The organism is Leuconostoc suionicum, assembly GCF_001891125.1.
GTDB classification, from domain to species: domain Bacteria; phylum Bacillota; class Bacilli; order Lactobacillales; family Lactobacillaceae; genus Leuconostoc; species Leuconostoc suionicum.
In genome coordinates this window covers 199,315-256,985 of sequence record NZ_CP015247.1, presented here as the reverse complement: position 1 = coordinate 256,985, position 57,671 = coordinate 199,315, and the positions used below count along the sequence as shown (strand labels likewise).

61 protein-coding genes, 1 tRNA gene, 1 other RNA gene, 2 pseudogenes and 1 other annotated feature (1 of these 66 running past the window's edge) are annotated in these 57,671 nt (G+C 38.2%); of the genes and pseudogenes, 8 read left to right on the top strand and 57 right to left on the bottom strand.

Translation table 11 applies throughout. From position 1 onward, the window contains the following. From fabF to bioA, 12 genes and pseudogenes are all read right to left on the bottom strand, one after another. Nucleotides 1–366, bottom strand: the start of a protein-coding gene (gene fabF / locus A6B45_RS01500) for a beta-ketoacyl-ACP synthase II (RefSeq protein ID WP_072613027.1). 897 nt of this gene lie to the left of the window's left edge; only the first 366 of its 1,263 coding nucleotides appear in the window; its start codon is at nt 364–366; the stop codon falls past the left edge of the window. 122 nt (nt 367–488) lie between these two features. Further along, complete coding sequence (locus A6B45_RS01495; RefSeq protein ID WP_072613026.1) at nt 489–1,220, bottom strand: beta-ketoacyl-ACP reductase; 732 nt, start codon at nt 1,218–1,220, stop codon at nt 489–491. 1 nt (nt 1,221) lies between these two features. After that, on the bottom strand, nt 1,222–2,160 hold the full coding sequence (locus A6B45_RS01490) for an ACP S-malonyltransferase (protein WP_072613025.1): 939 nt from the start codon (nt 2,158–2,160) through the stop codon (nt 1,222–1,224). 57 nt (nt 2,161–2,217) lie between these two features. Beyond that, nucleotides 2,218–3,183 carry a nitronate monooxygenase gene (locus A6B45_RS01485; RefSeq protein WP_072613024.1) on the bottom strand — a complete coding sequence of 322 codons (966 nt, stop codon included), beginning with the start codon at nt 3,181–3,183 and terminating at the stop codon, nt 2,218–2,220. A gap of 50 nt (nt 3,184–3,233) precedes the next feature. Further along, a complete protein-coding gene (locus A6B45_RS01480; RefSeq protein WP_072613023.1) occupies nt 3,234–3,473 on the bottom strand; it encodes an acyl carrier protein in 240 nt (79 codons plus the stop codon). Nucleotides 3,474–3,548: 75 nt separating this feature from the next. Next, nucleotides 3,549–4,520 (bottom strand): beta-ketoacyl-ACP synthase III, encoded by a 972-nt coding sequence (locus A6B45_RS01475; RefSeq protein WP_072613022.1) that lies wholly within the window; start codon nt 4,518–4,520, stop codon nt 3,549–3,551. Nucleotides 4,521–4,531: 11 nt separating this feature from the next. Further along, nucleotides 4,532–4,990: a MarR family winged helix-turn-helix transcriptional regulator gene (locus A6B45_RS01470; RefSeq protein ID WP_072614458.1), complete on the bottom strand. Its 459-nt coding sequence runs from the start codon at nt 4,988–4,990 to the stop codon at nt 4,532–4,534. Beyond that, nucleotides 4,983–5,429 (bottom strand): 3-hydroxyacyl-ACP dehydratase FabZ, encoded by a 447-nt coding sequence (gene fabZ / locus A6B45_RS01465; protein ID WP_072613021.1) that lies wholly within the window; start codon nt 5,427–5,429, stop codon nt 4,983–4,985. The genes A6B45_RS01470 and fabZ overlap by 8 nt, the downstream gene beginning before the upstream one ends. A 136-nt stretch (nt 5,430–5,565) precedes the next feature. Then, nucleotides 5,566–6,375 carry a metallophosphoesterase gene (locus tag A6B45_RS01460; protein WP_072613020.1) on the bottom strand — a complete coding sequence of 270 codons (810 nt, stop codon included), beginning with the start codon at nt 6,373–6,375 and terminating at the stop codon, nt 5,566–5,568. A 203-nt stretch (nt 6,376–6,578) separates the two neighbouring features. Then, a complete protein-coding gene (gene gap / locus A6B45_RS01455) occupies nt 6,579–7,598 on the bottom strand; it encodes a type I glyceraldehyde-3-phosphate dehydrogenase (protein ID WP_036089673.1) in 1,020 nt (339 codons plus the stop codon). Between the two features lie 197 nt (nt 7,599–7,795). Then, nucleotides 7,796–8,473: a dethiobiotin synthase gene (gene bioD, locus A6B45_RS01450; protein ID WP_072613019.1), complete on the bottom strand. Its 678-nt coding sequence runs from the start codon at nt 8,471–8,473 to the stop codon at nt 7,796–7,798. After that, a pseudogene (gene bioA / locus A6B45_RS01445) lies at nt 8,463–9,812 on the bottom strand (adenosylmethionine--8-amino-7-oxononanoate transaminase). The gene bioD and the pseudogene bioA overlap by 11 nt, the downstream one beginning before the upstream one ends. A 139-nt stretch (nt 9,813–9,951) precedes the next feature. Here bioA and A6B45_RS01440 point away from each other — a divergent pair. Beyond that, nucleotides 9,952–10,521 (top strand): biotin transporter BioY, encoded by a 570-nt coding sequence (locus A6B45_RS01440; RefSeq protein ID WP_072613018.1) that lies wholly within the window; start codon nt 9,952–9,954, stop codon nt 10,519–10,521. Between the two features lie 30 nt (nt 10,522–10,551). Here A6B45_RS01440 and A6B45_RS01435 read toward each other — a convergent pair whose 3' ends face one another. Both A6B45_RS01435 and metG read right to left on the bottom strand, forming a co-directional pair. Continuing rightward, nucleotides 10,552–11,541 (bottom strand): biotin--[acetyl-CoA-carboxylase] ligase, encoded by a 990-nt coding sequence (locus tag A6B45_RS01435; RefSeq protein WP_072613017.1) that lies wholly within the window; start codon nt 11,539–11,541, stop codon nt 10,552–10,554. Nucleotides 11,542–11,649: 108 nt separating this feature from the next. Further along, nucleotides 11,650–13,758, bottom strand: a complete 2,109-nt coding sequence (metG, locus tag A6B45_RS01430) for a methionine--tRNA ligase (RefSeq protein WP_072613016.1) — start codon at nt 13,756–13,758, stop codon at nt 11,650–11,652. Between the two features lie 257 nt (nt 13,759–14,015). On the opposite strand from metG, the gene A6B45_RS01425 reads away from it, so the two are divergent. Both A6B45_RS01425 and A6B45_RS01420 read left to right on the top strand, forming a co-directional pair. Further along, entirely contained in the window at nt 14,016–14,669 is a 654-nt protein-coding gene (locus tag A6B45_RS01425; RefSeq protein ID WP_072613015.1) for an HD domain-containing protein, read from the top strand. Between the two features lie 75 nt (nt 14,670–14,744). Next, nucleotides 14,745–15,614 carry a DNA/RNA non-specific endonuclease gene (locus A6B45_RS01420; RefSeq protein ID WP_072613014.1) on the top strand — a complete coding sequence of 290 codons (870 nt, stop codon included), beginning with the start codon at nt 14,745–14,747 and terminating at the stop codon, nt 15,612–15,614. A gap of 46 nt (nt 15,615–15,660) precedes the next feature. Here A6B45_RS01420 and A6B45_RS01415 read toward each other — a convergent pair whose 3' ends face one another. Next, on the bottom strand, nt 15,661–16,671 hold the full coding sequence (locus tag A6B45_RS01415; RefSeq protein WP_072613013.1) for an NAD(P)/FAD-dependent oxidoreductase: 1,011 nt from the start codon (nt 16,669–16,671) through the stop codon (nt 15,661–15,663). Nucleotides 16,672–16,809: 138 nt separating this feature from the next. Between A6B45_RS01415 and A6B45_RS01410 the strand changes: the two genes are divergently transcribed. Continuing rightward, the gene (locus tag A6B45_RS01410) at nt 16,810–17,766 is read left to right on the top strand and encodes a nucleoside hydrolase (RefSeq protein WP_072613012.1); all 957 of its coding nucleotides are present in this window, start codon (nt 16,810–16,812) and stop codon (nt 17,764–17,766) included. 78 nt (nt 17,767–17,844) lie between these two features. On the opposite strand, the gene A6B45_RS01405 is transcribed toward A6B45_RS01410, so the two are convergent. From A6B45_RS01405 to A6B45_RS01370, 8 genes are all read right to left on the bottom strand, one after another. Continuing rightward, nucleotides 17,845–19,086 carry a glutamate-5-semialdehyde dehydrogenase gene (locus A6B45_RS01405; RefSeq protein WP_072613011.1) on the bottom strand — a complete coding sequence of 414 codons (1,242 nt, stop codon included), beginning with the start codon at nt 19,084–19,086 and terminating at the stop codon, nt 17,845–17,847. A gap of 4 nt (nt 19,087–19,090) precedes the next feature. Further along, the gene (proB, locus tag A6B45_RS01400) at nt 19,091–19,879 is read right to left on the bottom strand and encodes a glutamate 5-kinase (protein ID WP_072613010.1); all 789 of its coding nucleotides are present in this window, start codon (nt 19,877–19,879) and stop codon (nt 19,091–19,093) included. Between the two features lie 69 nt (nt 19,880–19,948). After that, nucleotides 19,949–20,596: a deoxynucleoside kinase gene (locus A6B45_RS01395; RefSeq protein WP_002815908.1), complete on the bottom strand. Its 648-nt coding sequence runs from the start codon at nt 20,594–20,596 to the stop codon at nt 19,949–19,951. 98 nt (nt 20,597–20,694) lie between these two features. Then, nucleotides 20,695–21,468 (bottom strand): M15 family metallopeptidase, encoded by a 774-nt coding sequence (locus A6B45_RS01390; protein ID WP_072613009.1) that lies wholly within the window; start codon nt 21,466–21,468, stop codon nt 20,695–20,697. Nucleotides 21,469–21,535: 67 nt separating this feature from the next. Beyond that, a tRNA-Lys gene (locus A6B45_RS01385) sits at nt 21,536–21,608 on the bottom strand. A gap of 427 nt (nt 21,609–22,035) precedes the next feature. Further along, nucleotides 22,036–22,902 carry an ROK family protein gene (locus A6B45_RS01380; RefSeq protein WP_072613008.1) on the bottom strand — a complete coding sequence of 289 codons (867 nt, stop codon included), beginning with the start codon at nt 22,900–22,902 and terminating at the stop codon, nt 22,036–22,038. A 100-nt stretch (nt 22,903–23,002) separates the two neighbouring features. After that, the gene (locus A6B45_RS01375; RefSeq protein WP_072613007.1) at nt 23,003–24,268 is read right to left on the bottom strand and encodes a glycoside hydrolase family 32 protein; all 1,266 of its coding nucleotides are present in this window, start codon (nt 24,266–24,268) and stop codon (nt 23,003–23,005) included. Between the two features lie 52 nt (nt 24,269–24,320). Then, the gene (locus tag A6B45_RS01370) at nt 24,321–26,282 is read right to left on the bottom strand and encodes a sucrose-specific PTS transporter subunit IIBC (RefSeq protein ID WP_072613006.1); all 1,962 of its coding nucleotides are present in this window, start codon (nt 26,280–26,282) and stop codon (nt 24,321–24,323) included. A 159-nt stretch (nt 26,283–26,441) separates the two neighbouring features. Here A6B45_RS01370 and A6B45_RS01365 point away from each other — a divergent pair, with 159 nt between their 5' ends. Further along, a complete protein-coding gene (locus A6B45_RS01365) occupies nt 26,442–27,407 on the top strand; it encodes a LacI family DNA-binding transcriptional regulator (RefSeq protein WP_072613005.1) in 966 nt (321 codons plus the stop codon). A 525-nt stretch (nt 27,408–27,932) separates the two neighbouring features. Here the strand turns inward: A6B45_RS01365 and feoB are convergent. The 30 genes and pseudogenes from feoB to A6B45_RS01215 all read right to left on the bottom strand — a co-directional run bounded on the left by feoB (nt 27,933) and on the right by A6B45_RS01215 (nt 49,613). Further along, nucleotides 27,933–30,046: pseudogene (gene feoB, locus A6B45_RS01360) on the bottom strand (ferrous iron transport protein B). Between the two features lie 3 nt (nt 30,047–30,049). Then, a complete protein-coding gene (locus A6B45_RS01355; protein ID WP_072613004.1) occupies nt 30,050–30,523 on the bottom strand; it encodes a ferrous iron transport protein A in 474 nt (157 codons plus the stop codon). A 184-nt stretch (nt 30,524–30,707) separates the two neighbouring features. After that, nucleotides 30,708–31,700, bottom strand: a complete 993-nt coding sequence (galE, locus tag A6B45_RS01350; RefSeq protein ID WP_072613003.1) for a UDP-glucose 4-epimerase GalE — start codon at nt 31,698–31,700, stop codon at nt 30,708–30,710. Between the two features lie 27 nt (nt 31,701–31,727). Continuing rightward, nucleotides 31,728–32,459 (bottom strand): acyl-[acyl-carrier-protein] thioesterase, encoded by a 732-nt coding sequence (locus A6B45_RS01345; protein WP_072613002.1) that lies wholly within the window; start codon nt 32,457–32,459, stop codon nt 31,728–31,730. Between the two features lies 1 nt (nt 32,460). Continuing rightward, complete coding sequence (gene rsmI / locus A6B45_RS01340; RefSeq protein WP_072613001.1) at nt 32,461–33,330, bottom strand: 16S rRNA (cytidine(1402)-2'-O)-methyltransferase; 870 nt, start codon at nt 33,328–33,330, stop codon at nt 32,461–32,463. A gap of 1 nt (nt 33,331) precedes the next feature. Continuing rightward, nucleotides 33,332–34,234, bottom strand: coding sequence for a DNA polymerase III subunit delta (locus tag A6B45_RS01335; RefSeq protein ID WP_072613000.1), 903 nt, complete (start codon nt 34,232–34,234; stop codon nt 33,332–33,334). Then, complete coding sequence (locus A6B45_RS01330; RefSeq protein ID WP_072612999.1) at nt 34,234–34,563, bottom strand: cyclic-di-AMP receptor; 330 nt, start codon at nt 34,561–34,563, stop codon at nt 34,234–34,236. Before A6B45_RS01330 ends, A6B45_RS01335 begins: the two co-directional genes overlap by 1 nt. Then, on the bottom strand, nt 34,560–35,201 hold the full coding sequence (gene tmk, locus A6B45_RS01325; protein WP_072612998.1) for a dTMP kinase: 642 nt from the start codon (nt 35,199–35,201) through the stop codon (nt 34,560–34,562). Before tmk ends, A6B45_RS01330 begins: the two co-directional genes overlap by 4 nt. A 30-nt stretch (nt 35,202–35,231) precedes the next feature. Next, nucleotides 35,232–35,492, bottom strand: coding sequence for a YaaL family protein (locus A6B45_RS01320; protein WP_072612997.1), 261 nt, complete (start codon nt 35,490–35,492; stop codon nt 35,232–35,234). Beyond that, nucleotides 35,489–36,094 carry a recombination mediator RecR gene (gene recR / locus A6B45_RS01315; protein WP_072614457.1) on the bottom strand — a complete coding sequence of 202 codons (606 nt, stop codon included), beginning with the start codon at nt 36,092–36,094 and terminating at the stop codon, nt 35,489–35,491. Before recR ends, A6B45_RS01320 begins: the two co-directional genes overlap by 4 nt. A 54-nt stretch (nt 36,095–36,148) precedes the next feature. Then, nucleotides 36,149–37,876 (bottom strand): DNA polymerase III subunit gamma/tau, encoded by a 1,728-nt coding sequence (gene dnaX, locus A6B45_RS01310; RefSeq protein WP_072612996.1) that lies wholly within the window; start codon nt 37,874–37,876, stop codon nt 36,149–36,151. A gap of 140 nt (nt 37,877–38,016) precedes the next feature. Then, nucleotides 38,017–38,103: signal recognition particle sRNA small type (gene ffs, locus A6B45_RS01305), an RNA gene on the bottom strand. 23 nt (nt 38,104–38,126) lie between these two features. Then, nucleotides 38,127–38,645: an HD domain-containing protein gene (locus A6B45_RS01300; protein WP_072612995.1), complete on the bottom strand. Its 519-nt coding sequence runs from the start codon at nt 38,643–38,645 to the stop codon at nt 38,127–38,129. A gap of 63 nt (nt 38,646–38,708) precedes the next feature. Then, complete coding sequence (gene tadA / locus A6B45_RS01295; RefSeq protein WP_072612994.1) at nt 38,709–39,215, bottom strand: tRNA adenosine(34) deaminase TadA; 507 nt, start codon at nt 39,213–39,215, stop codon at nt 38,709–38,711. After that, nucleotides 39,193–39,828, bottom strand: coding sequence for a class I SAM-dependent methyltransferase (locus tag A6B45_RS01290; RefSeq protein WP_072612993.1), 636 nt, complete (start codon nt 39,826–39,828; stop codon nt 39,193–39,195). The genes tadA and A6B45_RS01290 overlap by 23 nt, the downstream gene beginning before the upstream one ends. Before the next feature lie 97 nt (nt 39,829–39,925). Next, nucleotides 39,926–40,291, bottom strand: a complete 366-nt coding sequence (gene rplL / locus A6B45_RS01285; protein WP_002815934.1) for a 50S ribosomal protein L7/L12 — start codon at nt 40,289–40,291, stop codon at nt 39,926–39,928. A gap of 44 nt (nt 40,292–40,335) precedes the next feature. Next, complete coding sequence (gene rplJ, locus A6B45_RS01280; RefSeq protein ID WP_011679164.1) at nt 40,336–40,872, bottom strand: 50S ribosomal protein L10; 537 nt, start codon at nt 40,870–40,872, stop codon at nt 40,336–40,338. A 27-nt stretch (nt 40,873–40,899) separates the two neighbouring features. After that, nucleotides 40,900–41,016: a sequence feature (ribosomal protein L10 leader region), on the bottom strand. Nucleotides 41,017–41,053: 37 nt separating this feature from the next. Further along, nucleotides 41,054–41,746: a 50S ribosomal protein L1 gene (rplA, locus tag A6B45_RS01275; protein ID WP_002815939.1), complete on the bottom strand. Its 693-nt coding sequence runs from the start codon at nt 41,744–41,746 to the stop codon at nt 41,054–41,056. Next, the gene (gene rplK / locus A6B45_RS01270) at nt 41,746–42,210 is read right to left on the bottom strand and encodes a 50S ribosomal protein L11 (RefSeq protein WP_002815940.1); all 465 of its coding nucleotides are present in this window, start codon (nt 42,208–42,210) and stop codon (nt 41,746–41,748) included. Before rplK ends, rplA begins: the two co-directional genes overlap by 1 nt. Nucleotides 42,211–42,336: 126 nt before the next feature. Beyond that, on the bottom strand, nt 42,337–42,915 hold the full coding sequence (gene nusG, locus A6B45_RS01265; RefSeq protein ID WP_002815941.1) for a transcription termination/antitermination protein NusG: 579 nt from the start codon (nt 42,913–42,915) through the stop codon (nt 42,337–42,339). Nucleotides 42,916–42,993: 78 nt separating this feature from the next. Beyond that, on the bottom strand, nt 42,994–43,170 hold the full coding sequence (gene secE / locus A6B45_RS01260) for a preprotein translocase subunit SecE (RefSeq protein WP_072612992.1): 177 nt from the start codon (nt 43,168–43,170) through the stop codon (nt 42,994–42,996). 10 nt (nt 43,171–43,180) lie between these two features. After that, nucleotides 43,181–43,330 carry a 50S ribosomal protein L33 gene (rpmG, locus tag A6B45_RS01255; protein WP_071951773.1) on the bottom strand — a complete coding sequence of 50 codons (150 nt, stop codon included), beginning with the start codon at nt 43,328–43,330 and terminating at the stop codon, nt 43,181–43,183. Nucleotides 43,331–43,370: 40 nt separating this feature from the next. Further along, the gene (locus tag A6B45_RS01250; RefSeq protein WP_072612991.1) at nt 43,371–43,955 is read right to left on the bottom strand and encodes a TetR/AcrR family transcriptional regulator; all 585 of its coding nucleotides are present in this window, start codon (nt 43,953–43,955) and stop codon (nt 43,371–43,373) included. Nucleotides 43,956–44,040: 85 nt separating this feature from the next. Further along, the gene (locus A6B45_RS01245; RefSeq protein WP_072612990.1) at nt 44,041–45,174 is read right to left on the bottom strand and encodes a D-alanine--D-alanine ligase family protein; all 1,134 of its coding nucleotides are present in this window, start codon (nt 45,172–45,174) and stop codon (nt 44,041–44,043) included. A 43-nt stretch (nt 45,175–45,217) separates the two neighbouring features. Further along, nucleotides 45,218–46,222 carry a DUF2785 domain-containing protein gene (locus tag A6B45_RS01240; RefSeq protein ID WP_072612989.1) on the bottom strand — a complete coding sequence of 335 codons (1,005 nt, stop codon included), beginning with the start codon at nt 46,220–46,222 and terminating at the stop codon, nt 45,218–45,220. Beyond that, nucleotides 46,222–47,436, bottom strand: coding sequence for an FtsW/RodA/SpoVE family cell cycle protein (locus A6B45_RS01235; protein WP_072612988.1), 1,215 nt, complete (start codon nt 47,434–47,436; stop codon nt 46,222–46,224). Before A6B45_RS01235 ends, A6B45_RS01240 begins: the two co-directional genes overlap by 1 nt. Nucleotides 47,437–47,562: 126 nt before the next feature. Continuing rightward, nucleotides 47,563–47,772, bottom strand: coding sequence for a DUF2969 family protein (locus A6B45_RS01230; RefSeq protein ID WP_072612987.1), 210 nt, complete (start codon nt 47,770–47,772; stop codon nt 47,563–47,565). Beyond that, the gene (gene mreB, locus A6B45_RS01225) at nt 47,772–48,764 is read right to left on the bottom strand and encodes a rod shape-determining protein (RefSeq protein WP_072612986.1); all 993 of its coding nucleotides are present in this window, start codon (nt 48,762–48,764) and stop codon (nt 47,772–47,774) included. Before mreB ends, A6B45_RS01230 begins: the two co-directional genes overlap by 1 nt. A gap of 149 nt (nt 48,765–48,913) precedes the next feature. After that, nucleotides 48,914–49,135: a DUF1146 domain-containing protein gene (locus tag A6B45_RS01220; RefSeq protein ID WP_072612985.1), complete on the bottom strand. Its 222-nt coding sequence runs from the start codon at nt 49,133–49,135 to the stop codon at nt 48,914–48,916. Beyond that, nucleotides 49,107–49,613, bottom strand: a complete 507-nt coding sequence (locus A6B45_RS01215) for a VanZ family protein (protein WP_227005810.1) — start codon at nt 49,611–49,613, stop codon at nt 49,107–49,109. Before A6B45_RS01215 ends, A6B45_RS01220 begins: the two co-directional genes overlap by 29 nt. 323 nt (nt 49,614–49,936) lie before the next feature. On the opposite strand from A6B45_RS01215, the gene A6B45_RS01210 reads away from it, so the two are divergent. Together A6B45_RS01210 and A6B45_RS01205 are read left to right on the top strand one after the other, a co-directional pair. Next, nucleotides 49,937–50,932, top strand: a complete 996-nt coding sequence (locus tag A6B45_RS01210; protein ID WP_072612983.1) for a ketopantoate reductase family protein — start codon at nt 49,937–49,939, stop codon at nt 50,930–50,932. Between the two features lie 116 nt (nt 50,933–51,048). Beyond that, a complete protein-coding gene (locus A6B45_RS01205; protein WP_072612982.1) occupies nt 51,049–51,714 on the top strand; it encodes a phosphatase PAP2 family protein in 666 nt (221 codons plus the stop codon). Between the two features lie 30 nt (nt 51,715–51,744). On the opposite strand, the gene nrdF is transcribed toward A6B45_RS01205, so the two are convergent. The 4 genes from nrdF to nrdH all read right to left on the bottom strand — a co-directional run bounded on the left by nrdF (nt 51,745) and on the right by nrdH (nt 55,771). Next, nucleotides 51,745–52,722, bottom strand: coding sequence for a class 1b ribonucleoside-diphosphate reductase subunit beta (gene nrdF, locus A6B45_RS01200; protein ID WP_072612981.1), 978 nt, complete (start codon nt 52,720–52,722; stop codon nt 51,745–51,747). Between the two features lie 2 nt (nt 52,723–52,724). Continuing rightward, nucleotides 52,725–53,165, bottom strand: coding sequence for a class Ib ribonucleoside-diphosphate reductase assembly flavoprotein NrdI (locus A6B45_RS01195; protein ID WP_072612980.1), 441 nt, complete (start codon nt 53,163–53,165; stop codon nt 52,725–52,727). Between the two features lie 36 nt (nt 53,166–53,201). Further along, on the bottom strand, nt 53,202–55,373 hold the full coding sequence (gene nrdE / locus A6B45_RS01190) for a class 1b ribonucleoside-diphosphate reductase subunit alpha (protein ID WP_072612979.1): 2,172 nt from the start codon (nt 55,371–55,373) through the stop codon (nt 53,202–53,204). Between the two features lie 167 nt (nt 55,374–55,540). Next, on the bottom strand, nt 55,541–55,771 hold the full coding sequence (nrdH, locus tag A6B45_RS01185) for a glutaredoxin-like protein NrdH (RefSeq protein ID WP_072612978.1): 231 nt from the start codon (nt 55,769–55,771) through the stop codon (nt 55,541–55,543). Nucleotides 55,772–56,201: 430 nt separating this feature from the next. On the opposite strand from nrdH, the gene A6B45_RS01180 reads away from it, so the two are divergent. Beyond that, nucleotides 56,202–57,602, top strand: a complete 1,401-nt coding sequence (locus tag A6B45_RS01180) for a hemolysin family protein (protein WP_072612977.1) — start codon at nt 56,202–56,204, stop codon at nt 57,600–57,602. Nucleotides 57,603–57,671: the final 69 nt, after the last annotated feature.

The window sequence follows — 57,671 nt, the reverse complement described above, 5'->3', positions numbered from 1 at the left end:
TTGGATAGTAGTCAAACCACCAATACCATTGCCCAAAATCACACCGAATCGAGTAGCATCAGCAACAGTGGTTGGTGCTTCAGCACCTTCCTCTGCCTTTAATCCAGCATTAGTCAAAGCCTGATCTGCAGCATCAACCGCATACTGTGAAAACAAATCCATTTTGCGTGCATCACGCTTACCAACACGAGCTGCGGGATCAAAACCATCAACCTGCCCTGCCACGGTGATGCCCGTCTCTGATGCGTCAAACTTTGTAATTGGTTTAATACCAATTTTTTCATTGAAAATACCGTCCAAGAAAGACTGTGTATCGTTTCCTAATGGCGTTACTGCGCCAAGTCCTGTAATTACTACGCGTGTCATAATATTAAGAGCGTGGACGGACACTGATTAAAAAGACATCATACTAATGAATTTAAATCAAATGGCCGAGAACGCATTTCCTTTCTTTATGTTCTCAGTGCCTCACATCAATACATTGTGCATTAAATGTATAACCCACCATCAACTGTGATTGTTTGACCTGTAATATAATCATTACCTGCCAAGAATAATGCTACATCTGCAATTTCCGAAGCTTCACCAAAACGAGATAATGGAATATTTTTTAGAATTTCTTCCTGTGTCTTTTCTGGCAAAGCACCAGTCATATCTGAAACAATCATACCAGGGGCAATCGCATTTACTCGAATGTGGCGACGTGCACCTTCCTTAGCCAGAGTCTTTGTCAAGCCGACCAAACCAGCTTTTGATGCAGAATAATTCGCTTGACCCATGTTACCCATTAATCCAACAACAGAGGCTAGATTAATAATCGCACCATGCTTTTGTCGAATCATCTTTTTAAATACAGGCTGTGTCACATTAAAGGTACCGTTTAAGTTTACGTTAACAACTTGTGCAAAATCTGCTGGTGTCATCGCAATGGCTAGCTGATCCTTTGTAATACCAGCATTGTTGATTAATATGTCAATACCTGAAAAGCTTTCTTGCTTGTATAATGCTTTTAGACTGGATTCCGCTGCTTCTGGATCAGCGATATCAAACTGTAATGTTTTTGGTTCTGACTTAAACTCTGCTAAAGTTTCAGGACTAATTTCTGAACGTGCATGTAAAATGACGTTTGCTCCTGCAGCATCAAATGCCTTTGCAATTGCAAGCCCTATACCACGTGATGAGCCTGTTACTAAAACAGTTTTATCTGTAAAATCTGCCATGTTATACCTCTTCTGCTGTGAGCAATTCTTTTACTTCATTAAAGCTTTCTAAATCTTTAATAGCGTATCGTTTCACATCCTTAGGAGCAATTTTTTTAGCAAACTTAATCAATGTATCCGAAGGACCAACTTCAATAAATGTGTCAACACCTGCATCTAACATTTTTTTCATCGCTTGCGCAAAATATGTTGGCGATACAATTTGTTTAGTCAACGTTTCATGGAGATCCGCGATAATAAACGGTTCACTTGTTGTATTGGAATAAACAGGATAATTCACATCCGCAAATTCTTCAGTTGCCAACCGCTCAGATAACTGAACAGCAGCATCTTTCAATAATGGAGTGTGGAATGCACCAGAGACCGGTAAATCAATCGTACGCTTGATGCCAGCCGCCGTTAATGCCGCTGTGGCCTCGTCAACATCAGCAGCAATTCCGCCAATGACCAGTTGGGCAAACGTATTATAGTTTGCTGGGAAAACTTGCTTCCCTTTGGCCTGCAGTTGAGCTAAAACAGCTTCAATGAGCTTTTGATCTTCGCCCATAATTGCCGCCATCTTACCAGGATTTGCGTCTCCAACCGTTTGCATATATTGCCCACGATCTTTGATAATAGCAACAGCTTGTTCAAAGTTCATTGCCCCAGCTGCAGTCAACGCCGAATACTCGCCTAAACTCAATCCCAAAGCCGCAATTGGATGTTGCAACGCACTACCCAAAGCATTCACAATGGCATTACTCATAGATAAGATAGCAGGTTGTGCATATTGCGTTTGTGCAATTTTATCAGCATCCTTCATCACGTCAGATAAATCATATCCTAAAACTTCAGAAGCTCGATCAATTGTTGATTTATATTCAGGAAGTGCTTCATATAAATCTGTGCCCATACCGGCTTGCTGTGCGCCTTGCCCGCTGAACAATAATCCAATTTTCATGTTAAACCCCATATACTATATATAAACAATGAAACCGAATTCAATCGGATTCTTTACTTACAATGTTGTGTTTTCAATACCCATTAAATCGGTAGCTTGCGCCCAAATGTCGGATAAAATATCAGCTGCAGGCTTTTCATCCTTAATCAAACCAGAAATTTGACCGGCCATGAAGGCACCGCCTTCTTTATCACCTTCTTGAACAGCACGACGTAGTGTACCAGATTCAAGTTTTTCAATGGCTGCAGCGTCTGGCTTTTCTTTTTGTAATTCGTTTACTTCGTTTTTAACAAATGACTTTGCCATTTTATTTTTCAAAACACGGGCACGATTACCCAATAAATTACCTGTGACAATCGTATCAATATCTTTTGCTTTAAGTATCTTTGCTTTGAAATTTGGATGAACTTCCGATTCAGTTGCTGTTAAGAACCTTGTACCCATTTGTGCACCAGCCGCACCAAGCATAAACGCAGCGGCAACACCACGTCCATCACCAATACCACCAGCAGCAATTACTGGAATATTAACGGCATCAGCCACTTGTGGTACTAATGTCATCGTAGTCAGCATACCAATATGCCCACCTGATTCCATGCCTTCAGCAATAACCGCGTCAACCCCTTTCTTTTCCATCATACGTGCTAATGAAACTGAGGGAACGACAGGCATTACTATAATACCAGCAGCATGTAACTCATCCAAAAATGGCGATGGATCTCCTGCTCCAGTTGCAACTACAGCAACTTTTTCTTCGATAATGACATCAAAAACTTCTCGAATATGACGACTTAATAACATTACGTTAACGCCAAAAGGCTTATCTGTCAGAGCTTTTGCACGTCTGATTTCTTTACGAACGTCATCACCATGCCAATAACCTGTGCCGATAAAGCCAAGTCCACCAGCCTCTGAAATAGCAGCTGCCAACGCACCTGTTCCAGCCCATGTCATCCCACCTTCAACAATTGGGTATTTCATGCCTAATTTTTCAAAAATAGGGTTCATTGTTTTAACTGTCATGTTCTCATCCTTAAAAATTATGTTATGTACGTGACATAATGTCACCTAAATTACGCTGCTAATTGTTCTTTAATCTTATTAACCAAGTCTTGAACAGTCTTGATATCTTCAGCAACAGCCAACTTAATATCAAAATCGTCTTCAACACGGTTCAAAACTTCAAACAAGTCCAATGAATCAGCATCAATATCATTTGTTAAATCTGTTGTTAATGAAACTTCATCTTCTTCTAAATCAAATTGATCAACCAAAATTTCTTTTGTCTTGTCAAAAATTTCTGCGTCTGTCATGAGTGTTTTTCTCCTAAAATCCGTTTTATGTATTTTCGTTAGATTTTTGCGGTGCAGCCGACTACACCGATAGATTTAAATTTTCCAAATTTGTGCGCCGACAGTTAAGCCACCACCAAAACCTGCAAAGGCAATCGTTTGACCAGCATGAATTGTATTAGACTCTATCAATTCATCTAATAAAATACCGATACTTGCTGCACTAGTGTTGCCATTTGAAACCATGTTGGTTGGGAACTTAGATATAGGCTGCCCAAACCGCTTAGCAATGGAAGATACAATACGTGCGTTCGCCTGATGTAATAGATAATAATCAACATCGTCAGCCGTAACTTGAGCTGTCTCTAAAGCTGCTTGAAGCGCTTCGGGAACCTCACGCGTTGCAAAACTATATACTTCCCGACCATTTTGATGAAAGTAAGGATCTAACGGGCTAATATTTTCTGAAAATGGGTTTGTATTCGCAAACCTACCAGCTACTAAATTGTCACCCTTTGCACCAAAAGTTCTAAGTTCTTCACCTAAAAGTCCAACATTATCCTGTGTCCGCTCGACAAGTACCCCTGCGGCGCCGTCACCAAACAAAACTGCCGTAGTTCGATCTTTCCAATCAACTAATTTCGATAACACTTCTGCACCAATAATTAATCCACGTTGATAGCGTGACATTAACAAACTCGAGGCGACACTTAAGCCATAAACAAAACCAGAACAAGCTGCGCTTAAGTCAAATGCGAATGCATTAGTGGCACCAATGTTAGCCTGGACAATTGCTGCTGTGCTTGGCGATAAGCTGTCTGGTGACATCGTGCTAACAATGATAAAGTCAATGCTCTCTGGTGAAACACCACTTTTCGCCAATATTTTCTTTGCCACTTCAGTAGCCAAATCACTAGTGTTCTCCGTTGTCACGACATTACGCTGATGAATACCTGTCCGAGTATAAATCCATTCATCATCGGTTTCCATCATTGTACTGAGCTCTTGATTCGTCACTTGTCGGCCTGGAATTTGACGTGCTGAAGCAACGATTTTCAATTGTTCCATAATTCCCCTCTTTAATGATTAATTATCTGTGCTAAATAGCTAACCAAATTATGGATCGCTTGTTTGACAATGCTCACATCGTTTGGTGACATATTTTTTACCAGATTGTGTGTTAAATCCCTGTGGAATTCTTGATGAGCGCGATAAACAACACGCCCCTTATGCGTTAAGCCTAATCGTACCACACGCCTGTCTTTACTGGAACGACGTCGCTCAACATAACCCTTTTCAACCAATTTATCAATGGCTGCTGTCATAGAACTTGGTGTCAGATGAATAATTTTTGCTACCTGTGAAGCACTTTTTTCATCATACATTGAAATCGCTTCAATAGTGTGCATGTCTTTTAAGGTTATATCAGAGAAGTAACTGCGTTTTAAAGCAGCTTCTTCTATCCACATGACATTATTAAATACACCAACCAGTTCAGTATTTATTTGTTCAAAATCAGTTGTAGTTGCTTCATTCATCTTTTTCATCTGGCGCCACAACGAACATCAACTCGGCTGATGTAGCTGTTTTACCATCGACTTTGGCTTCAACTAACACACTACCCATGTTAGCACGTAGCTTACCAAATGTGACATGTAACTTCAATACATCGCCTGGTTTAACCATTTTTTTAAATTTAGCGTTATCGATTCCTGTCATGTAAGCTGTTTTACCTTGAAATTGCGGTGATGACAAAATCAAAATCGATGCTGCTTGAGCTAGTGATTCAATGATTAAAACACCTGGCATCACTGGATTTCCAGGGAAGTGTCCTTGGAAAAACTGTTCGTTAATGGTCACATTTTTGACAGCGACTATTGATTCATCTGGGACCATTTCTTCCACGTAATCCATATAAAGAATAGGATAACGATTGGGAATTAAGTCCATAATTTCTGTTGTTGTAAGAACTGGCATGATTGATTCCTTTTTTAAATACTTTGATAATCGAAATATCTGATAGTCAAAATATTATCATAATTTATTTCGATTGTCAAAGTATTCTAAAATCATAGTGTTTCCTTAAGAAATAAAAAAACACCTATCCGGTGTTTTAAAATTCAAGTACAACTAGTCTTTTTTGCCATTCTGTTAGAAAATCATCACTTGACCATTCGTGAACACGTTCAGTACTATAACCCACCGCAGCATTATAATAAACATTGTTACCAAACTTTAACGGTGCGGGATGCAAATGCAAATGTCCTGTAATTGTTGCGATGGTATATGATTGATCAACAATCTGACCAATTTTCGAACTGCCAAGGAACGCATTTGCTATATCTAATCGCGTGTTCCCATTTGGAAAACGTTTAATATAATCTTCACGTGGCACAAAATGGCTCACAACTATAGTCTGTTTGTTACCCGCAGCCAAGAGCTGATCCTTAATTTGTTTTAGGTTAATATTAAAACGTTCTTTATCAGTTATTGGTTGCTTAATACGTCGGTCATACCAGAAGCTATTTTTAAACGATTGAATTTCTTCCTCTGTATAATCATTACCGACGAAACTATAATCATACCAACCATTGTTGCCAATAAGCCGAATATCATCAGTTAAGTCAATATACTTGTTATGAAAATACAACTCGTCGATATCACTTTCAAGTTCTTCATATGTAACATTTTTACCCATATCATGATTCCCAGCCAAAAAACGAATAGTTAATTTGTTTTTTACTAAGTCTTGCATATTACGCGCAAATGCTAAAGATTGCTTAAAGTCATTAAACAAATCGCCAGCAATAACGTAAACGTTCACATTTTTGTTCAACAAATAGAGAGCTTGTGCCCGCATAGCGCGTTCAACATTAATTTTATTTAAATCAAAATGATTATCAGATGAAAATGCAACTTTCACAAATAGAACTCCTGTTCGATATTTGAATAAAGTATATCATATTTTTTACTATAAGTACCTACAAGTAGCCATTTGTTTAAGATTTGCTTGCCTCTTTTCAAAAAATATACATAATAGAATACCTTACAATAAAAAAACACACCGAAGTGTGTTTTCTAATATTATGATTTAGTACACTAACAGGTAAAACAGAATAATCTATCTTACAAAGTAGCGAAGTGCAACAATGTACGGATCATGTTTGAAGTGAAACCGTATTCGTTGTCGTACCATGCAGCAACTTTAACCAATTGTTGTCCTTCACCAGCAACAACTTCAGTTTGTGTTGGATCGAAGACAGTACCATGTGTGTCGTTGATGATATCAGTAGATACCAAGCCGTCACCATTGTAACCAAATGAATCTGATTCGTACTTCTTCATAGCTGCATTAACTTCTTCAACTGTAACGTCCTTCTTCAAGACTGCAGTCAATTCAGTAATTGAACCATCAGGAACAGGAACACGGATAGCTGAACCAGTCAACTTACCATCCAATGAAGGAACAACCATTCCGATAGCCTTGGCAGCACCAGATGAGTGTGGCAATGAGTTTGAAGCTGCGTCACGATTAGCTTGACGCTTTGCAAACTTAGCTGACTTAGGACCATCTTGCAAGCTTTGTGAAGCTGTGTAAGCGTGGACTGTCAACATCAAACCAGTCTTAACACCGAATTCTTGTTCCAATACGTTAGCGATTGGAGCCAATGATTGCGTTGTGCATGAACCAGCAGAAACAATCTTGTCATCTGCAGTCAAGATGTCTTGGTTAACACCGTAGACAACTGTAGGAACTGCACCGGCTGGAGCTGAAACCAACACCTTCTTAGCACCTGCATCCAAGTGAGCTTGTGACTTTTCTGCTGATGTATAGAAACCAGTAGCTTCCAATACGTAATCAACACCATCGTTAGCAACCCACTTCAAGTCAGCAGCGTTACGTTCTGAGTAAACAGCATAGTGCTTACCATTAACAATAATACCTGTATCGTCAGATGAAACATCCGCATTCAAAGTACCATGAATTGAATCATACTTAAGCAAGTATGCCAACATATCTGGGCTTGTCAAATCGTTGATGGCAACAACTTCAATATCTGAAGCCTTGTCTGACAATTCAAGAATACGACGGAAGGCCAAACGACCAATACGTCCAAATCCGTTAATACCAATCTTAACAGTCATGTGTTTTAGATCCTCCAAAAATTTTTGACTTTAGTCAACACCATTATTATAGCACAAAGTGCAGTTTTGAGCGAATGTAGCTGCTTAATATATCATTTTGTTTTTTTCTTAACATGAGTGCAGATAGTACTCTCATTAATCTCGAAATTTATAGCATTATTTGTTATTTAATCTGATTATCCATTATGATCAATAAATCACATTAATAGTTTTATATTCAAGTACTTTTCCAAAGGTATTTCTGCGATTAACTGATGGGTTATCCATGGCAATTCACCAATTATTGGTACATCAGTCATCTCTTTTAATAGTGTTAAATTCGTATCTTCTACCACACCTCTGTGCTTGACACCATTAAAAATTATCCCTGCTATGGTTAGATCGTGATTTCTAGCAAATTCAATGGTTAATATAATATGATTAATCACACCCAGTTTGTTTGGCGCCACAATAATCAACGGTAAATTCAACGCACACGCCAAATCTGTGACGGTAAAATCATCTCCGTATGGTACTGTAATGCCGCCTGCTCCTTCAACCAACATGCCTTTGTGTTTCTGAGCTAATATATTATATTTCTTCAATACATCATCTAATGTATAGCCTGTTTTTGCGCGCTTTTGAGCTAAGGCTGGTGCGAGCGCTTCATCCCATTGAAAAGGATTAATTTCTTCTAAACTATCCAAAACTTTTGCACCGGCTTTTAAAATATAGGCATCGCTATGAGGATTTTCTCTGCGTGTACCACTCATCAAAGGCTTAAAGACACCAATATCTTGATTATGTTTATTGAAATAACGTGCCAATTCAGCCGTTACAAAGGTTTTACCAATTTCCGTATCAGTTCCTGTAATAAAATAGCCCTTATTCTTCATGATTCATTTCTTCCATGACAGTCTGAATACCCTCTTTAATTATGGCAATCATTTGCTTTATTTCTTCTTTTGTTGCAATCAATGGCGGCAAGAATGCGATTGTGTCCCCCAATGGTCTTGTGAGCAAGCCAAGTTTTCGCATGGCTAATGTCGCTCGCCAAGCTACTCTTAAATCAGGATCAAAAGATTGTCGCTTTTCTTTATTTCTAACCAATTCAATGCCGACCATATAACCCACCTGTCGTACATCGCCAACAACCTTCAAATCATACAATTATTGTAGCTCATTGTGCATGTATATTGCATTTTCTTTCACATTTTCAAGAATACGGTATTTTTCATACAACTCTAAATTTTTCAATGCCACAGCACAACCTAATTGATTACCTGTATAAGAATGGCCGTGAAACAATGTCTTCATTTCATCGTAATCATCATAAAAAGCTTGATAGATCGCTTCAGATACCATAGTGATGGCTAATGGTAAGTATCCTCCCGTCAACATCTTCCCGGCGGCCAAAATATCAGGAACAACATTTTCATGCGCACATGCCAAAATCTTGCCTGTCCGACCAAACCCAACTGCCACTTCATCAGCAATCATTAAAACGTTATATTTTGAACAAAGTGCACGGACGCCACTTAAGAAACCATGTGGCATATCAATCATTCCAGCGGCTCCTTGCATCAGCGGCTCAATGGTCAGCCCACAAATTTCATCATGATGTGCTCGGAGGATGTTTTCTAGTTTTTCTAAGCAATCTTGCTTCGTTTTCTCTGCATCATGTGACTCATGATGATAGACATTCGGATAAGGTGCAACAAAGTTTTGGAACAATAAAGGTTCATAAATTTTATGATAAACATCAATATCACCAACACTCATAGCACCAATCGTATCGCCATGATAACCATTTTGCATGGTAATAAATCTTTTTTTAGTTGTTATACCGGTATTTAACCAATACTGGAAAGCAATTTTCATCGCAATTTCCACCGCTGTTGCACCACTATCAGAATAAAAAACACGATCCAGCCCTGTGGGCATTAATTGCACCAATTTGTCCGCTAATGTAACGGCGGGAATGTTGGCCATTCCTAAGGTTGACGAATGCGCAATTTGATCTAATTGATCAATAATCGCTTGGTTCAATTCATTATTATGATGCCCCAATGCATTTAACCAAACCGATGAATTAGCGTCATAGTACTCGTTGCCATCTGTGTCACGTAATTTGATTCCCTTTCCACTTTCAATAACAATCGGTTCTTCATCATAGACTTTCATTTGCGTGAATGGCAACCACAATACTTCTTGACTACGTTTCTTATAATCCATACTTTCCTCCAAGCTTTTGTTAACCAAATTATATAAAAAGGGTAACATATTTGACAAGGAAATGCATTTATAGTAAATTGTTTTTGTTATCCATTTAAAAAAAGAAGGGTAACATCTAATATTGAGAGGATTATATATTATGTATCAACAGACGAACGTTAGCGTTAGTGCACAAACCATCTGTAAAATAGGTATTTACTTTGCTTTATTGGTGGTTTCTTCCAAAGTAGCTATTCCGATTCCTTTTTACGACTACATTTCGCTACAAACAGCGTTTATCTTTTTGGTTTATCCGATTCTCGGTGCCAAGTATGGCTCTTGGTTGACAGTACTTTACCTTGTTTCTGGACTACTCGGTTTACCCATATTTGCATCTGGTGGCGGACTAGGCTATATATTCAAGACAACATTTGGTTTCTTAATCGCTTTTACACTAATGCCATTTCTTGCTGCTATCGTTAGAAAGGGTAACAAACTATTTAGCCATCACCAATTTTTGAATACCCTGGTCAGTAACTATATCTGCTTAATTATGGTCCATTTAATTGGTTTTGCATACAAGTGTTTTATTATTAAATTTTACATAGGTGACATAATTAATGTCACTGGTATACTAGGTTTTACCAGTTTACTTGATTTTTTAATTGATGTTGGTTTAATCTTTTTTGTAACCTTAGCAGAGTTACAAATTATCAAAAGAATCCATTAAAAAAGCAACTACAGTCTGTGTAGTTGCTTTTTAGTGTCTAACCTCGGTATTCATTATTGGTAACAGTAATTTAGTAATTTCACCAGAATTAATGCGCTCTATACCTTGTTTCGTATCAAGCACTAGGCAACCATCATTATCGATTTCTCTAATTATCCCCGTTAGGTTCATTTGACCTCGTTTTAGTTCTACTGATTGTCCAACACCGACCACCTTTTTACGATATTGCGGTATATAACGCCCGTCCTGATAATCCTGGTACATGTCAAAAAAGTAATTAATTAAAGAACCGACAACTTCATTTCTTGATACAGTCATTTCATCAGTCAGCGCACCTGCTTTTTGAGAAATCTCCTCTGGAAATCCACCATCAGGCGTGGCAAGATTCATACCAATACCCACAGCTAAAGATGAAAACTGTTGACTTTCAAAGTCCGTAATAGCTTCGGTCAAAATACCACCAACTTTCTTGTTGTTGTACAATAAGTCATTGACCCACTTAAACTGAAGATCGATATCGAATACCTCTTTAACCATTTTTGAGACAGCTACTGCCGTACTGGTAGTTAAACGACCGGGATTTACTATCGTCTCCACAGGCAGTGGCAAAGCAAAAGTGACGTACATGCCCGTATTTTTCGGCGAAAAAAATTTTCTTCCTAATCGACCAATTCCTGCCGACATGCTCTCACTAACAATAACCGTATTTTTAGTAATTTCGCCAGAAGAAAGCTTCTCTCTAGCATACACATTAGTAGAGTCAATCGTGTCAAACACTCTCAGATCCACATCAGATTTTAAATACTTTTTAATGCCAACAGCAGAAATTTTAGTGCCCTCTAAATATCGGTATCCTTGTCCACGAACACTCTCGATGAGATGCCCTTGAGACTCAAGCTTTTTAACAGACTTCCATATAGAAGTTCTGGTAATCCCTAACTGTTGCGCGATTGCTTCACCAGACACCCAATCGCCTGCTTTATTAATCAACAAAGCCAACAATTTATCAGCTGTACTCATCACTTTCCTCCACTATTATCACAATGTTTACTTTATAATTAATTTTAGTTAACAATTGTTCTTTCGTCAAATCAAATAAAAAAACAACTCCGAAGAGCTGCTCTTTTATTATTCAATTCCCGAACCCGGTTCAATTGAATCCGGCAATATCGTTACAGTAACAATATCGTTCTTCTCAGCAGACAAAATCATCCCCTCAGAAAGTTCACCAGCCATTTTTCGTGGCTTCATATTAGCAACAATAGCAACCGTTTTACCCACCAAAACAGCAGGGTCTGAGTACCATTTACGAATACCCGACAAAATTTGGCGTGGTTTCCCTGATCCATCATCAAGCGTAAACTTTAACAATTTTTCAGATTTGGCAACAATTTCTCCGGCCGTAATTTTAGCAGCCAAGATTTCAACTTTATCAAAATCATCATAAGTAATCAAATTCTTAGCTGGCGCTACATGAGCTTCTTCTTTTGCTGCCTCTTTAACCGCACGCCCTTTACCTTTGGTATCTTTTGAAACTAGCCCTGAAATAAAGGCCACTTCTTCTTCAACATCTTGGCGTGGGAAAATTGGTTCACCCTTCTTGACAACATGACCGCCAGTTGGTAACTTACTGAAAGTCAAACCTGCAATGGCAATACCTTTGTCAGAATAATCTAATCCTAATTGATCAAAAATCTTCTTTGGTGCTTGTGTTAATACTGGCTGTAACAAAACAGCAGTAACACGTAATGCACCAGCCAGATGAGCCATTACGCTAGACAAAACTTCCTTTTCATTTTCATCTTTTGCCAACACCCATGGTTGTGTCTCATCAATATACTTATTTGCACGACGGATGATTTTCCAAACACTTTCAAGAGCGTCAGCAGTACGTAATTCTTTAAAGTTCTTATTGTATTCAACAATGGCATCTTCTACAGTTCTAACCAAGTCTTCATCAAAAGGAGTCTTGCCTGTTAGTAGCTCGGGAATAACCCCATCCACATATTTATTGATCATGGCTACTGTGCGATTCAACAAATTACCTAAATCATTAGCTAAATCATAGTTAACACGCGCCACAAAATCTTCAGGTGTAAATACACCATCATTACCAAATGGCATTGAACGCAACAAATAATAACGAACTGCATCTAGACCATAGCGTTCTTCAAGCACTTCAGGATAGATTACATTACCCTTTGATTTAGACATCTTACCGTCTTTCATCACAAGCCAACCATGACCCACAACTGATTTAGGTAACTCTAATCCCAATGCATGCAACATAATTGGCCAATAAATAGTATGGAAACGGACAATTTCTTTTCCAACAAGCTGAACATTTGCAGGCCAGAACTTATCAAATAGGGTTGTATCGTCCGAATTATAACCTAGAGCAGTAATATAGTTAGCTAATGCGTCAATCCAAACGTAAATCACATGCTTCTCATCCCCTGGTACTGAAATACCCCAGTTAAATGACGTACGTGTTACCGCTAAGTCTTCCAGACCTGGTGCAATGAAATTATTAATCATCTCATTCATTCGTGCTTCTGGTTGAATAAACTCTGGATGTGTCTTGTAATAATCAAGTAGCCAATCCGCGTACTTACTCATCTTGAAGAAATAGGCTTCTTCTTTAACTAGCTCAACTTCATGCCCTGATGGTGCTTTACCACCAATTACTTTGCCTGCGTCATCACGATAGACTTCGGCTAATTGAGATTCTGTAAAGTACTCTTCATCAGAAACAGAGTACCAACCTTCATACTCACCTTTATAAATATCCCCATTTTCTAGTAATTGCGTAAAGATTTTAGCAACTGCTTTTTCATGACGATTTTCAGTTGTACGAATAAAATCATCGTATGAAATGTCCATAAGCTTCCACAAATCTTTGATTTGCTTAGCCATGCCATCAAGAAAATCCATTTCAGATATGCCTGCAACTTCAGCTTTTTGTTGAATTTTCAATCCATGTTCATCTGTACCAGTTAAAAAATAAACATCTTCACCCAGTAAGCGGTGGTATCGTGCTGCTGCATCAGCGAGCACCGTTGTGTAAGTGTTTCCCAACTGCAACTTACCAGACGGATAGTAAATTGGCGTGGTAATATAAAAGGTCTTATCCTTTTTTACTGAAAATTGCTGTTCTGCCTTTGAAAACTTGTCATAAATGACAGCCGAATCAGTGTGATTTCCGGTATTAAACAAAATATTATTTGGTTCTGACATATGAGTCTTCCTCTTTCTTTAAAACACCCACAATAAAAAGAATCGTCTCTTTCTACGTTAAGCATGATTTTTACCGTATGAGGTAAAGTTATATTAAAATAATTATAACTAAAATCAATAATTTTTCATAGAGACTCAAGTTATTATTTATAATATATTGAGGCTTTTACGAATTAATTCAACTTTTAAACGCGATTGCCTAGATATAGTTTAAACTAATTAATAAGCAATCGAAATAAAACTTAAAGGAAATCAACATGGATCAACTTGAAATGATTAATCGCTATATGAAAGACGCACTTGCCAAAGATAATACTGGACACAGCATTGATCACATTAACCGCGTCCTTGCACTGGCTAACAAGATTATGGCTCATGAGAAAAACGCAGATGCTTTTGTTGTACGTGCTGCTGCATTGCTGCATGACGTCTATGATGATAAATTATACGATAGTCAAGAAGATATTCTTGCAGCAAAAAATAATATGATTTCATTTCTTCTATCCATTGGTGTGCATCCAGAAATGATAGAAGAAATCACCTATATCATCGACAATATGTCTTGGTCTAAGTCACTTGAAGGTGCTCAAGCGCTCAATATCAATGGGAAAATTGTACAAGATGCTGATCGTCTAGAGGCTATGGGAGCCATTGCTATCACACGAGCAATTACTTATGGCGCAGTAAAAAATCGTGTATTATATGATCCAGAAATTCAACCACATTCGCCACAAAATAAAACTGATTATCGCAACCAAAAAAGTACAACAATTAACCATTTTTATGAAAAACTATTACTCATTCAAGACAAATTAAATACTGACACAGCACGCAAAATTTCTGAAAGTCGTCAACAGTTCATGCTATCATTCTTAGCGCAATTCAAAGCCGAGTGGGAACTGGAACGCTGATTTCTATTATCTTTTTTGTTGATGTTTTGGTGTAGCATAAATGTTATGATATAAGGACTTGAAAGAGAGAGAATCATGGCACGAAAACGTACTTATAAACGCAAAAGTAAACCACAAAATAAGATACTATCCCTTCTGATTCTAGTTGTTGTTGCCGGATTTTATTTGTGGCAAAACTACGAATCGACAAATACTTCTACTGAAACATCTCATCCAACGGTAACTGCCCAATCTGATCAGGCCCTGCTCAATTTAAAATGGGATGGGACGCTAGATGGTGACATCGTTCATGTCAACAACAATAAAGCAACCTTCACAGATGCTCAAATGAAAGAAACTTTCCCAAGTCAAGCATCTAAGCTCAATCCAGTTGACGGGTTAAGCCTCTCAGCTCTTGATTCGTTAGGGCGTTCGCAACAAGGGAATTTCGTAGCCAGTAAGTCAGCCATATCAAAAGTTACTAAGCGACCGGACCGTATTCCTTACACTGTCCGACCATCTGGTTGGTTTATTAACGATCACTACGATGGTACTAAATGGGCAGGTGGCTATCATGATAACCCTAACGTTAAATTGGGCAATGGTACGCAAGCGCTTTGGAATAAATCTCACATTGTGGGCTATCAATTTTTCGGGTTACCCACGATGGTCACAGAAAATATGATTACGGGTACACGTGTTGAAAATGCCTATCCAGGTCAGCTCGTCCCTGAAAATGATATTCGCAATGCTATCCAAAATAATCCAGCTATTACAGTCCGTGCACAGGTCACGCCACTCTACGTTGGCAACGAACGGCTTGCTCGCGGTGTTCACTATATGGCTAAATCGGTTGAAGACAACGGTAAAACGCTGAATCTAAACTATTGGATTTTTAACGTACAGCCAGGCATTCAAATTGATTATGCTACAGGAAAAGCAACTGTTCTAGATTCCGCTAAGTAGCTTTTAAAAAAGTAGTAGATGATATATTCATCTACTACTTTTTTACTTATATAAGTTTTCCGTCCTGCATAACCATAGAACTCGAATGGCCGGGGCCGCGTCGCTGTGGATCAAAAAATCGAATTGCAGCATTAACTGCTGTTGGCGCTTCACCAAATCCAACAGCAATTAAATCTGCTTTCCCCTCATAATGGCTAGCATCCCCAATAGCAAAAACGCCGGGTATCGTTGTCTGCATCGCTTGGTCGACGGAAAACGCTTGTCCTTCATTTTTTGGTTGTATATCCCAACCATGCACAATTTTATTTTCCGAAATAAAACCATAATTAATAATTAAATCATCAACACAAATATCATTAGTTACCTGATCATCTTTCACTTGCGCTAACGTAATTTTTAATTTACCGTCACTTTGTTTTTCAATCTGTGATACTTTTTTCGGCGTTTCTTTGATAACTGATGATTGGTTCAGTTGTTTCACACTTTGCTCCATCGCACGAAATTGATCCCGGCGGTGAATAATTCTTGTAGAATGGGTGAATTCATTAAGCATCGTAGCCATATCAATAGCTGAATCACCACCACCAGCAATCGCTACATCATGGTTGTCAAAATCATGTTTATTCGTTACAAAATAGTGAATTCCTTGGCCAACCAGTTCATCAACGCCGGATACCTGCATCTTACGTGCTTCAAAAGAGCCTTTACCTGTTGTGATGATGATTGTTTTAGCCTGAAATGACGAACCATTGTTGATGGTCACTATGAATAAGTCGTTTGTTTTCGTCACATTGGTCACAGTTGTTGAAGTTTTGATATCAATTGGAAATAACTTCATTTGCTCAGCCAATGAATCAATCAATGCTGATCCTTTAATTCCTGTGAATCCGGCAACGTCAAGAATTTTTTTCTCTGGATATAACGATGTCACTTGCCCGCCGAGTGTTGCCAAACTTTCAACTAGCACTGCTTTAGTATCACGTAATCCGGCATAGAAAGCTGTAAACATACCAACTGGTCCACCCCCTATGATTGCTACATCATATAACTCTGTCATTTAAATATTCTCCGATTTTACTTTATTGCAACGTCATTCTAACATTGCGTTAATTTAAAACAAAAATAGTTTTCGTCCGTTATAATTAATATATATTACAATTTGGAGGAAATGTGCGTCTGCACACAATTACAATTTATGGCTACTAAAAAAATGATTCTTGATCTGGATACTGGCGTGGATGATGCTCTGGCGCTCGCCTACGCTGTAGCTGATCCAAATGTCGATTTGATTGGTATTATCTCTAGTTATGGTAACACACTTGTTGAAACGGCCGCACAAAACTCACTGAATTTATTACATTTACTTGGTGCTGACGATGTCCCCGTATTTATTGGTGCTAGCCATTCAAGTACAACCAATAATTTTGAAGTTATGCCTATTTCACAGCTTATTCATGGTAAAAATGGCGTAGGTGAAATCACCTTAGAAACTTCACCAAGACAAGTTGAAACCCAATCAGCTATTGATTTTTTAATTGAATCTGCTCATCAATATAAAGAGAACCTAATTTTTATCCCAACTGGACCTCTCACCAATTTGGCCGCAGCAATTGAAAAAGATAATGACGTGGCTACCTTGATTGGTAATACGACGCTAATGGGCGGTGCTCTAACTGTACCAGGTAACGTAACGCCTTTTACCGAAGCAAACATTCACCAAGACCCTGAAGCGGCTGACTTTGCTTTCGTTCATCAGCAAAACTTAACAATGGTTGGCCTTGACGTTACTCTCCGCACGCTGCTAACGAAAAAAGAAACTGCAGCATGGCGTACACTAGGAACCTTAGCCGGAGAAAAATTTGCCGACTTAATGGATTTCTATATTGATGCTTATGCTAACTTAAACATCAATAAGAATGGTGCTGCCCTCCACGATCCACTAGCAGTTGCTGTTGGAATCGATCCTAGCTATGTTACATCAATTGGCTTAGCTATGCGGGTAACATACGACAAAGAAAGTGGCGATTATGGCCGCACAATCGGTGATAAAGAGAAACTTTTAGTCCCAACAACTACTAAAGCTGCTGTTTTAGTTGATTCAAAAAGATTTGTTCATGATTTTCAAAATCTAATGCTAAATGTGCTTCAATAACATAAAAATGATTCACCATACGACACCAAACCTAGTTGTTCGTATCGTGAATCATTTTTTGTGCCAAAAATACTGTACTTATTCTCTAATTTGTCCTTCACCAAATACTTCATACTTAATTGTGGTCAATGCACTTAGTCCCATTGGTCCACGCGCATGAAGCTTTTGTGTAGAGATACCAATTTCTGCGCCAAATCCAAATTCAAAGCCGTCAGTAAATCGGCTTGAAACATTTTGGTAAACAACAGCAGCATCAACAGTATTCATAAAATCAGTAACATGATTAAGATTTTCACTAATAATTGTTTCTGAGTGATGTGTTGTATGGTCATTAATCCAGGTAATTGCTTCATCGTTATTGTGAACAATTTTTATAGCCATAATTAAATCGTTATACTCAGTATCCCAATCTTCATCACTTGCGCCAATTACTCGACTATCTATACTACGAGCTTTTTGGTCCCCGCGCAACTCTACACCAGCAGCCAATAAATCATCAACAATTTTTGGTAAAAATTCCCCCGCAATTGCCTCATGAATTAATAGTTTTTCGGCAGCATTACAAACTGCGGGTTTTTGTGTTTTGGCATTATGAATGACACGAATAGCCTCATCCTGTTTGGCACTATCGTCCACGAATATATGTGTGTTACCTGCGCCAGTTTCAATAACCGGTACCGTTGCATTTTTTACAACAAAATCAATAAACTGGCCTGAACCACGCGGAATTAATACATCAACATAGTCACGCAAATTGAGTAATGTATTGACTGAATCATGTGTTGTATCCGTGATTAGCTGTATTATATCTGGGTTTAAATGGTGTTTACGTAACACGTCACGCAAAATATTCGTTAAGATAATATTTGACTCGATAGCCTCTTTACCACCGCGTAAAATAACTGCATTACCTGATTTAAAGGTTAATGCGGCAGCATCTACGGTCACATTCGGGCGCGCCTCAAATATCATAGCCACAACCCCTAGTGGCACTGTTTTTTTAACAATTTTGAATCCTGTATGATTTTTCCAATTGTCATATGGGCCTGCCAAAGGATCAGCTAACTTAGCGACCGCTGACAGCGATGCTGCAATATCGCTAATTGTTTTTTGGTCAAGCGTCAATCGATTACGCATTGGACCCGAGAGCTGCGTAGCTGCATCCAAATCTTTTTTATTCGCTGCCACAATTTCTTGCCAGTTATTTACCAGTGCTGACGACATATCCAATAATATTTGATTACGAATATCTACTGACAAATTAGCGACATCAGAAGTCACTAATTTGGCACGCTTACCAATTTCTTCTACTGCGTTCATAGACTCATTCTCCTTGAAATAATGTTCCCACCGTTTTACCAGCTATTACTTCTAAAATCAAGGCTGGATTATTACCGTTAATTAACACCATTTTACCACCATTTTTCATCACAAATTCACCAGCAGCAAGTTTTGTGCTCATCCCACCTGTTCCCAAACCAGAAGTCGATCCGGTGGCGCTCATACGGATATCATCAGTAATTTCCGTCACCTTATCAATGGCTTGCGCAAATTCATCAATATTAGGGTTAGCCGTATACAAACCATCGACATCGCTCAAAATAATTAATCCATCGGCACCAATTTCACGTGTCACAATAGCAGCTAAGCGGTCATTATCGCCAAATGAATGCTGATGGTCAAGCTCATCAACTGCAATCACATCATTTTCATTAACAATGGGAATCACGTGCTGTGAAAACATCATTTCAATAGCATTCATTGTGTTTTCAAGCATCACTTTATTGTCGAACACATCATATGTCAATAAAACTTGTCCAATTAATTGTTGATAGAATGCAAAACTTTGATTGTACAATGACATCAAGTATCCCTGACCAATGGCAGCTAATGCTTGCTGTTGTGGAATTTCTTGTGGTCGTTTTTCTAAATTCATCTGATCCAATGCCACACCGATTGCCCCAGATGTAACTAATAAAATTTGGTGACCAGATTTTTGTAAACTGGAAAGTGTTTGTGCCAACCGATTGACTACTGGGTAATTAATTTGCCCATTACGATTAACAATTGTGCTCGTACCGACTTTAACAACAATTCTATGCCAACTATTCATTATATGTTCCTTAGTTAATTTTAATTATTATATCAAAAAAATCCCTAACTTCAAAATTTTCGGGATTTCTCAAAATGATAGTACACCAGTTTGCGCTAATTTAGCATCAATCATGTCCAAGACTTTTGCACCTGACTCTTCATTTTCCACAAAATCAAAATGGTCACCATCAATCTGGATTTTTGGTGACCGGTCGTACGCCGCAAACCAATCATCATAACGTGAATTAAGTTCTTTGTAATAGTCATATAGTCCCGGATTTGCTTCAACTTGCTCAAATGAACGACCACGTTTTTTGATTCTTGCGAGCATAGTATCAAAACTAACACGAACATGAATTAATAAATCAGGATCTTTAGACGTTGCGCTACCAGGAATTTCAGCCATCATATTATTAACCAATGACTGGTATATATCTACCTCAGTTTGCGTTGCGCGATTCAAATCAGCTGTCAATTGGAATAGTAAAGCATCTTCAAAAATAGAACGATCTAAAATATTTTTGGCATCCACTTGGGCTCTTTTTATTTGTTCTAACCTTTTGTTTAAAAAATAAATTTGCAGCAAAAAACCATATTTCTTAGGGTTTTGGTAAAATAATGGCAAAATTGGGTTATCATCAACACTTTCATAAAACGCCTGTGAATCTAAATGTTTTGCCAACATTTTCGTTAAACTCGTTTTGCCAGCGCCGATGGTGCCTGATAGTACAATCATGCCATTTCTCCTTAGTTTCAAATAAAAATATTACTAATACAGTATATCAAAATTACATTATTCCTGCTGAGCAATTGTTTTGATGGTCAAATATTGTATCATCTACCCGCCTTTTTTAAAGTTTGAATATATTTTTCCAGTGTGAGGTGATGATTAGTAATATATGTTGCATTGGGCACACCGACGTATCTAAAGTGCCAAGATTCATAGTCAATCCCCGTTTCCTTTATAGACTGACTATCACTTGGATAACGCAAGATAAATCCATATTCCGGTGCATGTTTTATCAACCACTGCTGTGATTTGAATTTATCCATGCTCGCTTCTAAAGAAGGATATGCAGCCAAGGCATCATTACCTGCTAAATCAACTGCTTGTCCCGTTTGGTGCTCCGAGGACCCTGGCACCTGAATTACGGACTCAGTCAATCTTTTGGCCTCTGTCGCGCTCATCCCATTTGATTCATATTGACTAATTGAATTGTTATAGACGGTGGTTTGATATGCAATGGAACGATACCCCGATACTAAGGTTGTCGCGTAACCAGCCTTTTGAGCTGCTGAGCGAAAATTTGCAAGAGCTTGCGCGATTCGTTGATCAATTTGTTTACTATCGACAGTGACCTTCGTAAAGTTCAATTCTGTTTGATAGGAATGATTTTTATTGACCAATACTAAATCCCAATCTGTCGTTTTTACACCTTTTGGTAAATCATCTACTTTTTTTACAGAAGACGTTTTAGCGATCTTGCCAGTGTTCTTGATTGGTTGTTTAGTATGAAAAAAGCCAATAACAGCCACAACAATCAGCATAATAACCAACACAATTAAAAGCAGATGTTTTTTAACCTTCTTCCCAGCCTTCCGTTGCATTCTTCCTCTCCTCGATATTTAAAATTAAAATAAAAACCAGCAAACAAAGTTTGCTGGTTTCATATAGTGGTCAGCCAGGGGCTCGAACCCTGGACCCACGGATTAAGAGTCCGTTGCTCTACCAACTGAGCTAGCTGACCATTTTTCGTGTTTCACAACATAAAATATATTATCATATTTTTAGATATCGTGCAACATAATATCTAATTATCATAAAACTTCTACTAGAAACACGAAGCCCCGATGAACTAACGCGTTCACCGGGGATATTTATTGTGAGAGAGAATATTTGAGAGAGAAGAGAATAGTATATTCGGGAGAGAATATGAGTTATTTATAGTCGCGCGGGAGAACGCGACTTGGCTCCCTTTTGCCGTGAGGCTTCGTGTTTCTGATGTGATGCTCATCAGTTATACCGCTTATACTGTCCAATCCTCCAGATCATAAATTTATCGAATGTTACATTTTAGTTCAACTAGGCTTGTTGTTTGAGATAACTTGCTTTGTTGATGTTTATAATATAACGTTCTAAAATTAAACTCACGTAAACTGAGGATAAATTGAAAATTAAAGTAATGTTTTTGCCAAATAGAAGCAGCCCAAGATGCCGGCATTATCGCCATTAGCAACGGGTACGATATATTCATCCAAATCAGGAACGGCTAAATAATCGCTCATTTGTTCAGCAAAACTTTCGCGAATTAATGGGAATAAGATTTCACGATGAGGTACACCGCCACCAAAAACAATTTTTTCAGGGCGTAAAATCATTGTGTAGTCAAGGGCTGCTTGCGCAAGATAGAAGGCTTCAATCTTCCAAGCAACATCATCATCTGGAATTTCCTTCGCACTACGTCCCCAACGCTCTTCAATTGCTGGACCAGCAGCTAAGCCTTCCAAACAATTGTCACCATGGAATGGGCAATGTCCTTCATATTTATCAAGGGGATGCTTTTGTAAGAAAATATGTCCTGCTTCAGGGTGTCCATATCCAGCAACCAACTTGCCACCAGAGACAATTCCTGCACCTACACCAGTACCAACTGTCAAATAAACCATGTTATCAACATCTTTAGCTGCACCAGTTTCAAACTCAGCCCATCCTGCGCCATTAACGTCAGTAGTCCAGTAGTAAGGGATATCGCGCCAAGCTTTCATGGCACCAAGAAAATCATATCCCGACCACCCGCGTTTTGGTGTATCTAGAACGTGACCATATGTTGTTGATCCCTCTACAATATCAATTGGCCCAAACGCTGCAATACCAATTGCATCAATATCGTCAAACTTATCAAAAAAAGCGATGACTTGCTCTACTGTTTTTTGACCATCGAGCGTGGGAAATGATGTTCTCTCAACAATATTATATTCGTGGTCCGCAACAGCGACCACAAACTTCGTTCCACCTGCTTCAATTGCTCCTAATAAACCCATGATTTAATTGCTCCTTTTTCACGAAATCATCGTGTTTGTGTTAGACGTTAACCAGTTACTACAATTACATTGTAATCGTTTACACAAATATTTTCAATGCTTAAAAATAACGTGCTGTCATGACCGATTGATTATTGTTTGTAAACACTTCAATAATGTCTGTGTCAACAATTAATAATGCGTGATTAATATCTCCTACAACCTGCCTTTTTTCAATTTCACCATTTTCCCACTGGCGACGTGATAATACGAGTTGGTTTTTGTTTCGAACTAAAGTCATATTTTCCCCAAAAGATAATGTCCAATTGTCGTGAGAATCAATTGTATATTGACCCACTTCAACTGCACCAAAATTCGTCAAAGATTTTGTATGCAAAATTTCTGGAATGGGTGTCTGTGTCAAAATATTGTCCGGCGTCACGTGTAATACGCGTGGAATAGTTAACACATGAACCCAATTGTTGCTAGCAATCGTTGGGATCGAGGCTTCACGTTCTGGTGTCATCATACCAGCCCATCCCCACATTATTTTACGCCCCTCATTGGTATGCATGGTTTGTGGCGCATAAAATTCAAATCCCTTGTCAACTTCTTTAAATTCAGTTTCCGGTTTAAAATGCAACGTCTCTTCATCAAAAGTACCGACAACATAACCTGTGTTATGAATATTTTGATAACGATGGTTCTCTTCATCCGCGGATAATCCTTGCGGTGAAAACATTAAAATTTGCTTACCATCTATCTCAATTAAATCTGGACATTCAATCATATAGCCACGAATATCAGTTAATTCACCTTCAATTAACGAGCCATGTAACTGCCACTGACTAAAGTTTTCTGATTCATAAATAAGAATGTCACCTATATTTGCATTCGAACGTGCACCTACCATCAAATAGTATCGCCCGTTCTTTCCCTGCCAAACTTTAGGATCTCTGACATCTTTTGTAAAACCTTCTGGATGAGGGAATAGTTCACCAAGTTTTTCAAAGTGAATTCCATCCTCACTAACGGCCCACATTTGATGAGACGCCACACTTCGGCCAGATTCATCGCGAACATTCCCTGTATAGAAGACATACAACTTATCATCTTTAACAAATGCTGTACCAGAATATATTCCAGCTGAGTCCATGCCTGGAAGAGAAGGCTTTAAAGCTGTTTCCAGACGAGTCCATGTTTTCAAGTCGTTTGAAACAAAATGTCCCCACTCCTTATATTTGTGGTTACAAGCATGTGGATTCCATTGGAAAAACACATGATATTGTCCTTTAAAATATATAAGTCCATTTGGATCATTCAATAATCCTTGTGTTGGATATAAATGATATTTTTCAAAGTGATTGATGTCATCTTTAATAAGCATGAATTATTTTAGTTGCGTATTCTTGATAAATACGTTTTCCCCTTTTTTGTATTTATGCTGGCGCACCAACAGCTGAATCACTAGCCTTTGGTATGGCCGTTATAATCTGATGGCCTGCTTGTATATCATTATCGAAAGTTTTATCTACCACAACGTCATTAAATGCTTTTGTGTTCGTGATAATGACCATAGTTGTAACAGGATATCCAGCTTTTTTAATGGTATTCGTATCAAAGGTACCTAATTTATCACCTTTTTTAACTTTTTGTCCTTGTGTTACAAAACTTTCAAATCCCTTACCTTCAAGATTAACCGTATCTAAGCCAATATGAACTAATATCTCAACACCATCATCCGTCGTTAATCCATAGGCATGTTTTGTTTGATAAGCTACTGTAATTTTACCATCTGCCGGCGCGTAAATCGTACCATCACTCGGTTCGATTGCTACACCCTTGCCCATCATTCCAGTTGAGAAAACATTATCTTGGACATCGGCTAACTGCATTAAATGACCTGAAACAGGTGCATCGACCTCAAAACCTGCTTCATGTTCAGTAACTGCTGGATTTACTGGTTTATTATCTGACTTAGAAGCTGGCATGTGTGAACGACCGTAAGCTAAGGTTGCTGTAAAAGCAATCACGAATGATAACGCAATAGCAATGAAGAATCCTACCCATTTGTTAGCTGGGATAGCAATAAAGCCAATTATACCAGCTGGTCCCAGCGACGATGACATTACTTGAAACAATCCCATTACTAAGCTAGAAATTCCTGCTGATCCCAAAGCGATGAAAAATGGAAATTTATACTTTAAATTCACACCAAACATTGCTGGTTCAGTAATACCCAGCATTGCTGAAGCACCTGATGATGAAGCCAATGCCCGTACTTTTTCATCCCCTTTGCTTAAGAAATAAATAGCAAATGTTGCAGCTCCTTGCGCCACGTTAGATGCAGCGGCAATAGGGAAAATGAAATCACCACCTGTTTTAGCAACATCTGCCAACAACTGTGTTTCGATTGCCGGAAAACTCTGATGTAAACCAGTAATAACAATGGCAGAGTAGAATGTACCAAAGACCCCGTAACCAATAAAGCCAAACGTCGTAACCAACCATGTCAAGCTATCAGTGATACCATTAGAGACGATTCGTAATACCGGACCCACAACAATAAATGTGATAAACCCAGTTAATATGATAGACAACATCGGTGTAAACGTAAAGTCAATAGCACCTTTCAAGTGCTTATGGAAAAACTTTTCCAAGTTAGCTAAGATGAATGCCACACCGATCACCGGTAACACTTGACCTTGATAACCAGCTTGCGCAACTGACAAACCAAACAAGTCCCATGTTGGCATCTTCCCAGTGGCAACCGCTTCGGCAACATTATATCCGTTGACTAAACTAGGCATAACTAACATCATACCAGCAGCTGCTCCGAGAATTTCGTTCCCTCCAAAGCGTCTTGTTGCTGTAATGCCTATCAAAATTGGCAAAAATGCAAACGGTGCAGAGGCCATCAGATTGATCATTTCTGCTAAACCTGTGATTTGCGGAAACATTTCAACCAAAGATTTAGCGCCAAACATTCCCTCACCCGTTAGAATGTTATTCAATGCCATTAATAGACCGCCGGCAACCAGAGCTGGAATCAAAGGAACAAATATGTCTGACAATACTTTAACCAAATCCATCAAAGGATTGCTTTTCCCTGATTGTGCTGCAATTTTTTTCAAATCGGCAGTTGAAGCTTGCTCAACACCGGTAATTTTAACAAATTCATCATAAACACCATTAACATCGCCTGGTCCAACAATAATTTGATATTGTCCGTTAGCGTTAAATGTTCCTTTAAGATCGGAATCGTTGTCTAAGGCATCCTGATCGATCTTTTTAACATCTTTAATCACCAACCGTAAACGCGTAGCACAGTGTGCAGCGGCTACAATATTATCCTTGCCGACAGCATCGGCAATACGCTTTGCTACTTTATTATGATCCATTTTGCTGCTCCTCTAAATTTCTTTAAGTTTTTTGGAACCGTTTCCATTTCTTTATAGACTCATTGTAACCGCTTTCAAAAATAATTGCAACCTCCTTTTTAAGCTAAATATTACAAGTTAATGACAACGCTTTCATTGGGTTCATGGTAATATGTGTCTATGGAAAAAAAATTGACAATAACTGATATTGCTAATATGGCTCAAGTGGCAAAAAGTACTGTCTCCCGCTATTTGAATGGCGGACCGGTCAGTGCTAAAACCCGTGAAAAAATAAATAAAGTTGTTACCGAAAATAATTACCAGCCCAATACCTTTGCGCAAAGTTTAAAACAGAAAGTCAATCACACGATAGGTGTGATTGTGCCTAGGCTCGATTCATCCGCCCAAGTTGAAATGCTACGTGGTCTAGATGATGCAAACGAAAATGATACTTTCTTGATCGTCAATACCTATCAATCGACTAAACGTGAACTCGCTGCTATTGAAAAATTACGTACACAAAACGTTAGTGGTTTGATTGTTTTAACAGCTAATTTAAACGACGAGTTGCGTAACGCATTAACTGAATTTGACGCACCCGTAGTTATCCAAGGACAAGAAGAACCTAACTTTCATCGCGTAGTCATGAACGATCTGCAAGCTGGAACCGTTGTCGGTGAATTTGCTGCATCGCTGCATCCTCAAAATACTTTACTGTTAAAAATTGATGAAACACTGGATTGGGCCATTGGTCATGATCGTTTTCTAAATATTAGAAAAAAACTGTCCACTAGCAAGGTGACTGTCGTTAATTCAAAGTTCAGCATAGCAGAAGCAAAAGTAGCCGCACAACAAGCGATGCAGTCCCAAAATTTTGATTTAATTATCGGTGCTACTGATCGCATCACAATCGGTGCTCTTCAAGCTGGTTTAGCAACTGGACAAAATGCCCGATATATTGGATTTGGTAAATCCGATTTAAGTACGACTGTTACGCCAAACTTAACTAGCTTTGAATATGATTTTTACCAAACTGGGAAAAAAATTTATGAACTATTTTGTACTGTACGCGATGCCAACCCATCTAACACTATACGTACTGTATTAGATGGCGAACTCGTTGTGCGGGATTCAACAGAGAAATAATCATTTAATGTTCACTTTATCTTCAATTTACATGAATTTAATTTTAGAACGTTATATTATAAACATCAACAAAGCAAGTTATCTCAAACAACAAGCCTAGTTGAATTAAAATATATCAAATAATAAAATCTGAACTTGGAGGATTGAGCAGTATAAGCAGCATAACTGATGACCGTCACATCAGAAACACGAAACCCCATGGCAAAAGGGAGCCAAGTCGCGTTCTCCCCGCGACTATAAATAAACTTATATTCTCTCCCGAATATACTATTCTCTTCTCTCAAATATTCTCTCATAATAAAAAATCCCCGGTGAACGCGTTAGTTCATCGGGGTTTCGTGTTTTAATGATTGCTTTTTTTATTCCTTAACATTTTTGATTGATCGGCAAGCGGACAACCAATGTCGACACAATCATGACAACCACCACTAGCATTTTTCTTAAAAAATTTATTATATATGACCAATGCAAACAAGATAAAAATGATACCAGCTATGATAAATGTTGACATATTGACTGACCTTTCTAATACAATTCTAGTTGTTGCGGGCGCTCACGTTTGATAAAAATACCATACAGCATCAACCCAATAGCGATGAACGATAACGTAACAAAGTACACCGAAACATTACCTTGAATGATTTCACTCACTTGAAAAATACTGAGGGCACACATATAAGCCACAACAGTTTGATAGATTACCGCGCGCCAAGTCCACAGTGCATCACCAAATTCTTTATACATAGCACCGATGGCAGCAAAACAAGGTGCACATAATAAGTTAAAGACAAGAAACGAATAACCCGCCATAGGGGAATAAGTTTGTCTTAAAGTGCTCATAAATGAGGCAGTGCTTGATGAACCAAAAGTAATGTTTAATGTGCTAACACAATTTTCCTTGGCAATTAGGCCAGCAATCACTGCAACGGTTGCATGCCAGTCACCAAATCCTAATGGTGCAAAAATAGGTGCTATAACCATACCTATGTCTCTTAAAATACTGTCGTTTTGCTCGACCATTTGAAATTGAAAATTAAAATTGGACAAAAACCAGATGGCAACACATGACGCAAAAATGATAGTCCCTGCTTTTTTGATAAAGGCATGTGCTTTAATCCACACACTGTGGCTAACGTTACCGATACTAGGCAAATGATAAGCAGGCAGCTCCATTACAAATGGCGTTGGCGGTTCTGAAAAAAGCTTTGTTTTTTTCAAAAAAATACCTGAGCCAACAACCGTCAAAATACTAATAAAATAAGAGGTTGGTGCTACCCATGAATTTTCTGGAAAAAATGTTCCGCTAACCAGCGCAATAACGGTTAGCTTAGCTGAACATGGCATAAAAGTTGTTAACATAATTGTCATACGACGATCACTTTTACTTTCAATCGTTCGTGTCGACATGATGCCTGGTACACCACAGCCCGTTGAAATTAACATGGGGATGAATGATTTCCCTGAAAGATTAAAACGATGAAAGATACGGTCCATAACAAAGGCAATTCGTGCCATGTAACCACAGTCTTCTAGAATACTTAAGCATAAAAAGAGCATCATAATTTGTGGTAAGAAACCTAACACAGACCCAATACCATTAATAATACCGTCAATAATTAAACTCTTCAACCACACTGAAACATGCAAATACGTTAAAATTGCATTGGCACTATTTGGAATAAAGTCCCCGAATAATACATCATTCACCCAATCACTTCCTATTGTTCCAATGGTTTGGATCGATAAGAAATATACAATCCACATTACAAATATAAAGATAGGTAATGCAAGAATGCGGTTAGTGACTACCATATCAACACGATCACTCATACTCATTGAAAAATCACTTGTTCGTACTACACACATGTTTATGATACGTTCTATATAGTCATAGCGTGCATTAACAACTATGCTATCACTGTCGTCATTAAATAATTTTTCTGCTGTGTCAATTATATTGTCAATTTCAGTTTGCTGCTGTGCCATTAATTTTAGATGTCCAACTGCTTCATCACGCTCAAAGAGCTTAATCGCATACCATCGCAACTGATCTGCTTCGATAATGTTAGCAATCTGTTCTTCAATCATGGATAATGCCGATTCCAACCGCTTATCATAAACTGCATGTGGATAGGTTTTTGGCTGATCAGTGTTAGCAATCACCTGTCTAGTCAGAGGATTGATGTTTTTCTTTTTTAACGCACTAATACTTACAACCGGCACATTCAGCAAATAAGATAATTTTTTGGTATCAATTCGATATTGTCTTTGTTTTACTAATAAATCCAACATATTCAAAGCCAAAATAATTGGAAGACCAGTTTCCATTAATTGCAAACTAAAATAAAGATTACGTTCAATATTTGTTGCATCGAGCACATTGATGATCTGTTCAGGTTTATCATTAATTAAAAAGTTACGAGTGATTACTTCCTCTGGACTATATGCTGATAAGGAATAAGTTCCAGGTAAATCTTGAATAATGATGTCGGGATTATTTTTTAAACGACCTGACTTTTTTCAACTGTAACGCCTGGCCAATTTCCAATGTGTTGATGCGAACCTGTTAATAAATTAAATAGTGTTGTTTTCCCACTGTTTGGGTTACCTGCTAAGGCTACTGTACATTGTTTATTCATAGACTAAATCTCTGTTAATACAACTAGTTGTGCGTCACTTTTTCTTAAGCTTAATTTATAGCCTCTGACTACCAACTCTATCGGGTCCCCTAAAGGCGCCACACGGTCAACTTTAACAACGGTATTTTTTGTGATACCCATATCCATCAAGCGTTTACGCAATGCTTTACTACCAAGTATCTTGGCTACCACGCCTGGTTTATTGATGGGCATATCGGATAACGTTTTAAAATGATCCATGGTAATTTCGCTGACTGGCGCTACACTAATTTGACTAGCAATATCATTGCTCACCGCTAAACGCTGCCCTTGAAAATAGATAATCAACCCTGAAGTATGATCAGGCAGAGATATTACTTCAATACTTTTCCCCGCTTTAATCCCTATCTCTGCTAGTCGCTTGGTTAAGCGTCGGCTACCAGTCAATTCTCTAATAATGTAAGTCCCTTTTCCAGCTATTTCAGATAACATTTGCATATTTATTTCTCGTTTATCTTTAAATTGTAATTTTTTACGTACTTACAAGTATATTACTTCCCTCTAGATTAATCAATCATTAATTTTAAATTATAATAAACTCATCATAATATCGAAACAATAAAAAAACTATCAAGGAAATTCCTAAATAACGTTTAGAATCACTTCTCTTGATAGAATTATATTACTTGTCATTATATCCTGATGGATGGTTTTTATGCCAATTCCAGGCTGTTTTGATGATATCTTGTACATTATCATACCTAGGGGCCCAGCCAAGCACATCACGTGCTTTGTCTGAATTAGCAATCAAAATATCGGGGTCACCAGCTCGGCGGGGACCAATCTTGGCGGGAATGTCAACTCCAGTAGCTGATCTAGCTGCTTCTACCATCTCTTTAACAGAGAATCCAGTAGCAGATCCCAAGTTAAATTGATTTGAATTGTTTCCATCGGCTAAATACTTCAATGCCAAAATATGCGCATCAGCCAAGTCCAAAACATGGACATAATCACGAACATTGAAACCGTCAGGAGTATTGTAATCGTCACCAAACATCTCAATATATTCACGTTGGCCTAAGCCGGCTTGCAAAATAATTGGTACTAAATGCGTTTCCGGCGTATGATCTTCTCCAATCGTGCCATCTTCCGCAGCACCTGCTACGTTAAAGTAGCGCAATGCAACCCACTTAACCCCATCCGCTTGATCAGACCAAGCCATGATTTTTTCCATCATTAACTTTGATTCCCCATAAGGATTAATTGGTCGTTGTGGATCTGTTTCTTTAATAGGAATATTAACAGGATTACCATAAGTAGCTGCCGTTGACGAGAACACAATCTGTTTAACATCGTGATCTTTCATCACCTCTAGCAAAGTAATCATACCACTAGTATTATTATCAAAGTACTTTAGTGGATTTGCTACAGATTCTGGAACAATAGAAAATGCTGCAAAGTGAACAACTTGTTCAATATTTTCTTTGTCAAACACTTTCGACAATGCTGCCTTATCACGAATATCAACTTGATAGAATTTTGCTTTTGGATTAACCGCCTCACGGTGTCCCGTAAACAAAGCATCAACAACGACAACGTCACGATCTGCTTCTACCAAACGTTTAACCATGTGTGAACCGATATAACCGGCTCCACCAAGAACTAAAATAGCCATATCTTTTTTCCTCTACACACTATTATATCAAATTTTTCGCCACTTGAACTCTGCTTCTGCACTCACCACATTTTCCATCATAATACGATGTTTGGATTCATTACCATTTTGAACTACTTGCGATAAAATCGTGTGTCCAAGCCGAATTTCATTTTCGAATTTTAGATTAATGTATGTGATTTCATGGGTTAACAGATACTCTGGTGCGATAACGTCTTGCATCCATTCAAAATACTTAGAGTTGTTCACATGCTTGTTACCATCAATATCTAAATATCGCACATGATAGTCCCTCTCGGTATATTGATCAGCATCTGAAAATTTCTCAGGGTTAGGAATTCGTGAAATTTGCTTAACTCTTTCTGCATCATACTTATCAATTATGTCTTGTGGTAAACGCGCCATGCGCCGATTTGTCATATCTATCATAGTCCAAATAGAATCAACACGAATTATTTCATTATCATTTTCATCTAAAAAGACGAATGGTCGACGAACAAAAAAAGGATTGTATTGTGTAGCAAAGGTCTGAATACGAATTATTTCACCAATTTTAGGACGTCGCTTAATTATTACTTCATATTGTAAGATAATCCAACCAAGGCCACGACCTAAATGGAAGTCCTGCCCCACGCCAAGTTCATCACTCTGACATTTAGAAGCTAAGACAGCATAATTTAAAATCATTGGTAAAGATAATTTTTGTGTTGTATCAGCTTCATAATATTCAACACGTCTTTTTATTTCATACTTTTTCATACTACTCTATCTCGTGATAGTCCGCATATACTGCTTGTCTATCAAGACCTCGTTCCTTTGCTATTTGTTTTATTGCTGCATTGGGCTTTAGGCCCTTTTTAATCAGTGCTGATACTGCTTCTTGGACAGTTAGTGCCATACTGTTATCTGGCTCAGAAATTTCTCCATGAAAGCCATCAATCATCACTACAAACTCACCACGAATTTCATTTGATTGCGACCACGAAACTAATTCATCAATCGTTCCGCGAATAAATTCTTCATAGCGCTTTGTTAGCTCTCTTGCTAAAACAATACGACGATCGTCACCCATTACTTTTTGGATATTTACTAAAGTTTGCTTTAATCGATGTGGTGATTCATAAAAAATGACTGTATCCCGCATTGTGGATAACTGCTGTAATTCTGCCAATTGTTCACTATTTTTACGTTGTAAGAACCCATAAAAATAAAACGGCTGCGGCACCAAACCACTGGCAATCAATGCTGTCACACCAGCCGTTGCACCAGGAATCGGTACGACGGCTATATTTTCAGCCACAGCTGCCGCAACTAATTCTTTGCCCGGATCAGAAATAGAGGGCATCCCCGCATCACTAACTTGTGCTACGTTTTTTCCATTTCGTAAATCTGCAATTAGGCCAGGGATTTTTGCCTGCCAGTTGTGTTCATGGAAACTAGTTTGTTTTGTCGTGATTGCAAAATGATTTAGTAACTGTTGTGTGTGGCGTGTATCTTCAGCAGCAATTATGTCTGCATCGCGCAATGTATCAATAGCTCTTGGCGACATATCTTGTAAATTACCAATAGGTGTTGGAACTAAAAAAAGCGTTCCTGTCTCTTGATTTTCAAAACTTTTTTGTTGCTGCATTTTATTCCCCCAGAGCGATTATGACGTCCAGTGTCATTTTCTCTAACCGTGTTTGTAATGATAGGTTCACTTTACGCAGTTTATCGTCAGCAAATACTTCATCACTTGCTTTAACCAATCGATACATATCATAGCGCTGTCGTAATGTTTTATATAGCCCAATTAGATTGGGAAAAGCTAACCGTTCATCTGGAATCTGGCCATAAACAATTGTATCTCTTGCCAACTCATGTAACCAATTTAAAAATAACTGCTGTTGCTTCGTATCGTTTAATTGACCAATAATTTTTGTCTGTACAAATGCAAATGCTTCAATTCGTCTCTGCATCATAAGCTCAAACCACTTAAACAATACTAATTGGGTCTGCTTTTGCCAATCATCGTCCATTAAACCATCATCATCACTGGTAATAGCTGATGCTAACTGAACTACTTGTGCGCGTGATCTAATCGTCGGTAAAACATCGGACATATTTTCCGTAAGCATCATAATTAATTGTGGTCCGGCAGGCTCCTCAATGAATTTTAACAGGGAATTTGCTGCGCTTGCTGTGAGTGTTTCAACCGCATCTAAAATAAATATTTTTCGTGGACTTTCAGTGGCTGTTGTTACAAATTCAGGTGTCAAATCACGAATTTGAGCCACTTTTAGTGACGTAGCTGGCGGAATGGGCGCTGTTATATGTACGTCTGGATGTTCATTTTCAGTAATTCGCAAGGCATTGCGTTCATCAGGGTGAACAACTTGCCAAGCTATATAACGCGAAAAAGCCAGTTTTGCGGACTGGCTTGGACCAACAAACAAATATAAATGACTCAACTTATCTTGTTGCAGTAAATCGTTAAAATGAGCGAGTTGCGTTGGATAATTTTTTTGTGCAATTGTTGCAAAATTTGGTAACATCAGAACTGTTCAAATGAATCAATACTCTGAGTAAATACCGTCGCCCCACCAACTTCAATTTCAATTGGATAAGCACCAGCATGGTCACCACTAGCATCCAGGCTAATAGGTGGCACCATAAATTGCTTACGTTTTTGTGAAACCTTTTTAATGATTTCCATAACCTCTGGTACACGTTCATCTTCAATGGCAATTATGAACGTTGTATTTCCTGACCTTAAGAAACCACCTGATGTGGCTAAACGTGTTGCACGAATATTTGCCTTCACAAAAGCATTACTGAGTTTTGTTGTATCTTTATCTTGCACAATTGCTGTAACTAATTTCATGATTTGTCCTCCAGAATTTGGTTGATGAGTATCCGCGTGTCATCAATGACTTTGTTAAGTGGTTGCGTAGCATCTACTATCTTAATTCTATCAGAAAATTCACTTTGAAGTTTTAAATATGTCTCTCGAACCTTCTGATGAAAGGATATACTCTCTTTATCTAGTCGATCAATTTTACCCTGACGATTCTCATTTACACGTGCCAAGCCAATTTCAACAGGCACATCAAGATAAATTGTCATATCAGGCAATAGACCATCAATTGCGAATTGATTGATCTCCCAAATATTATCGATTCCAAGGCCACGACCACCCCCTTGATAAGCAAGTGAGCTATCAACATAGCGGTCAGATATCACAATTTTGTTTTGATCTAATGCTGGTTTAATATTTTCCACGAGATGTTGACGTCGAGCAGCTGTATATAAGAGCGCCTCAGTTCGTTTATCCATGCCATTATCTTCTTCTGGCTGTAAAATCGCTCTAATTGCTTCAGAAATTGGATTGCCACCTGGCTCACGTGTAGTTACCAAATCATCGCCAAGTTTAGTTTTTAATTCTGAAATCAATGCCTCGAGAACACTTGTTTTTCCAGCGCCCTCAGGTCCTTCGAATGATATAAATATTGGTTTTGGCATAACAGTCCTTATGAGTAATTTGTCTAATGATTAAATACGATCTGTTTTTAAAACATGGGTTTGCATGTGCCCAACTGTTTTACGACGACGTGCTTCGCGATACAAATAATTAAATTTAGCACGTGCCAGTGCCGTTTGCGCTTGTATGAGTCGCAAATTCACTTGACCATCAAGTAATGCTGCTTCAGAGTTTCTTGCCGTATCCCAGTCAATTTTTGCTTTATCAATTTGAAATACAAGTGCTCTATCATACTCTTCGCGCAATCCAGTTTTTTTCTTGCCAAATATCATAATTTTGTCCGTCCTTGTACTGCTTTGATGAGTGTTAATTCATCAGCATAATCAATATCAGATCCAACAGCTAAACCATGCGCTAAACGGGTAACTTCGATACCGGCCGGTTTCAGTAAACGAGCTAAATACATTGCAGTGGCTTCCCCTTCAGCATTCGCATTTGTGCCGACAATCACTTCTTTAATTTCCTCATGCTCAGACAAACGTCGAATCAAACTTGGTAAATTAATATCCTCTGGTCCTGTTCCTGCGCTAGGAGAAATAACACCATTTAAAACATGGTATAGGCCGTGATAATCTCGCGTATTTTCCATCGCCATTACATCACGTGAATTTTCGACAACAAAAATCGTTGACTGATCACGTGATTGATCGCGACAAATAACGCATGGGTCGCTATCAGTTGCAGTAATATTACCACAAATAGAGCAGAAAGTTAAATCAGTTTTGGCGGAAATTAATGCCTTAGAAAAATCCTGTACATCTTCTTCATTCATACCTAATGTATAAAAAGCTAGCCTTGTGGCCGTTTTTGGACCAATGCCAGGCAGCTTCGTGTAACTATCTATTAATTTAGCGATAGGTTCAGGGTATTGCATATTTTCAAAATGCCTCACGCGTACTGCGTTAAACATATTTCCTTCCTATATTAATCAGTCAACAATATTCACGAGATCCTCGCCGAATAATTCTTTAGCCTCACTAACAATTTTTAGCTCCTTATTGCTTGATGCTTGCGGAGTTTTTGTAGGAGTCGCTGGTAAATTGGCAGCTTTCACTCGAGGCACATCTTCTAATTGAATTTGAGGTGTTTCGCCAGTTTTTAATTTATTCACATACAATGCACGATCAGAGGTCCATTCATCTTGCGAGATAAACACTAGTTCGCTTGGTAAATTCTGTGATTGTAGTTGCTGCACCAAATGGTTTTGTAATGTAGCATCGTGTAGCGCCTGTTCTAATAACACAGGATAATCAAAAGCCAAGACCACAGCCTGTTCACTTGCTGCAATCGGTTCGGCTATGGTAAGCATTGCCTGTTGCGTAACATTAAATTGTCGCAATAAGTCGGACCAAGCGTTTTTAACTCGTGCTAAGGCATCACGTTTCGCAGCAATTAAGACTGCAAATACTGCGTTTTGCCCAGTGCGAACTAACAAATCTTCATATTCAGCATTCTCTACAGCAGACACTTCTACTGGTATTTTTTCTATTGCTGGTTCAACAACTTGTTTCTCAGGAACTTCTGTACTTTTTGGCGCCTTAACAATATCGTCAATATTTTGAGGCTTTTCTTTAATAACATTGGGGGATTGCTTTGCAGGTACAGTTTGTTCAGGTTCTGGCATAGACAGTTTAACAGTGAGTAGCTCTAAATATACATCACTCTGCATGGTCTGTAATAATTGTTTTTGAATGTCATCCAAAGTGACCATCATTTGCTGAATACGGGAAGTACCTAACTTTATTGTTAAGGCCTTCAAATCAGCCAATGGTGCCGTCGTTTTAATTAAATTCGGGGCCACTTCCGCTAACATCACATCACGCAACACACCTAACAAATCTGCTACGAAACGTACTGCATCTTTTCCTTCTAACAATATATCGTGTAATGTCTGGAGAGCAGATTCTGTATCGTAATTACTTACCTGCTGCAAATAGGTCACTAACTGTGAGGCCGTTGTCGATCCGGTAACTTGCAAGGCATTTTCAAACGTTACATGATCAGCGCCAAAAGCTAACACTTGATCCAAAATTGACAAAGCGTCCCGCATCCCACCTTCTGCAACATTTGCAATAATGTGAAGCGCATCATCATCAAACGAAACGCCTTCTTTTTGCAGAATTTCAGCCATCCTAGCTTGAATAGTGTCATTATCAATGCGTTTAAATTCAAATCTCTGCGTTCGAGATAAAATAGTTGCTGGTATTTTTTGTGGCTCCGTCGTTGCTAAAATAAACTTAACATTAGCTGGCGGTTCTTCTAATGTTTTCAATAGTGCATTAAAAGCACCCGAGGACAACATGTGAACCTCGTCAATAATATAAATTTTATATTCAGATTCTATTGGCGCATAATTTGCCCCATCGCGAATGTTTCGGATTTCGTCAACACCGTTATTTGAGGCAGCGTCTATTTCGATAATATCAGGAATTTGAGAATCATCAGTCTCCGGCGCTATACCATTAACTTCACGTGCAAAAATTTTAGCAGCTGATGTCTTACCAGTTCCACGAGGACCACTAAATAGATACGCATGCCCTGTTTGGTGCGTCGCTATTGCATTTTTTAGCGTCTGTGTAATGATTTTTTGACCAACCATGTCCTCAAAAGAACGTGGTCGATAGACGCGATACAATGCTTGATATGCCAATTTCATCACCTCCATATATCATTGGTAAACATGTTTGGTGCTACTTGTCGGCTATATGTTTTATATCATATTGGGGTTCTTAGTTTGCATAAAACCACCGATTTATAACATTTGTTTTTATAAAAAAAGACCGCTAAGCGGCCACTTATGTACACAAGCACAACATCGAACAACCTTAGGGCTGCTACATTCCTGTCCTGACCCGGTTCGAGAGCCGACATTTGCCTGCTTTTATATTATATCTAATTTTGTTACTTTAAGCAAATACAGATACAAATTTCGTTGCCAATTTTTCTTGCCACTTAAAATAAGTCAGATAAGTTTTAGGAATTAGATATTCATTAACTGCCGCAAAATCATCAACCAATGAAACAATCCAACTTTCCCGATACTTTGGTAAGGCAATGGTTGCACCAAACATGTGTTTTACAATAATATCAGCTTCTTTATCGCTGATATTTGTAATTTTACGCGCATTTTTCAGCGCAATACGTGGATGCACATAAGCATGTGATCCCTCGTCAAACTTTGTTACGCGCCAATCATAGTAAAACAAATCATGAAGTAAACCTGCTCGTGCAGTTGCGACTTCATCAGCACCAATTTTCTTTGCGATTAAATATGACTGGTATGATACAGAAATTGAATGAGTTAAACGGTTAGAAAAATGGTGTTGTGTATAGCGTGCTAGTTGTTGCACTTCTTCATGCTGTAACAAATCATCAATAATATTTATATAGTCCTTATCAGTACGCCATGCGTTCGGATTTTGCATTCATTTGCCTCTTTTATTTTCTACATGTTATTATAAACTTTTTTTATGTTAAATAGCAATTATTTACTTTGCAATCGCTTTACGAATTTTACGTTTCGCACGAATGTCGCTAAAGAAACGCTGTAATAATAGACCTGATTCTTCACCACGTATGCCTTCGTACACTTTAACCATATGATTCAACCGACTATCCTCTAATAGAGAATATAGAGAGCGCGTGGCACCACCTTTGGGATCATTAGCACCGTAATAAACAACAGGAATGCGTGCATTAATAATTGCTCCAGCACACATGATGCAAGGTTCTAACGTCACAAATAATGCTGTGTTTTCTAACCGCCAAGACTTAAGCTTTGTATTGGCAGACTCGATTGCTAGTAATTCTGCATGGGCAGTGGCTAACTGATTCGCCTCCCGATGATTGTGCGCACGCGCAATAATTTGGTTTTCATAAACTATAACAGCGCCAATGGGCACTTCACCTTCACTTTGAGCAATTTTAGCTTCATTCAACGCCTCTTGCATGAAATAATCAATTTGTTCGTCACTAAATGTCGGTATTTGTGCCATAAGTGCTCTCCAAGATGTAATATCCCTTGTTTTTATGAATCACCTGAGCATTACCAAAAGCAAGTGACATATTTTTTTGAGCCGAAGGTGCGCCTTGCTTCTTTTGCAACACCGCAATTAGCTTTCCGCCATCTTGCAAATAGTTAGCCGCTTCTTGAAGCATTGTGGTCACAACTTGCTTTCCAGCGCGAATTGGTGGATTAACCAAAATTAGTGCATACTTGTCACTAATACTTGCGTAAACATCCGAATTAAAAATATTCACTTGTTGAGCAACACCGTTTTGTTGGGCATTTTTGCGTGCTAAATCTAACGCTCTTTCATTCACATCAACCATATCCACATGACGTTGATAAGCTTTTGCCACAGTAATACCTACAGGACCATAGCCTGTTCCTAAATCCAGTACCTTCCCAATGGGTATACTTGTTTTTTCTAAAGCATCCAACATTGTTCTTGTCCCAAAATCAACGGTAGATTTTGAAAATACGCCACTATCCGTTGTAAAATGCAATTCATGCCCTAGCAAGTCAAAATCAAAATTTTGATAATGATGTTCCGCGTTGGGATTAGCTGTAAAATACTGTTCTCCAGAAATGTTTTTTTCTGTCATTGTACTAGCTCCTTTAGATTAAAATAATAACTGCCTGATACGTAATATGTACAAAAAAAGAAGTACAAAAGTACTTCTTTTTTTATGTTGAGAAAGATTACTTTACAGTAACTGAAGCACCAGTTGCTTCCAAAGATTCCTTCAATGCGTTAGCATCGTCTTCACTCAAGCCTTCTTTAACAACTGAAGGTGCGTTGTCAACTAAGTCTTTAGCTTCCTTCAAGCCCAAGCCAGTTGCTTCACGAACTGCCTTGATAACCTTAACCTTAGCAGTACCTGCTGAAGTCAATTCTACGTCAAATTCTGACTTTGCTGCGGCAGCACCGTCAGCAGCACCAGCAGCTGCTACTGGAGCTGCTGCTGAAACGTTAAATTCTTCTTCGATAGCTGAAACCAAGTCAGCCAAGTCCAAGATCGTTGCATCCTTCAATGATGCGATGATCGCGTCTTTATCAAAAGCCATGATCTAAATCCTCCAAATGATTTTTATGTGTTTTTAGTTAAATATTATTCAGCATCCGTTGATGCTTCTGCAGCAGGAGCTGCAGATTCCTCTTCCAACTTGTCTTGCACTGCCTTAACAGCATATGCAAATGAACGAATTGAGAATTGGAATTCTGCCATCAATTGACCAAGCAAACCTTCACGTGAAGGCAATGATGCATACTTGTTAATGTCATCGATATTAGCGATAGTGCCGTCAACGACACCACCCTTGATTTCCAAGGCTTCGTTTTCATCAGCAAACTTTTTCAAGATACGTGCTGGTGCAACTGCATCATCGTTTGAAAAGGCAACTGCTGAAGGTCCGGCAAAAATGTCGTTCAATTCAGCGTAACCAGCTTTCTCAGCAGCACGTGTCAAAACTTTGTTCTTGATAACTTCAAGAACAACACCTTCTTCACGCAATTGATGACGTAATTCAGTAGATTGAGCAACTGTCAATCCACGAGGGTCAACAACAACGGCAGAAGCGGCTGCCTTAAATTGGTCAGCAATTTCTTCAACTTTTTGTGCTTTAACTGCAATAGCTTTTTCACTCATAATGATATATCTCCTTTCTTTAAATTTATTTTGCAAAAGAAATCCCGTGCGCTAAAAGACACACGGGAAAAGTTTTTAAACTTCCTCGGCAGGATATTAAGATGCAAGCATCACCTGAGTCTTAGGCAAAATGGATTCAATTACTTAATAAATTTTACCAAACGAAGTTGATAATGTCAAATTACAATGTATTAATATCCAACGTTACGGCTGGACCAAATGTTGATGAAATTGACACGTGTTGTACATAAGTACCCTTAACAGCAGCAGGACGAGCCTTAAGAACTGTTTCGGCGATTGACTTAATGTTTTCAGCCAACTTACCTTCTTCAAATGATACACGACCAACAGGAACTGCAACGTTTCCGTCACGATCTGTACGGTATGTTACTTGTCCGCCCTTGGCATCTGAAACAGCCTTAGTAACGTCCATTGTAACTGTGCCAGTCTTAGGGTTTGGCATCAATCCCTTAGGACCCAATGCACGCCCTACGCGACCGACTTGAGCCATCATATCAGGTGTAGCAACAGCTACATCAAAGTCTAACCATCCACCTTGGATACGTTGTACCAAATCAGCAGCACCGACAACATCGGCACCAGCAGCTTCGGCTTCCTTAGCCTTGTCGCCTTGTGCGAAGACAACGACTGTCTTATCTTTACCTGTTCCGTTTGGCAACACAACAGCACCACGCAATTGTTGGTCTGCTTGACGTGTGTCAACGTTCAACTTGAAAACTACTTCAACAGAAGCATCGAACTTAGCAAAGTCAATTTCTTTTACCAATGAAACAGCATCGTTCAAAGCATAAGCTTTTTCAGCTTCTACCTTTGCAACTGCTGCTACATAATTTTTACCATGCTTTTGAGTCATTATTCTGCGTCCTCCTTGATTGCTGTACCTTCAACAGTCAAGTCAACACCGTCAACAGTTACACCCATTGAGCGTGCTGTACCTTCGATCATACGCATAGCGTTTGTAATATCGTTAGCATTCAAGTCAGCCATCTTGTTTTCCGCAATAGCACGGATTTGATCAAGAGTAACGTTTCCAGCCTTCTTTGTGTTAGGTTCACCTGAACCCTTACCAACAATCTTACGTAATTGATCAGCTGCAGGTGGTGTCTTTGTGACGAATTCGAATGAACGGTCATCAAAAACAGAGATTTCAACTGGAATAATTGATCCAGCTTGGTCTGCAGTACGCGCATTAAATTCTTTAGTGAATTGCGCAATGTTAATACCAGCTTGTCCCAATGCGGGTCCAACTGGTGGTGCCGGCGTTGCTTTAGCGGCGGCAATTTGTAGCTTAACTACATTTACAACTTTTTTAGCCACGATATTTTCCTCCTCGTGTTGTGGTGAAACACAGCTTTAGTGCTGCTCCCACGCATGTCAATGACATACCATAATATTATAACAGAAAACGACCAAAAACTCAATGCTTTTAGTCGTCTTTTCTAATTATAAAGAATCTAACGTTGTATCAACATCCGAAAAGTCTAGCTCTGTTGGTGTTTCACGTCCAAATACTGCGACAGTAGCTTCCAAAGTTTGCTTTTCTTGATCAATAGAGGTTACTACACCTTCCATACCAGAAAATGGTCCAGAGATAATCTTAACTGTTTGTCCTACTGCAACATCCAAATCAACTTGCTCACGTGTAACCATACCCATACGCTTCATAAGCAAATCAACTTCTTCAGGAAGCAAAGAATTTGGCTTTGATCCGGCACCGTGAGAGCCTAAGAAACCAGTAACACCTGGTGTGTTACGGACAACATACCAAGCCTCGTCTGTCATATTATCTTCATACGGCGTCGCCATTTCTACTAGTACATAACCTGGAAAGTCATTTTCAACAGTTTGCTTAGCTTCGCCGTCTTGGATAGTTGTAACTTCTTGTTCGGGAACCAAGATACGGAATATTTGCTCTGACATTCCCATTGTTTGTGTACGTGATTCTAGGTTTGCCTTAACCTTATGCTCATACCCTGAATATGTATGCACAACGAACCATGATTTTTCAATTTCTTCAGACATTGTTTACCCCTTTTCAAAATAAAAAAGAACCCATCAGAGTCCTTGGTATCAGTAATTATTAGTATATCAAAAAAAAAACTATTTCGCCAGTAAGAAGTTAAATCCTTGTTGCAATAGCCAATCTACACCACCTAAGAACAACGCAAAAATAATCGATACAGCAATAACTGTAATCGTTTCCTTAGATGTCTGTTCACCTGTTAACCAAGTGACATTTTTCATTTCCTGTGCAACGTTTTTAAAATAGTTAATCATTTTGAATCCCTTATTTTGTTTGTTGATGTAATGTATGCTTGCCACAGTGTTGACAAAACTTACTTACTGACAAACGTTCTGTTCGATCTTTTGATAATGTTACTGTGTAATTGCGTGATCCACAAACTGTGCACGCCAATGATACTTTGTGACTAGCCATCGGACCGCCTCCATATTCTTCTAGTATCATACCATTGATACTATTTTTTTTCTACCCCATATAAAATGAGGTCCAACAATTGTTGAATTCGTTCACGCATTGTTATTTGTTCACCCAGTGAATGGAATTCACCAAACAGTGGCGATAAGCTAGTAATGTAAAATGAACTAGCTATTTGTGCATCAACATTGTCACGCAACTGTATACTTTCAAAAAATTGTGCAATTGGACCGACATAATCCCGTCCAAAAATCATGCCCAGTTTACTTCGATGCGTTGCCGATAATGAATCAAAACTGTCATGTATTAACCTAAATACATCACGTGGATGCCGGAGTACGATAACCTGTGTTAAATCAACCAGTTGATCAATTGGTTCAGCATATGTTTGCGATAAAATACTCTGCATATCCGTATAGGTCGACTCACCAACACGTGAAATTACTTCAACAAATAACGACTCCTTATCACCAAAATGATGATACAAAGCGGGTTGACTAATGTTTACCTTTTTTGCTATATCTCGCGTTGTTGTTTGCTCAAAACCCTTTGATAAAAAGATTGTTGTCGCTGCTTCAATAATCTGTTGGCGACGATGTTCATTTCGTGAAATTACTTGTACCATGAACTTCTCCATTGCAGGGCTAAAGTATTTATTAATAATTTTTTTAAATATATCTAAGCGGAAATCCTACTAATACTAAATTCTATTAGTTAAACTTCCCTATCTTTTCTTCTCCAAGTGACACAAATGAGTAACTCAACTTTTGATTTTGTGCAAAATCTTCAAATCCATAGTCAATCAACATATCAACTAGCTTGGCGTTGTTAATATCTGAATAATCCCACAAACGTTTAAATAATGACATATTCGTAAACCCTGGTAACGTGTTCGGTTCACCTAAGTAGGGCACATTATTTTCATCTAACAAAAAATCCATTCGTGCTTCGCCACGTAAATTCAATACTTTATAAGCATCTAAAGCCATTTGTTTAACTTCTTTTGTTACTTCTGGGGATAACTGAGCAGGGATTTCAAAGTGAACAGCGGAATTATCAACGAACTTATTATTATAATCATACCAACCGTCGCCACTTCCTTGATTTGGCACTGTATGCGCACCAATCTCAGAGACAAGTGGCTGATCGTTCCCAATGACACCAACTTCCAACTCTCGAGCGCCGTTAACTGCTTCTTCGATCAAAACTTTATAATCGTATTGGAATGAATCTGACAATGCTTCAGCATATTCTTCGGCATTGGTTACACGTGAAATCCCCACTGAAGATCCTTGATTAGCAGCTTTAACAAACACAATGTTGCCTAATTTAGCCACAATCTTTTCCCACGGCCAATTGTTTGCTGACTCAGGGTTCACCACAATGTATTTAGTATTGCGAATACCATTTACCGTCAATAGTTCTTTCGTCAATGCTTTGTCAAAACTTACCGCATGGCCACGTAACGGTGCCCCAACATATGGTTTATTCAATAGTTTAAATAAACCTTGCAGTGTACCATCTTCTCCTAAGTTACCATGAACTACAGGGAAGAAAATATCAAAGTCACCCGCACTCTTTAAAGCATGAATGCGCGCCAATGGATCACTAGCATCGACAGTTTTCATGAAGGCGTCCACAATAGGCTGCTCATCTTCCAACGCAAGTATTCTCTTAGAACTTTCCGTATCTAAAAAGAAACCATTTTGGGCAATTGCAAAAACAATAATTTCATATTTGCCAGTTGCTTCGATTGCATTATAGAAATTTTGCGCTGAACGTTTTGATACGTCGTGCTCAGAGGAATTACCTCCAAAAATAAGCGCTACTCTTTTTTTAGTCATCTTTCTGTCCTCATCTTGTATGTGCAATAAACATTTTAAATTATTATGCTAAATAGTTTTTTGTAACGCTCACATAATCAAATACCGCCTCTGGCACTTCATTTTTTCCACGTAGCAAAATTTCATGGAAAAACTGTGACCGATTATACAATTGTTGCCATTGTTGTTGTGTCTTTGGTGGCGTTTGGGTCACTAAATCTTTTCGCCAAATTTTTAAAGTTAATAATAGATAATCTGCATACAGCTCATGTTGCTTGGAGATGCGGGTAATCACTTCCACCAAACGTTCTGTTTCGCCAAAAGTTAGCGGCTGTGATAATTCATGATAACCGGCAAGAACCGCACCCAAAATAAATATCTTATCGGCTCTTACTAAATCAGGCATTAAGAAAATCTCAGCAACAGCGTTTCCAACATGCGTAAAAGCATGCGCCCAACCATTTTCATTAATAAAGCCACGTCCATCACGTTCCAAAGCAGCATATAATGCCACTTGATCGATAACATGATTCAATTGCGTCTCAGACATAAAAGGTGTCTTTATACGGTTTGAAAACAATAACAAAGATAAGACTAAAACACTAAAAGAACGACGATAAATGGCGTCATTCTGTGGTTCTAAAATATGAGCGAATAATTGCTCGTCCGAAACAAGATAATCCGTTAACCAACGCAATTGCTCCTCTGACAACAAATCATTTTGAATCATATCACTTAAGAAAAAGAATGCTCCTGTATCTCGATACTTTGGCAATGGACTAGCTAACTGTTCAACAATTAGCGCCAAGTCTGTGTCTTTCACTTGAAAGTCAAAATCCTCCGTCGCTGCTTCTGATTCAGTCATTTGATCTGCCTGCTGCGTATAGTTCTGCATACGTTTTAATGCAAATTCACCATCAACAGGCAACGACACCGTTGTTAAAGATTGCGGGGGCATTTTATGTAGTGATTCCTTCATTAATTCTCCTAATGATTGGAATACATCCCCATTACGAACCTTTTGACGCAATGTTATAAATTCTTTTTTTAATTCATTTAATTCTATCATCAAATAAAAAAACCTGTCGTTTCTGTAAACGTGCTGTTTTGACGCTGGTAACCTATAGAAAGAATCAACCCTACACCAATCATGTTTCCTAACAATGAAGAACCACCTTGTGAAACAAACGGTAATGGAATACCTGTCAACGGTAATAATCCAATACTCATACCAATGTTTTCAAAGACGTGAAACAATACCATCATTACAACACCAGTCGCAATGTAGGCATAAAAAGCACTTTGTGCTCTAAAAGTGGCACGAATTAATAAATAAATTAAACCGAAATATAACGCTATTAGGAAAGTACCACCTATAAAGCCAAAGCTTTCACCAATAACAGAAAAAATCATGTCTGATTCGCGCACAGGTACATACACCTTAAGACTTCCCCATCCATTGCCTGTCAATTGACCAGAACCTATAGCTTTTAAACTTTGATAAGTTTGATATCCATTCCCTGACGTATCATTTGCGGGGTTTAACCATGTATCAATACGAGAAAACTGATAAGATTGAAATCCCAACTTACTCAATATCGTCCGACCAGCTGAAGAAATAACCAAAGTTAACAACGTTGTGCCAATTGTCGCACCAATAATAATTACTGGGGCAAGTATTCGCCAGGTTACCCCAGAAACTAGTGCAACACCACCAAAAATAGCAACGAAAACCAATAAAGTTCCCAAATCATTTTGTAAAGCAATTAATGCAGCAACAGGTATAAAACAAATCGCCATTTTACCTAACAACAACCAGTCTGTTGATAGTGCATGATTCGGATAATTTCTATTATGCTGCGCAACCACTCGGCTCAGCATCAAAATGAACGCCGGTTTAACAACTTCAGAAGGTTGAAATGATAAGGGGCCAATTACAAACCATGATCTGGCACCTGTAGAAGCATACATTGCTCGATTATAAAATATTAGCACTGCGACTAACAAAAAGATGCCTAATCCATAGGTAATAGGTGCTAATTTCCACAACTGCGATCCGTCAAATCTGACTAAAAAGACAATTAATAATACGCCTATAAACCAGAATGCGCCCTGGCTTATCACTACTTTTACAGCACTTAAGGTTGTCGCACCCTGCATATGTGTTGCTGCTTCATATAATGAACTCAAGCCAATAATCATAAATAGCAACAAAGCTAAAATGATTCCCCAATCAAGCTCTGATCCAGATGTTCGTCTTGAAGTTTGTCGTGTCTGTTGCATAGCATCTCCAGTATATAGAACGGCACACTGAAAATAAAAATATAAATTCAATTTTGTTAAGCCGCTTTATTTCTTTAAAAAATTATGTACAAAGCACGTCATGATTAGTCACAACGTGCCTTATTTTTAGTGATTTAGATTAAAACTTGCCAAGATAGCTTGTAAGGCCTCGTCTTCATCTTTGGCTTGATTAATAATCGCTTGTTGACCAAAGAACCCAACAAAACCACGATCAGCTTTTTCAATGTATCCAATTTGTTTCTTATCGACTAAGACTTGTGTTTGTTGGTCATTTGCAACTAATTCAACGTCAAAGTTCTGATTTTTTCTTCTCATTATAATCCTCGGTGCCCTGATTTCATGTGTTCAAGTAGGGCTCCTGCTCCTTTAGCAACGTTATCTAGTGGTGAATCTGATACTACCACCGGTACTTCCAGTGCATCTGAAAGTAATTGATCCATGCCATGCAGTAATGCGCCACCACCGGTCAGCATGATACCACGATCAATAATGTCAGATGCTAGTTCAGGTGGTAATTTAGCCAAAACGGAATGAGCAGCACGAACGATTTGTTGCAATGTATCATGTAATGAATCTTCAACTTCGTTTGAGTTGATAGTTATAGTTTTAGGCATGCCCTCAAAATTATCACGACCACGTACTTCCATTGTTAATGGTTCATCAGCCTGCAGCGCAGAACCAATTTGAATTTTGATTGTTTCCGCAGTACGCTCCCCAACAATTAAATTGTGACGACGCTTTAAAAAGTTAACAATGTCAAAATTCATTTTGTCTCCGGCAATTCGAATGGACTCAGAAACAACAATGTCTCCTAATGATAATACGGCAATATCTGATGTACCACCACCCATGTCAATCACCATTGAACCAATTGGCTTGAAAATATCCAGTCCTGCACCAACTGCAGCAACTTTAGGTTCATACTCAAGATAAACCTTTGCACCACCTGCTTTTTCAGCAGCCTGTATAATCGCTTTACGTTCAATCTCTGTGATATTAGTAGGTGCGCAAATCATAATGTTAGGTTTCGACATGAAGCCTTTAACGTTAAGTTTGTCAACAAAGTAAGTTAACATGGCCTCTGTTACGTCAAAATCAGAAATAACACCATCTTTAAGAGGTCGCACTGCCCTAATATTACCAGGAGTACGTCCTACCATGCGATAGGCCTCTGATCCCACAGCCAAAACTCGATCTGTTTTATCATCAACCGCAACAACTGACGGTTCGTTTAGTACAATACCTTTTCCTTCTACGTAAATGAGAACATTGGCTGTTCCTAAATCAATTCCAATATCTTTTGCCATTTCATGTCTCCGAGACTTTAACTTTTATTAATGTTAATTATTTTCATATACAATCTATTAAATTATAACATATTGTAAAGACCTTTTTACGCTTGATTATCAAACATGCGGGATGCGCAATTAAAAATATCTTTAATAATTTAAAAAAGCTAATTTCCCAATACTGTGCTTGGTATTTGAATAACCCAATTGGTTGCTGAAACAAAAAAGCTAGCTAAAAGATATCCTCCTATGATGGAGAGTACCACTTTCAAAAAAGCTGCTTGACGTGGTGTATATGGCATAAATCTGGCAAAATTTATTGGTTTAATTAGCCAAAAGAAAAAATAAATACATACAAGATTAAGACTTAATATAAAGATTGTGCTCATTTAAATTTCCTTTCTCAACATGATTTGGAGTAAAGCTTTTATCTTTTTTCATAACGAAAATTGTTATTAGATAGATAATATACCCCACCACACCCCCAGCTGTGTTCACAGCAAGATCATTCATGTCAAAGATACGATTTGAAAGATAGAAGAATGTGCTGGTTCCCTGAATTATTTCAATAGTTAACGTTGTTAAAAATATTCTTGGCACAATACGAAGTAACCCTCGCCATTTTGGAAATAAGAACGGAGCTATAAATCCTAACGGCAGCAGTAACATAAAGTTACCAGTCATCTGGTACCAACTGAAGGCAACATTATCTGCATTAAACAACGATAAATGGACGAATGAGGAATGGCCAAAACCACCATATCCTTTTATCACTGCCAGATATGTTGCGAATGATGGCCATTTATAAAAAGTTAGTGTAAAAGCAGCAACCACCGTTGCATACACCGAGAGAATGACACGCCCCAATAAACCCCGCCATGAAAAGTTTTTATTGCGCAGTGACTTTAATGTGTGACGTAACAAAATATACACACATAATAACGAGACTATTGTTGTTGCGTGCACACTTTGAGCGATATATTGTTGATTGTTTAAGTATACTATATGCATACACCAATATTATATCAGCTATGCTAAATGAACGTTATATGATTTGCTAATTGATTATTTTATATTACAAACGCCATCATCATGTCAACAAAGTTCCCATTTGATACGTACATCACATTGACTTTTTGTGATAAAAGGATTAGTATTATCTCATCAAGTCTTTGGAGGTTATTATAATTATGAAATACACAGTTGTTGGTGCCGGTGCAATGGGTCTTCGTTACGGCATTTTGCTTCAAGAAAATGCCGGTGTCCCCGTTGATTTTGTCGAACCAACGCAAGCAAGCCTCGATAAGATTCACGAACAAGGTGATAAAGTTTGGAAATCCCGTGATCACAAAGACCGTCACGAAATTAAAATTAATATTTTTTCTCCTGAAGAATATGAAGGTAACCCTGATGTTTGGATTTTCTTCATGAAGCAAATGCAACTCCAAGATACATTGGATCGCCTTTCACCCAAATTCAAACCTGGACAGACTGCCCTTGGTGCAATGAACGGCATGGGCCATATTGAAAAGTTGCAAAAATATTTTGATGATGAACACATTATTGGTGGTACAGCAATGATTGCCACCGTCTTAAATGACTATGGCGACGTTGATTTCATGGGTGGCGAAAGTATGGGTAGCTCTGTTTATGCTAATCTAACCGAGAAACCATCAACGGTTATGGATAAGATCCAAGAAGATTTCAAGGCAGCGCACTTAAACCCATCTTATACGGAAAACTTCATGGGTACACTATTGACCAAGGTATTTTTCAACGCTGTTGAAAACTCTATCGCCACAATGTTCCAGTCGCGAATGGGTCAGCTAATGGCTTATGATAACTTCCTTGAAGGCATTGCTCGCCCACTAATTAATGAAGCTTACGATGCTGCTGAAGCAGAAGGCATTACACTAATTGAAACACGCGATGAAATGGTCAAGCAAGTCGATTATGTTTCAAATATTGGTAACCCACTTCATTTCCCATCAATGTATCAGGATTTTGTCAAGGGACGTCCAACTGAAGTGGACTATATTAACGGTTGGATTGCAGACTTGGCGGACAAAAATGGCGTCAATGCGCCTAACCAACATTTGGTAACAAATTTTGTACATCTAGCTGAATCGATGCGTGAGTTCACTCCACCCGTAAACAAATTAGCCCCAGACTATAAAGGCAACTAATTTTCTCTCATAGGAAAACAAATATTGTGCATCGCAGAAATGATAGTATTGTAATTTCTATAGCGAATCCCTTATACTAGAAGGAGTTAAAAAAACTCTTTCTGGAGATCAGTACAATGATTATTTCCGTAAAAAATAAGCAATTGCGTTACGCGATTATCTGCTTCATATCTGCCCTTATTCTTAGTGTTTTTGTCAGAATAAAGTTTATATTTCCAACCATCATTGATAATAGCATTCATTCATTCATGGCAGGCATTCAAACTGGTCTAAATGATATCTTGATGACTGTATTTTCCTTCCTAGGTTCACCCATACTTGATGTCATTTATGTATTGATTCTAGCGGCCATCTTACTACTTGCTAATTTGCGTATTCCAGCCATTTGGGCGGTTGCCACAATTATTCTAGGAAATATTTTCAATGCCATTATTCGACTTAGCGTCGATAGAAGCCGTCCAGTTGGTCATTTACTCAGCGACCAAGGGTCCTCATTCCCTAGCAGTCATGTTTTTGGTATATTTTCGGTCATATTCATCCTTTCTTTGCTTGTTATTCCTAACATCGAATCGCCACGAAAACAGTTCTTAATTTCTTGGGCAATAATTGTTATTGGCGTAATGACTTTAATGTCACGAGTATACTTTAACGCGCATTACTTAAGCGATACAATAGCTGCAGTCTTGTTTGCATACGCTTGGGTTATATTTGCTGGAAAGTTGTACCCAGTATTAGCAAAACTTCTTACATCACTATCCTTCTTCTCACATGATGAAGTCTAAATAAAAAAGAATCGCAATTGCGATTCTTTTTTATTCTAATCCAATATTATAATCATCATCATTCATTGCTTCAACTTCACCCAATAAATAACCATTTCCAACACCTGAGAAGAAGTCATGGTTTGCTGTCGAAGTCGAAATACCATTCATCACAACTGGATTAACATCTTCAGCCCCATCAGGGAACATTGGCTCTTGGCCTAAGTTCATCAAAGCCTTGTTGGCATTATAACGTAGGAATGTTAACACTTGCTCTGTCCAACCTAAATCATCGTACAATTCATGTGTATACTTTTCTTCGTTTTCGTATAATTCATATAGCAAGTCATACATCCAACTTTTTAACTCAGTTTGTTCCTCGACAGAAATTTTATTAAAACCTATTTGGAACTTATAGCCAATGTACGTACCGTGAACAGATTCATCACGAATAATCAGTTTAATAATTTCCGCAACATTTAACATTTTATTGTGCCCTAAGAAGTACAACGGTGTATAAAAACCTGAATAGAACAGGAACGTTTCCAAGAATACAGAAGCAATTTTTTTCTGCAAAGGTGAACCATTATGGTAGATATCATTAATGCGATTCGCTTTATATTGCAAAAATTCATTAGAATCAGCCCATTCAAAAATTTTCTCAATTTCAACTTTTTCGTTTAGCGTTTCAAAAATTGATGAGTAAGACTTAGCATGAACAGATTCCATGAACTGAATATTATTCAACACAGCTTCTTCTTTTTGGTTAGCAGAATCTAATTTTAATTGTGCCATACCATCTTGTGATTGCAAAGTGTCTAATGTTGTTAGTCCACCAAACACTAAATTCATTGTTTCTCGTTCTTGATCAGACATGTTGCCACGCCAGGTGCGTAAGTCATTTGAAATAGGAATTCGAGTATCCAACCAGAACTGCTGTGTCAGCTTCTCCCAAGTTGCTTTATCCAATTCATCTTCAATGTTATTCCAATTAATTGCTGTATATGAACCGTTGTTAATATGTGCCATTGTCATTCTCCAAAATAAGGTTTTATCTTATTATATATCTTTTCTGCATCAAACTTGCTACCTCGCAATTCATAGGCTGCAATCATCGGAACATCAAATTTTTTTCCGTAGCGAATCGCTGTCAGGTTAAATTGGATGTTGAAGTTTCGGTTTCCAGAACCAACCACGCCTTTTAAGTATCGCGCATTATTACCAAACGTAATGTAATCGCCCAAGGCATTTGTAAAAATTTCTTTAACTTCCGGTCCTGTTCCAGTTCCGCCTGTTAGATAAGTCGGCACGAAAGCAACATAGGGTTGTGTTTCATTAGCATATTCTGTTTCATCACCAATTAAACGCGCGGAAAACTCATCACCATTAGATTCGGCAACAGCTGCTAACTTTTCAATAAACGATTTTGTATTACCTTCAGTAGAGGCATAAAGAATATTTATAGTTGTCATTAATTCCTTCATTTCATAGCTAAGCGCTCTTTTAAATTAAATTGAGCAACTTTCACATTCATTAACGCCAGATTCTTGGTTGTCATCTGTAAATGTACGGACGTAATAAAGCGATTTTATCCCCTTATTAAAGGCATAGTTACGCAAAATGGTCAAATCACGCGTTGTCATTTTATTTGTACGATTATTTTTCCATTCGTACAAATGCTCAGGCAACGTAGAACGCATAAATAATGTCAACGCCATTCCTTGATCAATATGTTCTTGTGCAGCAGCATACACATCAATCACTTTACGCATATCTGTATCGTACGCTGAAACATAATATGGCATTGTTTCATTACTTAATCCCGGTGCTGGATAGTAAACCTTACCAATCATACCTTCTTGACGTTCTTCAATTTTGTTAACAATCGGCAACAAAGAGGCCGTTGCATCGTTAACATAAGAAATAGAACCTGTTGGCGCGATTGCGTGACGATAGGCATTATACATACCGTATTTCGCTACGTCTTCTTTTAGTTGTGCCCAGTCTTGTTCTGTTGGTACATCAAAATCAGCAAAGGCTTTTACCACTTTGTCGGTTTTTGGCGTCCAATTCTTCTGAACATACTTTTCAAAGTATGTTCCATCCGCATAACCCGATTGATCAAACTGATAAAACGTTTCATGCCGTTCTTTTGCAATGTTCATTGAAGACTTAATGGAATAATAATTCAGCATCATGAAAAATGTTGATGTAAAGTCTAATGCTTCTTCATCTCCATAGTACATCTTATTTTGTGCAAAATATGCTGCTAGTCCCATGGCACCCAAGCCGATGGCATGTTTTTCTTTGTTACCTAAATCAATTGAAGGAACAACATCCAAATTAGAAGAATCGGATACAAAGGTTAGTGCCCGAACCATTGTATCAACAGATTCGCCGAAATCATTCGTATTCATCATGTTCACAATATTAATTGACCCTAAGTTACAACTAATATCCGAACCTAGTTTTGTATAATGTTGTTCATTGTCAATTTCTGACGGTGTTTGTACTTGTAATATCTCTGAACACAGGTTAGAAGATACAATCTTACCAGGAACTGGATTAGTTCGATTAGCTGTATCGATATTAATGATATATGGGTAACCCGATTCTTGTTGCAACTTAGATATTTCTTCTTCAAGGGAACGCGCGTCGATGCGTTGCTTGCGGATTTTATCGTTAGCGACCATGTTGTCATATTCGGCAGTGATATCGACGTAATTAAACGGTTGTTGATAAACCTTCTCGACATCGTCCGGGCTAAACAAGTACATTACCTCATTTTGCTTGACTAATTCATAAAATTTATCTGGCACAGTCAACCCAAGAGATAATGTTTTCACTCGTATCTTTTCGTCAGCGTTTTCCTTCTTAGTTGACAAGAAAGATAAAATATCGGGGTGAAAGACTGATAAATAAACGACACCAGCTCCTTGACGAGCACCAACTTGTGATGAAAATGTAAATGAGTCCTCTAACAATTTCATAATTGGCACTACACCACCGGCAGCATTATCGATACCCATAACTGGTGCACCAGCCTCACGAACATTTGAAAGATTGATACCAACGCCACCACCCATTTTAGATAGCTGCAGCGCTGAGTTGATAGTCCGCCCAATTGAGTTCATATCATCTGAAGTTTGAATAATAAAGCACGATACCAATTCTCCTCGTCGAGCTCGGCCCGCGTTTAAGAAAGATGGTGTCGCTGGTTGATAGCGTTGATGTATCATTTCATCAGCCAAACGCAGCGCTAGGTCTTCATTCCCATCTGCGTAATATAAAGCATTCATAGCAACACGATCTTCATACGTTTCAATATAATATGCACCATCATTAGTTTTAAGTGCATATTGGTTATAGAACTTGAAGGCCGCCATAAAGGATTTAAACTTAAAATGTTCACCCGCTAAATATGCATATAATTTTTCAATGAATGCTAGGTTGTACTTTTGAATAAACTCGCGTTCCAAGAAGCGATGATCAAACATCCAATTCAGACGTTCTTGCATGGAATCAAAATGCTTCACATTAGGCAAAACATTCTCATCCAAAAAAGCGTTCAATGCCTCTTGATCCTTATCAAGCTGAATTTCATTGTTCTTTGGGATATTTACTTGATTGTTCAAATCAAAATATGTTACGTTTTCTAAATCTAACTCTTTTAATGACATCAGTTTATTGTCCTTTGGTTTTGAATGTGATCGATTGCCGTGTTGACATTTTATCTTTTGAACTACCTTTGATTAACAGCCAACTTCTGCAATTTATCAACACTCTTACTAGAAAAAATGTAATAAAAAACACCGCTAAGCTCTGCACCGCACGATGTTAACGAAAATCAAGCAGAAATTTTCTTTAGCACATCAGGACGGAATCCGGAAAATGCTGGTAGACCTTCCACTGCCACAACCGGTGTTTGGCGATGGCCACTAGCCTTCAATTCCTCAACAAATTGTGTTTCCTCTTCAATGTTAATTTCTTTAAAAGGTATACCTTGCGCTTCTAAAAACTTTTTGGTCATCTTGCATTGTACACAATTGTATTTTGTATATACTGTAACTTTTTCCATGATACCGACCTCTTTTATATTTATTTACTCTATTTTGAATCTACTAACTACTGACTTTAAGTTTACCCTTTTTAATTAATTCTTCAAGCCCTAATTTTGTCTCAGCGAACACATGTTCTTGTGAGTTGAATAACTTATTTTAAAAAAGGCTACTAGAAAATAAAAGGACAATAAAAAGGCAAAAAGCCCATTATATCAACGTTTTTAACTAGTGAATGTATGTCGTTTAGGTTTCTATAATACCATACTTTTTTTATAAATCATATTGAATTGCTCATAAAAACCATATATTTGTTCCCTTTCCATCAACCTCATGGAAATGTCTAATACTGATAATAGTCACCCTTAAGAAAGTTATAAAATCCAGCGTTATCATATGATCTTTGTTATAATGTGTATTAGTTATAACTATGAAAAGAGGTTTACGAATTTGGATTCTGGTCCGTCTATGATCATCAATTTTGTCATTATTTTGGTGGTCCTTTTACTAGCTATTTTGTTTACTTTAACAGAATATTCATTAGTAAAAGTACGTTTAAGTGCATTAAAGGCATTGCAAGAAACTCGTGAGAAGCCTTCACGTAACATCAGCAATGCCATTCACATGACAACACATTTAACTGAATATCTTTCGACCGCTCAAGTCGGAATTACATTAACAAGTCTGATTTTAGGTTGGATTGGTGAAGAAACCGTTGCTGAAATCATACTTGGATCTGGGATTATCCCAGCTGAGTATGCTCACGCCGTAGCTTCTGTCGCTGCTATGATCATTTTCACGATTGTCCACGCGGTATTTACCGACTTAGTACCGAAAAACATTGCAATTGAGTCACCGGTCAAGGTGTTACTCTTTATTGTACGGCCTGTACGTTTCTTCCATATTGCTTTGTTTCCTTTGATTTGGACATTAGATCATTTGTCAAACGGTATTACCCATTTACTTGGCTTCCGGACAGATGGTGAAGAGGACATTTATTCTCAAACAGAAATTCTGTCGTTGTCTAAGAATGCAGCAGCAGCTGGTGAACTTGATGAAGAAGACCTTACTTTCATGCAACGTGCGTTTGAAATGAATGATAAAGTCGCTGTGGACATAATGATTGATCGTACATCCATGACCATCATCGATGTTACGGCCTCAATTGCGGATGGGCTCAACTTATACTTACAAGAACGATATTCGCGTTTTCCCGTTGTAGCGGATAACGATAAAGATAAAGTTTTGGGGTATGTTTTCAACTATGATTTAGTACGACAAGCACGTATTAAGTCATCTGACCCAGTTTCCAAAATTATGCGTGATATTCCAGCTGTTCCCGAAAATATGGATTTACACGATGTCATGGATGAAATGATTATAAAGCGTTCTCCTATTGCAATTGTTGTTGATGAATATGGTGGTACTTCTGGACTAATTACTGACAAAGATATTTATGAAGAACTGTTTGGTACCGTACGTGATGAAATTGATGATGTTTCTGATGACTATATTGAAAAGCTCGGAGATCACCGCTTTAAGATCTCAGGTAAGATGACATTATACGATTTTGAACGTTACTTTAATCGTAATATCAAAGAACTTGAAAATGACGATGCAGTTACCTTAACTGGATATGTTTTGAATCATGACCCTGAATTCCGTGCCGGAGACACTATGAAAGTAGCCAACTTTGAGTTGACAGCGCTGGATTATGATAATGCTTATATTTCTCAATTCATTGTCAAAGAATTACCTTTACCAAAAGATGATTTAAATCAAAATGGTATTTTTGATGAAGATGAAGCAGCGTCAGAAAAAAATTCTGATGATGAAGTTGCTGCTAATTAACCAAAGACGCATTCCTGAAGGAATGCGTCTTTTTTCATTCTGCTACCAAAACACTTGTGGTAAAATAGA

Coding starts and splice junctions, on each gene's coding strand:
- A6B45_RS01495 (WP_072613026.1), bottom strand. CDS start 1,220: ATGGCAGATTTTACAGATAAAACTGTTTTAGTAACAGGCTCATCACGT.
- A6B45_RS01490 (WP_072613025.1), bottom strand. CDS start 2,160: ATGAAAATTGGATTATTGTTCAGCGGGCAAGGCGCACAGCAAGCCGGT.
- A6B45_RS01485 (WP_072613024.1), bottom strand. CDS start 3,183: ATGACAGTTAAAACAATGAACCCTATTTTTGAAAAATTAGGCATGAAA.
- A6B45_RS01480 (WP_072613023.1), bottom strand. CDS start 3,473: ATGACAGACGCAGAAATTTTTGACAAGACAAAAGAAATTTTGGTTGAT.
- A6B45_RS01475 (WP_072613022.1), bottom strand. CDS start 4,520: ATGGAACAATTGAAAATCGTTGCTTCAGCACGTCAAATTCCAGGCCGA.
- A6B45_RS01470 (WP_072614458.1), bottom strand. CDS start 4,990: ATGAATGAAGCAACTACAACTGATTTTGAACAAATAAATACTGAACTG.
- fabZ (WP_072613021.1), bottom strand. CDS start 5,429: ATGCCAGTTCTTACAACAACAGAAATTATGGACTTAATTCCCAATCGT.
- gap (WP_036089673.1), bottom strand. CDS start 7,598: ATGACTGTTAAGATTGGTATTAACGGATTTGGACGTATTGGTCGTTTG.
- bioD (WP_072613019.1), bottom strand. CDS start 8,473: ATGAAGAATAAGGGCTATTTTATTACAGGAACTGATACGGAAATTGGT.
- A6B45_RS01440 (WP_072613018.1), top strand. CDS start 9,952: ATGTATCAACAGACGAACGTTAGCGTTAGTGCACAAACCATCTGTAAA.
- A6B45_RS01435 (WP_072613017.1), bottom strand. CDS start 11,541: ATGAGTACAGCTGATAAATTGTTGGCTTTGTTGATTAATAAAGCAGGC.
- metG (WP_072613016.1), bottom strand. CDS start 13,758: ATGTCAGAACCAAATAATATTTTGTTTAATACCGGAAATCACACTGAT.
- A6B45_RS01425 (WP_072613015.1), top strand. CDS start 14,016: ATGGATCAACTTGAAATGATTAATCGCTATATGAAAGACGCACTTGCC.
- A6B45_RS01420 (WP_072613014.1), top strand. CDS start 14,745: ATGGCACGAAAACGTACTTATAAACGCAAAAGTAAACCACAAAATAAG.
- A6B45_RS01415 (WP_072613013.1), bottom strand. CDS start 16,671: ATGACAGAGTTATATGATGTAGCAATCATAGGGGGTGGACCAGTTGGT.
- A6B45_RS01410 (WP_072613012.1), top strand. CDS start 16,810: ATGGCTACTAAAAAAATGATTCTTGATCTGGATACTGGCGTGGATGAT.
- A6B45_RS01405 (WP_072613011.1), bottom strand. CDS start 19,086: ATGAACGCAGTAGAAGAAATTGGTAAGCGTGCCAAATTAGTGACTTCT.
- proB (WP_072613010.1), bottom strand. CDS start 19,879: ATGAATAGTTGGCATAGAATTGTTGTTAAAGTCGGTACGAGCACAATT.
- A6B45_RS01395 (WP_002815908.1), bottom strand. CDS start 20,596: ATGATTGTACTATCAGGCACCATCGGCGCTGGCAAAACGAGTTTAACG.
- A6B45_RS01390 (WP_072613009.1), bottom strand. CDS start 21,468: ATGCAACGGAAGGCTGGGAAGAAGGTTAAAAAACATCTGCTTTTAATT.
- A6B45_RS01380 (WP_072613008.1), bottom strand. CDS start 22,902: ATGGGTTTATTAGGAGCAATTGAAGCAGGTGGAACGAAGTTTGTGGTC.
- A6B45_RS01375 (WP_072613007.1), bottom strand. CDS start 24,268: ATGCTTATTAAAGATGACATCAATCACTTTGAAAAATATCATTTATAT.
- A6B45_RS01370 (WP_072613006.1), bottom strand. CDS start 26,282: ATGGATCATAATAAAGTAGCAAAGCGTATTGCCGATGCTGTCGGCAAG.
- A6B45_RS01365 (WP_072613005.1), top strand. CDS start 26,442: ATGGAAAAAAAATTGACAATAACTGATATTGCTAATATGGCTCAAGTG.
- A6B45_RS01355 (WP_072613004.1), bottom strand. CDS start 30,523: ATGCAAATGTTATCTGAAATAGCTGGAAAAGGGACTTACATTATTAGA.
- galE (WP_072613003.1), bottom strand. CDS start 31,700: ATGGCTATTTTAGTTCTTGGTGGAGCCGGTTATATCGGTTCACACATG.
- A6B45_RS01345 (WP_072613002.1), bottom strand. CDS start 32,459: ATGAAAAAGTATGAAATAAAAAGACGTGTTGAATATTATGAAGCTGAT.
- rsmI (WP_072613001.1), bottom strand. CDS start 33,330: ATGCAGCAACAAAAAAGTTTTGAAAATCAAGAGACAGGAACGCTTTTT.
- A6B45_RS01335 (WP_072613000.1), bottom strand. CDS start 34,234: ATGTTACCAAATTTTGCAACAATTGCACAAAAAAATTATCCAACGCAA.
- A6B45_RS01330 (WP_072612999.1), bottom strand. CDS start 34,563: ATGAAATTAGTTACAGCAATTGTGCAAGATAAAGATACAACAAAACTC.
- tmk (WP_072612998.1), bottom strand. CDS start 35,201: ATGCCAAAACCAATATTTATATCATTCGAAGGACCTGAGGGCGCTGGA.
- A6B45_RS01320 (WP_072612997.1), bottom strand. CDS start 35,492: ATGATATTTGGCAAGAAAAAAACTGGATTGCGCGAAGAGTATGATAGA.
- recR (WP_072614457.1), bottom strand. CDS start 36,094: ATGCAATACCCTGAACCTATCGCTAAATTAATAGATAGTTACACGAAG.
- dnaX (WP_072612996.1), bottom strand. CDS start 37,876: ATGAAATTGGCATATCAAGCATTGTATCGCGTCTATCGACCACGTTCT.
- A6B45_RS01300 (WP_072612995.1), bottom strand. CDS start 38,645: ATGCAAAATCCGAACGCATGGCGTACTGATAAGGACTATATAAATATT.
- tadA (WP_072612994.1), bottom strand. CDS start 39,215: ATGGCACAAATACCGACATTTAGTGACGAACAAATTGATTATTTCATG.
- A6B45_RS01290 (WP_072612993.1), bottom strand. CDS start 39,828: ATGACAGAAAAAAACATTTCTGGAGAACAGTATTTTACAGCTAATCCC.
- rplL (WP_002815934.1), bottom strand. CDS start 40,291: ATGGCTTTTGATAAAGACGCGATCATCGCATCATTGAAGGATGCAACG.
- rplJ (WP_011679164.1), bottom strand. CDS start 40,872: ATGAGTGAAAAAGCTATTGCAGTTAAAGCACAAAAAGTTGAAGAAATT.
- rplA (WP_002815939.1), bottom strand. CDS start 41,746: ATGACTCAAAAGCATGGTAAAAATTATGTAGCAGCAGTTGCAAAGGTA.
- nusG (WP_002815941.1), bottom strand. CDS start 42,915: ATGTCTGAAGAAATTGAAAAATCATGGTTCGTTGTGCATACATATTCA.
- secE (WP_072612992.1), bottom strand. CDS start 43,170: ATGATTAACTATTTTAAAAACGTTGCACAGGAAATGAAAAATGTCACT.
- rpmG (WP_071951773.1), bottom strand. CDS start 43,330: ATGGCTAGTCACAAAGTATCATTGGCGTGCACAGTTTGTGGATCACGC.
- A6B45_RS01250 (WP_072612991.1), bottom strand. CDS start 43,955: ATGGTACAAGTAATTTCACGAAATGAACATCGTCGCCAACAGATTATT.
- A6B45_RS01245 (WP_072612990.1), bottom strand. CDS start 45,174: ATGACTAAAAAAAGAGTAGCGCTTATTTTTGGAGGTAATTCCTCTGAG.
- A6B45_RS01240 (WP_072612989.1), bottom strand. CDS start 46,222: ATGATAGAATTAAATGAATTAAAAAAAGAATTTATAACATTGCGTCAA.
- A6B45_RS01235 (WP_072612988.1), bottom strand. CDS start 47,436: ATGCAACAGACACGACAAACTTCAAGACGAACATCTGGATCAGAGCTT.
- A6B45_RS01230 (WP_072612987.1), bottom strand. CDS start 47,772: ATGAGAAGAAAAAATCAGAACTTTGACGTTGAATTAGTTGCAAATGAC.
- mreB (WP_072612986.1), bottom strand. CDS start 48,764: ATGGCAAAAGATATTGGAATTGATTTAGGAACAGCCAATGTTCTCATT.
- A6B45_RS01220 (WP_072612985.1), bottom strand. CDS start 49,135: ATGAGCACAATCTTTATATTAAGTCTTAATCTTGTATGTATTTATTTT.
- A6B45_RS01210 (WP_072612983.1), top strand. CDS start 49,937: ATGAAATACACAGTTGTTGGTGCCGGTGCAATGGGTCTTCGTTACGGC.
- A6B45_RS01205 (WP_072612982.1), top strand. CDS start 51,049: ATGATTATTTCCGTAAAAAATAAGCAATTGCGTTACGCGATTATCTGC.
- nrdF (WP_072612981.1), bottom strand. CDS start 52,722: ATGGCACATATTAACAACGGTTCATATACAGCAATTAATTGGAATAAC.
- A6B45_RS01195 (WP_072612980.1), bottom strand. CDS start 53,165: ATGACAACTATAAATATTCTTTATGCCTCTACTGAAGGTAATACAAAA.
- nrdE (WP_072612979.1), bottom strand. CDS start 55,373: ATGTCATTAAAAGAGTTAGATTTAGAAAACGTAACATATTTTGATTTG.
- nrdH (WP_072612978.1), bottom strand. CDS start 55,771: ATGGAAAAAGTTACAGTATATACAAAATACAATTGTGTACAATGCAAG.